A 56,400-nucleotide genomic window follows, 5' to 3' on the forward strand; every position below is an offset into this window, starting at 1 on the left:
TTGAATAGCTCTTTAAAAATAAATCTAGAATTAACGTTGACGTATTGTCTTGTTTTGTTCAGTTTTCAAGGTTCAATCTGTACGCGCTTCTGTTTGAAGCGACCCTTTAAATATTACATTACTGACTCGTTTAAGTCAATAACTTTTTTAAAAAGTTTTTATTAAGTTTGTCGCGTTTTGCGGCAACAGATAATACTATACCACCTTCTAAATATGGGCGCAATAGATTTTTCAAATCTTTTTCATCAGCTATTCATTTATAAGACAAAAGACATTCGTTTCATTCTTTTTACCGTAATTTTATTGTTTGAATAAGATGTCTTTAGACCTAATTGGTGAATCTGCATTTATTTCTCCAGATTATTATCTACAATCATTCCATTAAAATTCAAAAAGAACAGCAGGAGCATTGAGCCCCTGCTGTTCTTTAACACAGAATTAATCACGATGACGCATTAATGGGAATAGTAAAACGTCCCGGATGGATGGAGAGTTGGTTAACAGCATAACAAGTCTGTCTATACCGATACCAAGTCCACCTGTTGGCGGCATACCATATTCAAGAGCCTCGATGAAATCATTATCCATCATGTGGGCTTCGTCGTTTCCTTCTTCTCTTTCTTTCAATTGCGCTTCAAAACGCTCTCTTTGATCGATTGGGTCGTTAAGCTCCGTGAAGGCATTCGCATGTTCACGTCCTACGATAAATAACTCAAAGCGATCTGTGAATCGTGGATCTTCATCGTTTTTCTTCGCTAGTGGAGAGATCTCCACAGGGTGACCGTAAATGAATGTTGGCTGAATAAGCTTGTCCTCTACTTTTTGCTCGAAGAATTCATTTACCACATGACCGTATTGCATATTATCTTTGATTTCGATTCCGTGTTCTTTCGCAAGGGCACGTGCTTCTTCATCGGACATTTCTTTCCAGAAATCCACACCAGTCTGTTCTTTAACAGCGTCAACCATGTGAAGGCGAGTCCACTCCGGCTCCAGGTTTATTTCATAGTCTGCATACTGAACCGTAGTAGAACCGAAAACATCCTTCGCAATATGTGCTACAAGATTTTCAGTAAGAGCCATGATATCACGGTAATCTGCGTATGCTTCGTAAAGCTCGATCATCGTGAACTCAGGGTTATGTCTTGTAGACACACCTTCGTTACGGAATACCCGTCCGATTTCGTATACTTTTTCAAGTCCACCAACAATCAGGCGCTTTAAGTGTAGCTCGATTGCGATACGCATGAATAATGGCATATCAAGAGCGTTGTGATGTGTATTGAATGGGCGGGCAGATGCCCCCCCTGCGATGGCATGCATCATTGGTGTTTCTACTTCTAAGTAACCATTGTTATCCAGGTATCTTCTCATGGATTGGATGATTCGGCTGCGGGCGATGAATGTCTCTTTGCTTTCCTGGCTTGTGATTAGATCCAGGTAACGTTGACGATAGCGCTGCTCAACGTCTTTTAATCCATGGAACTTCTCAGGCAATGGACGCAGTGCTTTCGTTAGAAGGTGGAATTCCTTCGCTTTTACTGAAAGCTCTCCCACTTTTGTTTTAAATATTGTACCTGTAACTCCTACGATATCTCCGAGGTCGGCTGTATTGAATAGTTCGTATGCTTCTTCACCGATCGCATCTTTACGAACATAGATTTGAACTTGTCCAGCTAAGTCCTGCAGGTGGGCGAATCCCGCTTTCCCTTTTCCACGCTTTGTCATGATACGGCCTGCGATGGTAACAGCGATGTCTTTCTCTTCTAGTTCTTCTTTAGAAAATTCATCGAATTGAGATTTGATCTCGGATGAACTGTGTGTACGATCATAGCGTTTTCCGAATGGATCAAGTCCCTTATCACGGATTGATTCCATTTTTTCGCGTCTTACTCGAAGCTGGTCATTGATTTCTTCGTGACTCATGTGTTTCACTCCTATTCTATCTTCTTGCTTTACTAGACTAATACGATTATATACCATACTATTTTACACAATATCTATGTTTGTAACACCCCTAAAGTATGAGTTATTTCAGAAACGTACTTTGGAGAGTTAAAAAGAGATTGAAAAAATCTAAAAAAGGCCGATCCAACCTGGTGACAGTGTCACGAATTGGTTCCAGCCTTTTCTAGAATAACATAAAAGGATATACACGTGAATTAACGGGCATTCACTCACTACGTTCAGATTCTTCATGAGGGATCAGCTCATGCAGTGGTATGTTCAACACTTCTGCAACGTTCACTAAGAAATCTTCTTTCGGTATCCGACTGCCTCTTTCCACTTCTCCAAGGACCGAAACAGAGATGGAAAGTTCCTTGGCCAAACTTTCCTGAGTATACCCTTTCAGCTTTCTGAATGCACGAATGCGTCTTCCCCATTTATCTGTTTCCATAACCGAACTCCTTCTTTGTCAGGTATTTCGTCCAGAAATTCAACGAACGGGGCATTAAAAGACGGATGCTCTATATGTGGAGCAACCTCTAATAACGGGATTAACACAAATGCTCTTTCTTGCATCCTTGGGTGAGGAATGAGGAGATTCACTGATTCAATATTTTCTTGATTATAGAGTAAGATATCAAGGTCTATTATTCGCGGACCCCATTTGAACTCCCTTTCTCTTCCAAGGTCGATTTCCACCTGCAAGCACTGATGTAATAGAGTTTCTGGACTTAGACTAGTACGAATTTCTATGACCATATTCAAAAATTTACCTTGTTCTGTAAATCCTACTGGATCTGTTTCATACATAGAGGATCGTTTCGTTACCTCTATCTTACCATGACTGCCTAAGATGTTTATGGCTTTTTCTAAATAACCCGCCCTGTCTCCCATATTGGAACCAAGGGAAATGTATGCAGTATTCATCCTATCGACTCCTATTAATCTCCACCGCCACCGATTGGTAATGTCCAGGAATAGGTGGATCAGGCTTGATTAGTGTAATTTTACAGCTCTCTACGACTTGGAATGTTTCTAAGATCCGGGAAGAGATGTCTTCAGCGACTGCTTCCACTAGATTCTTCGGTTCTCCACAGACAACAGATTTGGTGATGGAATAGATCTCCGCATAGTTTACGGAGTCCTCAAGCTGATCACTTTGGCCGGACTTCTTTAAATCTAAATGCAACTCTACACTAACACGAAAACGTTGTCCAAGTTTGTTTTCTTCCTGGAATACACCATGATAGCCGTAAAACTCCATTTCATTCAATAGAATCTTATCCATACAATTTCTCCTTTCCAACTAGGGCGTCCATCATTTTCGCCATGCGCGCCATTTCCTTCACATCATGAACACGTACGATGTGACACCCTTTTTGAATCCCGTAGCATACCGTGGCACCTGTGCCTTCCATCCGTTCCTCTACGGGAAGGTTGAGTACATGTCCAATTATGGATTTCCGTGACGTTCCCAAGAGCACAGGGTATCCTAGTGAAACAAGAACATCCAAGTTTCTCATCATTTCTATGTTTAATTGTACTGTTTTGGCAAACCCGATTCCAGGATCCAGGATGATTTGGTCGTCTTTCACCCCTGCTTCTTTTACTAGGAAGATGCTTTCCTGCAGATCTTGTATCGCATCCCTAACGAAGTGGCTGTATCCCTGGTTGTCCCGGTTATGCATGAGAATAATCGGGGCACCCGTTTCCGCCGCTACTTGTGCCATTTCAGGATCCTTTTTCGCACCCCATACATCGTTAATGATGCTTGCTCCAGCTTCCAAAGCTTTCCGTGCCGTCTCTGCCTTATACGTGTCGATGGAGATTGGTACGTTCACTTCTTGGGAGATCGCCTCTATAATCGGAACGACTCGTGAAATTTCTTCATCAGCAGGCACAGCCTCGTGTCCGGGTCTGGTAGACTCTCCGCCGATATCAATGATGTCTGCCCCCATCTCAACCATTTCTTTCGCACGCTCTACAGCCTGGTCCAATTCATTGAACGAACCACCGTCCGAGAATGAATCAGGTGTGATATTTAAAATCCCCATAATAAGGGTTTTCTCTGAAAAATTAAGTTCGTATTTCCCGCACTTCATTGCACGACTCCCCCTGCTCTAATTCCTCAATAGAATTCAACTGTCCTGTATACTTGCTGTACTGTTCATAAAACAGCCTTGAATACTCTCCATTTCGTCCCGGGAAATTCACAGAGTCGATTTTGTTTACCGGTATGATCTCTTGCACAGAATTCGTAAAGAAAACTTCATGTGCATCCAGTAATTGCTCTTTCCCGAACATTCCTTCCCGGACCGGCATTTTTATTCGATCCGCCAAGGCAAGGATGAACTGACGCGTTATCCCGTTTAAGAGTCCGGTCTCTACTGCTGGTGTATACAATTCTGCGTCTTTTACCCAGAAAAGATTGGACGTTATCCCTTCACATAGATGACCTTCCTTTGTAAGGAATATCCCTTCCCGGTGAGGAGATGGTCCAATTTCCCGTTTAGCCGCCATGTTGTTCAGGTAATGATGGGATTTCAATCGTTCCCCTGTCTCCGGTGTGTTTCTTCTTAACTGAAGCAGCACACCTTCTTTTTCTTTTAATGGCAGAGAAGGAGGCAATTCCTTTTGAAAAAGGATCACCGTCGCATCCTCATAAGGGGTCGTTTGTAAACCTATTTCCCCAACCCCACCGGAGATATTGAACCGGCAATATGCATCCTTCAAGCCATTTTTATTTAAAAGTGTTGTTATTGCATTCCTGATCTTTTCTTCATCCAGGTCTGATGCAATATTCAATTCCTTTAATCCATGAGAAAGCCTCTTCAAATGATCCTTTAGCAAAAACGGATGACCTTCATACGTCCGAAAGGTTTCAAACACGCCCAATCCATATAAATATCCGTGATCAAATGGGGAAATGACCGCCTCTGATGCATGAACGATTTTTCCGTTAAGATATAGGTACATTTATAAAACCATCTCGATTTTTTTATATGTCGTTAAAAAGTTAAGGAGCAGCTGTTTCCCTTGTTCGGTCATGATGGATTCAGGATGGAACTGCACCCCTTCGATTGGAAGCTGTTTATGACGGATCGCCATGATCTCACCTTCTTTCGTTTCGGCTGAAATGTCAAAGCATTCAGGAAGGGTTTCTCTTTTAACGATCAGGGAGTGGTACCTTGTTGCCACGAAAGGATTGGGCATGCCTTTGAAAATGGTTTTCCCATCATGGTTCATGGGTGAGACCTTTCCGTGCATTAACCGTTCAGCACGAACAACATCCCCTCCGAAGACCTGGGCAATCGATTGGTGACCCAGGCAAACGCCGAAAATCGGAATCTTTCCGGCAAAGGTTCTGATCGCCTCGAGGCTCACACCCGCTTCATTCGGGCTGCACGGTCCCGGTGAAATCATCAGGTAATCCGGAGACAATGCCTCAATCTCATCTAATGTAATCTCGTCATTCCGTTTCACGATCAGCTCTTCCCCTAGCTCTCCTAAAAATTGCACAAGATTATAGGTGAATGAATCGTAGTTATCAATCATGAGAATCATAGGGTTTCTCCTTCCGCCCTGGCTTTCGCTACCCAAAGGGCTTTCGCTTTCTTCAAGGATTCTTTGTATTCATACTTAGGATTAGAATCAATCACGACTCCCGCACCCGCTTGAATATGGGCTTTTCCTTCTTTCACAAACATCGTCCGAATGACGATATTGAGCTCCATATCTCCATTGACGCCAATCCAGCCAATGGACCCTGTGTAAATCCCTCTTCTAACCGGCTCAAGTTCTTCGATGATTTCCATCGTTCTCACCTTAGGGGCTCCAGTAATCGTTCCACCAGGAAAAACAGATCGAATTAGATCCGCTCCCGTTTTAGTTTCATCTAGTGTTCCTCTTACATTCGAAACAATGTGCATGACGTGGGAGTATTTTTCGATGACCATGAACTCATTCACTTCAACTGTACCGTATTGGCAAACCCTTCCTAAGTCATTTCGTTCCAAATCAACAAGCATCACGTGCTCTGCTCTTTCTTTTTCATTATTGATCAGCTCAAGAGCAAGTTTCCCATCTTCTTCAGCATCTTTTCCACGGGAGCGTGTCCCTGCGATCGGTCTTGTACTTACTTCGGTTCCTTTTTTCTTCACCAGTAATTCCGGTGACCCGGAAACAATTTGAAAATCCGGGCTATGAATATAACTCATGTAAGGTGAGGGATTTAATTCTCGAAGCTTTTTATAAACCGTGTATGGCTCAGCCTTCAATTCTTGAGATTGTCGGACAGATAAGTTCACCTGAAACACATCACCCTGAGAGATATAGGATTGGATTTGTTTTACGGCCTCTGAGAATTCTCCTTCATCCATCGATACTTCGATGCCTGCTGTCTCGTGTTTGGCAGGATCCTTTTCACATTTTATTATTGAAGACAAGGCATTTGTCCAAGAGGAAGTCCATCTTGATAGCTTATTCTCGGCTGATTCCGTTTCTCCATCTGAAAGAATCATCGTCCATAAGATGTTTTCCTGATGATCGAAGACCACCCATTCCTTCAGGTAATAGAAATAAAGGTCCGGAATTTCCAGATCATCCCGCCCCAAAGCGGGAAGCTTTTCAATCTTTCTTGCATAATCATAACTTAGAAACCCGATCACGCCTCCCTGGAAATCAGGAAGATCTTCTCTTCTTTCCCTACGAAGCGGCATCATCCATTTTTCCATTTGAATCAACGGGTCTCCATTTATCGTTTCAACTCCCGAAGAGTCTTGTATGCGCAACCCTTCCGAAACACTTTGTATAATGACGTCAGGTTGTAGTCCAGCAACGCTATATCGTCCACCCCGTCCACTTTCTAACAATATATGATGTGATTGGTGTTGACTAAGTTGTTCGTACGCTGCAAAAAATTGTTCTTTGGTTGAATGGTTCTTATGAAAATATAGGTGCTGCACTGACCCTTCACACTCCTATTCTTTATCTCCTTTCATGATACATGAACTTCAGGCAGGTTTCATCGTTAAAAACTTGAAATTATGTGAGGGGGGATGGTGGAGAGTGGATTGAATTTGAAAGGGACTTTTCCAATGCGAGTTTCAATAGATCAACAAAAAAACGGATCCTGAAGAGTTCATTCTTCAGGGTCCGTCTCTTATTATTATTCTTCATCAAATTGGTAAAGAGGAGTGCTTAAATAGCGTTCTCCGTTACTAGGGATGATGGCAAGAACTTTCTTACCCTTCCCTAACTTCTTCGCCACTTCAACAGCTGCATAGATGGCTGCCCTAGAAGAAATCCCACCCAGGATCCCCTCTTCTTTAGCTGCTCTTCTTGCATAGTCGAAAGCCGCATCTTTTTCAACTTGAATGACATGATTATATACATTCGTATCTAAGATTTCAGGGATAAACCCTGCACCGATTCCTTGGATTTTATGAGGACCAGGCTTTCCTCCCGATAATACAGGTGAATCTGAAGGTTCCACGGCATAGAGCTCGATTGAGGGGTAATGCTTCTTCAGTATTTCCCCTGCGCCTGTAATCGTACCGCCTGTTCCAATACCAGCAATGAATGCATCCAGTTGATCGCCCATTTGTTCGACGATCTCAGGTCCTGTTGTTTCTCTATGCACCTTAGGGTTGGCTGTATTTTTGAATTGCTGTGGCATGAAAAAGCCTTTTTCATTCGCTAACTCTTCAGCTTTGCGAATGGCACCTCCCATTCCTTCAGCTCCTGGCGTTAATACTAATTCTGCACCGTACGCACGTAACAGGTTGCGTCTCTCCATACTCATTGTGTCAGGCATGACCAGTAAAGCACGGTATCCTTTTGCGGCAGCTACCATCGCTAAACCAATACCGGTATTTCCACTCGTGGGCTCAACAATCGTATCCCCGGGTTTAATTGTACCTTCTTCTTCCCCTGCTTCAATCATCGCTAATGCGATACGATCCTTTACCGAGCTTCCCGGGTTCATATATTCTAATTTCAAGTAAACATCTGCACTATTTTCATCTACTAATCGATTCAGTTTTACCACTGGAGTCTGACCTATTAATTCCGAAATTGAATTGGCTACTCTCACCATTCATTCATCACTCCTAATTCCAAGTAAATTTGTTGGTTTTATTAAAATGTAACAATATTCAATAAATTTGTCAATTAAAAAGCATACACAATGTTCACCCCATACGACCCTCATTATGCTTGTCGGATGAGACCAAATTGCCTCTACTCTAGGTTATATGTATGCATATTTCATTTATCCTATGTTTCGTTAAAAAGTGTCACTCTATGTAAAAGAAGCTGGCCTTTAATTGGCCAGCCCCACTAGTTCTGTTTTCCGTAAAACCAGTCCACTTCAACCTCTTTCCAAAAGGACTCGGGCTGCAGTGGTGTTTCTACTTGCTCTAAAGCAATTTGTCTGCGAATTTGAGATTTTACATCTTTGAAAGAAAAATGTCTTTCTTTCAGGACATCGTCTACATAATAAATTACGTACTCTGAATCCTCTTGAATCGGTTTTGTCCATTCACCCGGCGAGAGAGACTCTATTTCTTTTGACGCCTCTGAAGATAGGAAATCTCCATCCAGAGGAACATACCCAATGTCTCCCCCTAAATGAGCACTTTGCTCATCACTTGAACGCTCCATAGCCAATGCTTCAAAGTCAGAACCAGCTTCGAGTTCTTCCAATGCTTGCTCTGCTTCTGATTGATCAGCCACCTTCAACTGCTTCAGCTTATACATTTTAGAAATAGAGTATAGATGCTCGTTTTGATTATAGAAGCTCTTCAACTCTTTTTCAGGTACTTGGACATCCTTCGTGAGGAGCTCCTCTAATAACAATTCAGATCTGATTTGAGTCTTAAGTGAATCTTCATCCTCTAGATTTTCTTCGTCGTACGCATTATAAACAGATTGTATGAAATAATATTCCTGCTCTACTTCTTTATCTGAGACGGAGATATCATATTTCTTCGCTAAATGGTCGATCACTTGTTGATTGATCAATGCCTTCAACTCTTCTTTGCCATGTTCTTGCTCAAGGGAATACAACCAGTCCTCCCTGGTAATTGACTCTCCGCCAACCGTCGCCACGACTTCGGGAGCTCCGCTTTCCCCCGAAGAGCGATTCCATACAAGTGTAATGATGTTAGTGACAAGTAGTACCCCTACCATAACCATGAGTACAGACCGTTTAATTCTCATTTCTCCCATTCTCCCTGAATCTGATTTACCGCTTCGTGTTTGCTTTCAGTTCTTCTAATTCTTCTTTAGAAAACACATACGTTTCATTACAGAAGTGACAGCTTGCTTCTGCACTTCCATCTTCATCAATCATTTCTTGAATTTCCTGCTCCCCTAAGCTGATGATGGCATTCGAAAAACGTTCTTTATTACACTGACATTTAAATGCCACAGGAAGCTTTTCAAGAACTTTGACTTCCCCTTTACCAAGGACCTCTTCTAATACCTCTTCAGGTGTGAGTCCTTTTTCAATTAATTTCGAGATCGGAGGGATTTTAGCCAGGCGTTCCTCAATCTTCGTAATCGTTTCATCATCCGTTCCGGGCATTAGCTGCAGGATAAACCCACCTGCTGCAAGGATTGAATTATCAGGGTTCACCAGCACACCTACACCAACAGAAGATGGTACTTGTTCTGAAGTGACGAAGTAATACGTGAAGTCCTCTCCAAGTTCTCCTGACACAATCGGAACCTGACCGGAGAAATGATCCCTCATGCCGATATCTTTTACAATCGATAACGTTCCGGCTGTACCAACTGCACGACGGACATCAAGTTTTCCTTGCTCGTTTAAATCAAAGTGTACATGCGGGTTGGTCACATAACCTCTGACCTCCCCTTTTGCATTACTATCTACAAGAATGGCGCCGATCGGGCCACCGCCCTCTACTTTGATCGTTAATTTATTTTCACCTTTTAGCATTGCCCCCATCATCACTCCGGCACTAATGCTTCTGCCTAATGCCGCTGATGCAGTCGGCCATGTTCCATGTCTTCTTTGTGCTTCTCCTACTGTATCCGTGCTTTTTACTGCATAAGCACGAACTTGACCATTATAGGCCAAGGCTTTTACTAAATAGTCGCTCATGGTTGAAGCTCCTTTCACTTTAGTTCATGTTTCTCTTGTAGATTAATTTTAATCCTTTTAATGTCAGGAAGGGATCTACGACGTCAATGCTGTTGGATTCTTTCGAAATCAATGTAGCTAATCCTCCCGTAGCAATGACTGTTGGTTCCTTCTTACTTTGTGCTTTCATTCTTTGAACGATACCCTCTACTTGTCCAACATAACCATAGAGAATACCCGCTTGCATAGCCGTTACGGTATTCTTGCCTATGATGTGCTCAGGACGGGCGATTTCTATCCTTGGCAATTTAGCAGCCTTGGAGTACAGGGCTTCTGTTGAAATGCCGATTCCAGGCGCGATCGCCCCACCCATATATTGTCTTTCCTCATTGATATAGCAATACGTCGTCGCTGTACCGAAGTCCACAATAATGAGAGGACCACCGTATTCGTGAATACCAGCGACAGCATTTACGATTCGATCAGCTCCGACTTCCCTTGGGTTTTCATACTTGATATTTAAACCTGTTTTGATACCAGGACCAACGACGAGCGGAGTAATATTAAAATACTTCTCACACATACGTTCCAAACTAAACATAATTGGAGGGACAACGGAGGAAATGATGATTCCGTCAATTTCGTCAAACGTCAGCTTCACATGCTCGAACAGATTCTTTACAAGCATCCCAAACTCATCTTCCGTTTTATGTCGATTCGTTTCAGCTCTCCAATGATATTTTAAATGGTCATTTTCATACACACCAAACACAATATTGGTATTCCCTACATCCATTACAAAAATCAATATCCTCACCTACTAAGCCAATTGTTTTCACACTGCCAACATCATACCATAATTTATTTATAATAGGTACAAAAGCGGAACCAGCGTGGTTAGGTCCATTTGTTTTGCGTAACTTCCAAAAAATTCATTTACCATAAGTGATAGCGCGAAAACTTTGACCGTTCCTTTCCGCTCCAGGCACTTGCTTTCCGCGGGGAGGAAGTCGAGCCTCCTCGGGCTTTGCCCTGCGGGGTCTCGACCTTTCCTCTATTTCCCGCAGGAGTCAAGTGCCTTCCGCTACAATCCACTAAAGGCCAGCGAAGAAAGCATAATGAATATCTTTCTTCGTCCACTTCTCCTTCTGAGGCTCTTTAAAGGGCATTATTTTCCTTTAAGAGCGACATATAAAACCTTTAAGGGTGGGGGTTCGAAAAATGAGCTTTGATGAAACAAGATTAATGGTTTGTTCAGAGATATCCAGCATAAATGGGAAGGAGGGGTGGGTTGGCATTGGGTGTCCTCGGCTATTCAACATTTCTTCCTATTCTGTGCTTGTCATTACGACTTCCTAATTATAGATAAACAAAAGAAGCCCTATTTTAGATATGGTGGGCGTTTATTATCAAAATCAATTTGTTCAATGTTTAACGTTATTAAGGACCAGGCGACAAGCATAAGATTCAGTAATCAAAAAAAGGATGCACCCATAAATGGATGCATCCCTCAATATTATGTGCGATCTGAGTTAGAATCGTCTTCTTTTGAAGCCGTGTCTTCTTCGATCACGTTTTCTTCATTTTTCTTTTGGATATTTACTTTCACGTCACTATTTTCCTGGTCGGATTCATAGATACGTTCCGGTAACTTACCGTGATCCATTAAATGCTTGATTTGTGCCGCATCCAAAGTTTCGATGTCTAATAATGTTTTCGCAATGAGTTCAAGCTTGTCGCGATTTTCAGTAAGAATTCGCTTCGCTCTCTCATAGCTTTCTTTAATTAGACGCTGCATTTCCAAGTCGATTTCGTATGCGATGGCATCTGAATAGTTTTGCTCACTATTGATGTCGCGTCCCAAGAACACTTGACCACCTTGAGATTGACCGAACTGAAGTGGTCCAAGCTTATCACTCATACCATATTCAGTGACCATTTTACGAGCGATTCCAGTTGCACGTTGGAAGTCGTTGTGAGCACCGGTTGATACATCACCAAAGATGATTTCCTCTGCTACACGACCACCGAGTAAACCGGTAATCTTATCAAGAAGCTCAGGCTTCGTCATAAAGTAACGATCTTCTTTCGGAAGCATAACGGCATATCCGCCTGCTTGCCCACGAGGGACGATGGTCACCTTATGTACCATATCTGCTTCATCAAGGACTAATCCGATAACGGTGTGACCCGCTTCATGGAAAGCCACGATTTTACGTTCTTTTTCAGATATGACGCGGCTCTTCTTAGCAGGACCTGCAATGACGCGGTCTGTTGCTTCATCAATATCGCGCATATCGATTTTCTTCTTATCCTCACGGGCTGCTACAAGAGCTGCTTCGTTCAGAAGGTTTTCTAAGTCAGCTCCGGAGAAGCCTGGTGTCCTCATGGCAATCGCTTTTAAATCCACTGAATCATCAAGCGGTTTATTATGCGAATGAACTTTAAGAACTGCTTCACGTCCTCTAAGGTCAGGACGATCTACTGTAATTTGACGGTCGAAACGTCCCGGACGTAACAATGCAGGATCCAGGATGTCTGGTCTGTTTGTTGCAGCGACGATGATAATACCTTCGTTAGCGCCAAAACCATCCATTTCGACTAGTAACTGGTTAAGGGTTTGTTCACGCTCATCGTGACCTCCACCTAAACCTGCTCCACGTTGACGACCGACTGCATCAATCTCATCAATGAAAATGATACAAGGTGCATTCTTCTTTGCATTTTCGAATAAATCACGTACACGAGATGCACCGACACCGACAAACATTTCAACGAAGTCGGAACCACTGATTGAGAAGAAAGGAACTCCTGCTTCTCCAGCAACCGCTCGTGCAAGTAGGGTTTTACCTGTACCTGGAGGTCCTACCAGAAGGACACCCTTTGGAATACGGGCACCCACTTCAGAGAATTTGCGTGGATCCTTTAAGAATTCCACTACCTCTACAAGTTCCTGCTTCTCTTCATCTGCTCCCGCTACATCTTTAAAGCGAACTTTCTTCTTCTCTTCGCTGTATAGCTTTGCTTTACTTTTCCCAAAGTTCATGACACGGCTTCCGCCGCCTTGAGCCTGGTTAAGTAAGAAGAAGAACAGAATAAAGATAATGACAAATGGTATGATCGTTGTAAAGAAAGATACCCAGCCGCTTGTTTCTTTGGCTTGTAATACTTCCACATCAATTCCTTGCTCTGATGCTGCCGCATTGATCTTCTCCATTAACTTTCCATCTGTAGTAAGGACATAGGTTAAGAAGTACTCTCCTTCTTTAGCCCCTTCCATCTGTCCTTTTACTTCATAAACGCCCCTGCCAGGCTGAATTGAAAAAGAAGAAACGTCTCCGTCTTCAAGGTTATTAATAAACGTACTGTACTCGATATTTTTGGTTGGCTCGTTGTTGTTACTGAAATAACTCACCACACCTATAATCACTAAAAAGACCAGTAAATAGAATATGGTGTTTCGAAAGATCCGGTTCATCCCTTACCTCCTCCCACGGTAAACAAACTAAGTAAAATAGTATCATAGAAAATCATGGCATTACAACAAATTGCACTTACAAGATTCCTCTTTAGATTATACTTATTCTCCTGTTGTATACACTCTTGGTTTTAAAACTCCGATATACGGCAGATTACGGTATCTTTCAGCGTAATCAAGACCATATCCGACGACGAACTCGTCAGGGACAATGAAGCCCACGTAGTCCGCTTTGATATCGGCTTTACGTCCAGTCGGCTTGTCTAGCAAAGTGACGATGCTGATGGATTTCGCTTTACGATAACGGAATAGCTCCACCAGGTAGCTTAATGTCAGGCCACTGTCGATGATATCTTCAATGATCAGGATATCCCGACCTTCCACTTTCGTATCTAAATCTTTCACAATCTTTACTTCCCCTGAAGAGACAGTAGAGTTCCCGTAGCTGGATACATCCATGAAATCCATTTCCATATGCGTATCCATACGTTTACAAAGGTCGGCCATGAATGGCATTGCACCCTTTAAAACTCCAATTGCCAAAGGAAAACGGTCTTGATATTCCTCTGTTAATTGTGCACCTAATGCTTTAATCTTTTCTTGAAGTTCTTCTTCTGAAATTAACACTTTTTCAATATCTTGGTTTAACAATGTTCAACTGCCTCCTAGAAGATGATTGCTCTTAAATTGTAGTACTAAACTATTTTCTTGCTCTTCTCCCAAATCGTAATGAGACTTTTTCATTCCCGGAACCCAAAGTATGTGGTTATCTGCGTCCACTACAATCGGCCACTCGTCACGGAGGTGAACAGGAACTTTTTCGTCAATAAAGAGTGTCTTAAGCTTCTTTGAGCCTTCCAACCCCTTCACTTTCATTCGATCTCCGCTCTTTCTCGTACGCACATATAAAGGCAGGGTAACCTTGTCCGGATCAATATAGATCCTATCACCGGTACGATCCTCTGCTAACGAGGAAGAAAAATAAAGAAGGAACTGATATCCACCTTGAAGTTCAAGCGTTTTATTAACCTGTATCTCGTGACAATAAGGAGTGTCGGTTAACGCTAATTCCCCAAAATGAAAATAACATGTATGATACGCCCTTGTTACCTTAAGCCCTTTTGGTAAATCCAAGCTGGCATTAGGCGTTTTTCCTTTTAATATACCCAATACATCGTAAATATGTATAGACGATAAGGAAGATGGTCTAAGTTTGTAAAGATAGTTTAATATTAGATTAATCCCTCTCCTTTGTAAAGGCTGAGGCATTGCAAGAAAACCATCAATATGTAAAGAGGAGAAATCCTCAGTGTTATTCCATACCTTATTCAACTTATCCCTTGTTAATTCCTCTAAATATGCCTCATCTTCTGCCAACTCTTCACTAAATCGTTGAAATTGGAGATGAACATGAGGGTTCTCTTTTTTTAAAAAAGGAAGAACCTTTTTTCTGAACCGGTTCCTGGTGTAATCTTCCTTCAGATTACTGGGGTCTCTCCTCGGGTTTAGATCGTGCCTTTCACAATACTCCTCAATATGCTCCTTTGTAACAGATAGAAACGGCCTTATGATCAAACCTGCAGCAATGGATCGTTTCAAGGGAATCCCGGCTCTGCCAGCACCTGATGCTCCTCTTGTCATCTTCATCAGGATGGTTTCTATTTGATCATCCCCATGATGGCCAAGTGCTAATTTCGTAGCAGACGCCTCTTCCATGATCTCCATCAAAAATGCATAGCGAATTTGACGGGCCATATCCTGCAAGCTTCCATTCGTCTGCTTGATCTCCATTGATACATCTACTCTTTCACCGTAAAAAGGAATGTTTCGCTTATTGCAGTATTCTTTGACGAACAAAAGTTCCTGATAGGATTCGTCTCCCCGGAACATATGATCAAGATGAGCCGCCATGACTTCTGCTTCCCACTCAGCTTTGTTCGAATCAAGAAAATGGAGCAGCGCTAAGGAATCAGGGCCTCCCGACACTGCCACCATAATACGATCTCCTTTTTCAATCAAACTATGGTCTTGAATAAACCTTTTAATCGTTTGCTCTAACATAACGCTTCCTCTTCCTAAAACCGTTTTCCCCATTGTATCAATACCTACTGAATTCTCACACTCTTACGCTACATCAATTCTCCATAGATATACAAAACATATAATAACGAAACAATCATCACCACGAGCACAGTCTCAAGAAAGTGGCTTGATTTTTTATTTCGGTGATTTTGATATCTGCTATGCGTAGCGGATGAATTTACATGAGGGCTCGTTGAAACAGGTCTACTGACTTTAGGCTTTGATTTGGGCTGCTGTACTGGCTGAGAGTGAGAAAGTCCATTCAGGAGGCTTATCCTCATATCACTGGCAGATTGAAATTTCCCTTCCAGGGCATCAAGGATCGATCCTTCAAACTTCTTCAATTGGTCTTTGGAACCGATCGCCTTCCTTAATTGTTGCATATTCCCGTTTCCTGACTTAGTGAAACGCCCCGGATAGGCTAGATTAATGAGGATCATCCCCACAGAGAAAAGATCATAAGAAGGTTCGGCTCTTCGCGATCCCCCGACCCAGTATCCCCTATCAAAAAACTCCGTAAACTCTTTGATTGCCCGGCCATTGATGGTCGTTCCCCCAACATCAATACAGCGAATTCGGTAAGGAGGGCCCGTGACGATCAAGTTTTCAGGTTTTAAATCCCCAAAGACCCATCCTTCCTTATGAATTCGCTCCAGGTCTGTCAGGAGCTGAGCAATGAGTACACCAGTCCAGGAAAACCCTTTTGATTGAACAAATGACAGCAAGTCAGTACCTTGAATATATTCCATCACGTAAAAATGTATTTTCTGTCCCTGGTACTCCCAATCATCCACAGCAAGAAGCTTTGGCCCAAGGGGAGCACCTTGGACCTTAGAAAAAGATTTTAATACATTCACTTCCGATGTAATGGATACATTGCTGTCACTCATCTTTAACGCCTGGTATCCTGAAGTACCTTGTACCAGGTAGACGATCCCGTTCGCACCATATCCTAATTCTTTTACAATGGTGTAGATCTGCTTATACCATTTTCCTCTTACAACTGTTCCAGGCGGGAAATTAAATGGTTTCTTCGAAGTATTGTTCATCATCGCCACGAGAGAGCAATCCCCTTAAAGAACGTTTTTTCTTAAAGTGGGTGATAGCTTCTGAGATCGCGGGACCTGTCGGAGTAATTCCGCCTGGAGACAATTTAGAGAATATACTCGTCAATGTTTCGAGTTTTGGTGTCCAATCCAGCAATTTTTCGACATCTTGTCGTTTCCCGGGAAATACAAAGACGGAAAATTTATTATCACCCATTCTGGCATTCAGGCTCAATGACAGGTCTAATAAGGCTTCCTTAACCGTGGGAAGCTTATGTTTCATACTTGCAGACGTATCGACAAGAATCAACACTTCCATGTCAACGGATTCTCCCAGTTCATCTACAACCTCCATGACCTCCCCGCGTTGTTCGGGAGGAAGCTCCTCCATGGATGCGGATTTACCGAGGATTTGCTTCAGCTCTTTATTCACTACCCCCTGCAAGGTTTGTGTCATCGCTTTACGCGTGACCATTTGTACGGTTTGAGAAAGCTGTTGTGCATATACAATCTGACTTACTCCACCCCCCGATAGAGCAATTCCTTCAATTTCCTGCATTCCATTATCATCTATCACATCATTATCCATGACCCCAATGACGTTCACTGAAATTCCCTGCTCCTTCGCAAGAGCCGCCATCGCAATCGGGTCTTCACCTTGATTTGAGCAACCATCCGTAATTAATAGAATTTGACGAAGTGTACCTGGCTTCATCAGACTCCCCTCCTCATTCTAAAGTTGTTACCATCTTCGCCGAATAAGGAGGGATTTATACTCTAGTTAACTATTTTTATAGGGTGAATATACGACCTAGGAAATTCTCTTTTTATCCTTCGTTTTTGATTTATGCACAGGGATAGACGACCATTTCGGTATATTATGTTTGATTTTTGACACCACAATGGTCATATCATCTTCTATTAAGCCGGAGCTCGACCTGATCACTTCCTCCATTAGAATATCAGCCACTTCTTGTGGTTCCTCCGTTTCCAACTCCTTTATTTTCCTCTTCATCCAGAGATCATAATTTTCTACATGTTTCGGGCCTTCAAAGGCACCATCACTCATCATAATGAGAAGGTCTCCTGCTTTTAACTGCTCAGACACGACATCCACATCGAAATCCTGCTGAAGCATCCCCATTGGTAAATTGCTTGCCTCTACCTTTATGATATTATCTCCCCGCTTAATGAAACTCGGGGTTGAACCAATTTTCAAGAACCTCGATGACGCATTCTGCAGATCGATCATGGCTAAATCCAATGTAGAGAAAATTTCATCATTCGTTCTGAGAGATAGAATCGAGTTGATGGATTTGATCGCTACCTGTTCTTCAATCCCGGATTCCAGTATTTTTTTCAAAAGCCTCAGGGTTTCATTACTTTCATAGTGAGCCCGTTCTCCATTCCCCATTCCGTCACTAATCGCAACAGCATATTTCCCCCTTCCTAATTCAATCATCGAGTAGCTGTCTCCCGATACCAGCCCTCCCCCTTTCGCTGCATGAGAAGCTCCGGTATCCACTACGAATTTCTTGGCAGATTGGAAGGTCACATGACATTGACCGTTCGGAAATTGAGCACACTCCTCCTTTTGAACAATGATATTTTCACCTAAAATATCCGATAACATCGGGGCAATCAGCTTTTCACCCTGTCCATGTCCCCCGCAATAAGGCATGGTCATATCTATATCAACATTCCCCTGTTCCAGGTTATAGATTTCTATGTTTTCAATCTCGATTCCAAACTCTCCGATACTCGATAAGATTTGTTCTTCCTGAATATGATGATTCTCCCTTTCTCTTTGAATTTCTTTCGCGAAGTTCCCCATCACCTCTGATACTCCAAGTAATTGATCGGCGACCAATTTTCTGCTTTCCTGGACCTGCTTCTTTAACTTCAGATTCGCTTGATAGAAGGTCAATTCCTGATATATTGTTTCTTTCAGCTTTTTCTCTCTCGTACAATGCTTCTCTACTTCTCTAGCAAGTTTTGGAGACAGGGGGACACGGCCCTGATCATACTCGGTCATCACATCTTTCATCAGATTATAGGTTTTATCAAAATTCCGGGCCCAGCATTGATCTTTCTTAAAACAGGTTTGACACGTTTTCTCTGTCACATTGCTTAAGAAATAATCGAACTCTTTATCCTCCTCCTCTTCAAATCGGTCTTCTATTTGTTGAAAACTATTGGACAAAGCTTGAAACACCGAGGAAAACTGCGTGACCCTGTTAGCGGTCACATCTCTCACCCTTCGCATGTATCCCTGTTGTTCCTGCTGATATTCGGCAGTTCCAGGAATATGCTTGGCAATTTTAGACGTTAAACTTTGAGGGGTTAAAAATAATAGTAAAATCGCTACCCCCGATTCATATAAGGTTTTCGTTATGACCGTATCTGTTTCTCCGTACATCCCCATTAATAAAGTAGCGATTAACAAACCGATTGCTGCTCCGAATTTCTTTCCTTCTTTCATAAGTCCGCCCAGAAGCCCCGAGAAAGCAAGCAAGCTCATTTGATAAAAGCTGGAAACGTTGGCTAAACTGAAAACAAGCCCAGTGACAACCCCTACTGTGGAGCCCACTGTAGCCCCTGCTATAAAGGAAAACAACAGCACTAAGTATCTTGATAACACATGTTCCACAGACAGATTATATACAGACCAACCGATCGTACCTGTCATAATAGATGCTAATAGAATGATCAGACTGACCACTTCTTCTGTTTTCAGCGATTTCCTTCTGCGCTGAACGGTTACAAGGGGCACACTTTGAATGAAAATATACGTTAACAGAAAGGCAAGGCTCGCTTCTATTAACGCCATTACTCCGTTGTACACCGTCAGTGTTTGTCCTTGCTGGATATAATCGAATGAAAGCTTTGCTGCCATGACTGTGAAGAAGACATAAAAAGCGACGACTCTCAAATTATTCTTATGATATTTCTGAGACAATCGAAACGCTAATAGGAATATTACCGCACTGACGAACGTATAACTGATACTAGGAAGAGATAAGGTGAGAGCTCCTGCAAGCAATCCGATTAGTGCAATGGGAGATTTCTCTCTTCGAATAATGTAAACAGCGGCGAAGAACGGCAATGCAAACGGAGTTAAATGTGAAAGGATTAACGCTCTTCCCAATAAAAATCCGATAACGAATAAGGCGATTCCCTTTTCTACGAACAGCCACTCCAGTTTCGAATAAATAGACTTCATTCTTTTGGATAGTTCCACCCTAGTGTGTTCAATGTCCACGTTCTGAACAGGTTCTATGATCGACTGATCGGCTTTCCCCATGTATGAAACACTCCCCATTTCTTTTTTGTTAAGTATAAATGGTACAAGCTTAAAACTTTGTCAAAATGAGGGAATACATACCAAGAAAGTTTCGACGACTTTCTATGGATTCCGGTAAAATATTCAGAATATTCTCGAGGCATCCATTCTTCTTTTCTATTTTTTTCGTCCTAAACGCTTATGTGAGTATGCTTGAGGGAATTTTGACAAATTCTTTAATAGATTATATTGACAAGATAATTCTTTCTATGTATCATAGATTTTGTGCCTAAAGGTGCATAAATATGGCGGTGTAGCTCAGCTGGCTAGAGCGTACGGTTCATACCCGTGAGGTCGGGGGTTCGATCCCCTCCGCCGCTACCATATTTCAAGGCCCGTTGGTCAAGCGGTTAAGACACCGCCCTTTCACGGCGGTAACACGGGTTCGAATCCCGTACGGGTCATAGTAAAAAAAGACTATCATTTATGATAGTCTTTTTTTTTGGCTCTTTTCCCATGAAGAGGCGCACCAGGTTTATTCTGCAGACACCACTTCTTCTATTTGCTCCTGGTGATGTTTATCATGACCGATGAAGTCTTCAAAAAACTCTTCAAGAGTAAAGCTTTGATCTCCTACTGAGAACGAATGTTGTAAATCATTTTCAGATACGCTATTTACATAAGCTATAATCGATTCCCGTGTTTTAATACCCTCTTCAATCAAAGCTTCCTTGTTTACCACGTCATGCGCATATTGTGCAGCTTCTCCATTAAAACGTTGAAAATCCGGAAAAGGAGACAGCTGCGCACCTTCTGAAACCTTTGGGAGAATCTCTCCTAATGAATATTGGTCCCATTTGATCATGTGAGAAACATTTGCAGCAATCGACCACTTGCTTTCCTCCATCGGCTGAAACCACTCTTTATCATTGATCTTTTTCAATTCATTAAGCCACAGCTTGAACGATTCATGATGATCGATTATCTGTTCTTTTTTCATAACGGCGGCCTCCATAAAAGTAGTTAAGACTATTTTATTCGATAGGGGCCGGTCGTTTTCCTTTCTACACTACAAAAAAAAACAGGCACACTCATCCTTATGAGTATGCCTGTTTTCCGTTCACAACCTGCTATATGATTTAATAGACAGCAAGTTAACCTTTTTTCGCCCCTCTTCCACCACGACGAGACTCAGTATTTTTCTTTAAAGATGATAGACGATCCTCACTGTCTTTCAAGAAACGTGCCATCTTTTGTTCGAAACTCTCTTTAGTGCGTGTATCGTTCTGTTTGTTATTATTACTACGCGGGCGTTGAGGACGCTGAGGGCGCTGCGGGCGTTGTGGTTGCTCTTTCGCTTTTCGGATGGACAAACCGATCTTTCCATCTTTCTCAACATTAATAACCTTAACTGTTACTTCGTCGCCAACTTTAAGGTGCTCGTTAATATCCTTAACATAGTTGTCTGCAACTTCACTAATGTGAACTAAACCTGTTGAACCTTCCGATAATTCCACGAACGCTCCAAAATTTGTAATACCTGTTACCTTACCCTGTAACTTGCTGCCTACTTCGATTGACATAAAAGAAATGCTCCTCCTTAAAATGATAAAAGATAAACCTTATTATATATTATAGCCAATTAAAAAAAAGGGTGTCAATAAGACACCTCTTCTTCTTTCTCTTTATCTGGTTCAGGTATGTTGAAAATAATTTCACCTTCATCTGATAAAAAGTAATCCCGGCGCGCCAGTTTGGCTATATATTCATCGTCGTTAAGCTTCACAATCTCTTCTTCCAACGCGGTTTGCTTATCTTTTAGATGTTCTAACTTTTTTTCTAATTGTGCTTTTTCAGTACGTTTATCTTCTAAAACCTGGGCTCTGGAAATGAGAGTCGAAACTAAAAATCCACTAATTGCCAATACTAAAACTAAAAATACTGCTAATCGACGGACCAAACGCTTTTTTCTCTTAGAAGACGAATGATGCATATGCTCCTGATGACGAACATATTCATTTTCCATTGGTGTCACGTTTTTTCTCATTCCCAAACCTCCTTTACAATATGGAGTGGCAAAGCCTTAAGCCCTATTCTTTGTCTTTAGGTTTCTTTTTGAACTTTTCTACCACTCTATATACTTTTTTGATATATGCTTTAAAAATTCCTGCCACTTTATTATATAACTTCTCGACTCTTTTTGTAAGATTTTTCGGCAATAAATTCCAAATACCCTTTAATATCCACCATATTGGAGCCGTTACGAGCTTAGTCGCCCATTGTAACACTTTCCAGATCACCTTTAACAGGAATATTATGACGGATAAGAGCCCTTTTCCTACAGAAAAAACCATGGTAATGAGAAGCACAATTATCCATTTTATCGGTGAATAAACTAATTTTTTCACCATTTTCACACCAAAATTATAAAGGGAGATAAAAAATAAGATCACCCGTTCCAAAAAGGCCAGATAAAGCTGCTTGATGAGGGCCTGATAACCAGCAAAGCCACAGAGCAAAGCGATGAAAATATAAAAACGGATCTCACCAAAATTGACGACAAATAAAATATAAAAAATCGACAGGGCTTGTAATACCCAAAACATAATATCGTTTAAGAATACAAGCCACCGTTTTCTTTCAGACCGGTTTAAGAACCGATTGTACGTGTCTAATGTCGCACCAAATAAAGCTCCCATTCCGATCATGGAGAGCATGGTGTAGAACTGGGTTGAGAGTGTCATCGAAACAGCTTGCTAAAGAAGCCTTTAGCCTTCTCCCCATTTTGTTCATCCAGGTAAACGAGATCAAACACCTTTCCTTTAATGGAGACGATGCCTTTATCCACGTCCAGATTTTTCATTTGTAGATTTTGACCTCTGACAGACAAAAATCCCATTACGGTTTCGAGTAGAAACTCTTCATTATCAAAGCTTTCCACCTGTTTAACACCCGTGATATCTAGAAGCTTGCGGCCCCTCATCATGACGTCATGTTCCTGAAAAGTCGTTTTATCTTTGTTTCCATCATAATATTGATTCATACCCATCCCTCACATTCCCATAGTACAAGCTTTGTAACTATGTTTATGTTTTCAGGGGAAAAATAGAACCAAAATAGAGCCTCTTACTATGTAATCCTTATTCCGTTTCTTCTTGAACCCTTTCTTCTGAAAGTACGGAATAAAGTCCACTCGCTTCTTCTTTTTTGGTTGTTTCAAGAAGCCTTTCTATCTTTACCCTCATAATCTTTTGACCAAACCTCACGCTTAATTCATCTCCGACCTTCACGTTAGAGCTCGCTTTTGCTTGCAGTCCATTCACTGTTATACGGCCCTGGTCGGCAATTTCTTTCGCCATCGTTCTTCTTTTAATCAATCTTGATACTTTTAAAAATTTATCTAATCTCATGGATACCATTATTCATTTCCCCTTATTCGATATTCATCTTTTTGGCTTCGTTCCAAAATTGGTCTAACTCTTCTAAAGTGAAGTCCTCAAAGCTCTTTCCCGTCTTCAAAACCTGTTCCTCCACATAAGAAAAGCGGCGGTAAAATTTTGTATTCGTCATTGACAGGGCTTCCTCTGGAAATATCTTATAGAATCTGGCCACATTGATCAGCGCGAATAAAATGTCTCCAAATTCTTTTTTGATATGGTTTTCACTATTATTCTCGACCTCGTTCTCAAACTCCTTTAATTCTTCCCATACTTTTTCCCAGGCACCTTGTGGGTCTGGCCAATCAAATCCTACTTTTGCGGCATTCTTCTGGTATTCGTATGCCTTCATGAGAGCCGGCATTCCTTTGGCAACGTTCTTAAGCATCGGTTCATGTTCAACCGGCTTTTCTTGCTTCTTGATTTCATCCCAGTTCGCTTTCACTTGTTCCGTATTTTCTACTTGAACCGAACCGAATACATGGGGATGCCTTCGGACCATTTTGGAAGCAAGACTTTCAATCACTTCCTCCATGGTGAACATTCCTTCATCCTCACCTATTTGGGCATGAAGCATGACCTGGAGCAGGACATCCCCCAGCTCTTCAATCATATGTTCAATATCATCTTCCTCAATGGCTTCCAGTAACTCGTACGTTTCTTCGAGTAAATACTTCTTGAGGGAATGATGCGTTTGCTCTTTATCCCAAGGACACCCATTCGGTCCCCTTAGTGTCGAGATGATTTCTCTTAATGTTGCATATTGTTTATAAGTGGATGCCATTTCTTTCACAGCCGGGACATACAAGCTTGTTAAATTGCTGAGGTGGGCGACACGATCAAGTTCAACCAGTGGGATTCTATCCACCTTCTCTTCCTTGCTTCCGGCCGCTGTGACAAGCATGACCTCATAATCGTATGGATAGAGCTCCATCAGGGTAATCTTCACCTCAGAAGCGATAAAGGCATCATACACCTGTCCGATGATAAGCTGTTGATTCATATGAATGTCGTGAAGCTTTAAGCTCGTACCGTCCAACAGCTGAAAGCCATCGATCGGGTCCGCTCCGACAGAAGCGAACAGAGCATCAATAAAGCTTTGCCCCCCGCCGATCGACACCTGTATCTTTCCTTCTTCATGAAGGTCCAGAAGCATTTGAACAGCCTTTTCAGCGACTAATGGATGACCCGGAACGGCGTAGATAATTGAATGCTTTTCTGATTCCGAAATCAGCTCATGTACAATTTCTTCATACACTTGGTCGAACTTATCATGCTTTTCATATACAGAATCAAAGGATTGAAACTCTACTCCTTCTGCCATTAAATCCTTTACGACTGGATGCTCCTTCGTACGTAAGTATAGATGTGAGCTACTCTTTAGTAATCGGTACACTCCTAACGGGAGCTGTTCGATGTCTCCTGCACCTAAACCCACAATTGTTATTGTATGCATATTGATCTCCTCGCTACTTTTTATTCATTGGTTGTATGATATTCATGATCCTTACCCACTTACTACCAAACGGCAAGAAACCCATTTCTTCCCTTGAGAGGACTTTTCCTCTTAAAAAAACAATCACAAAGATAATGGCACCGATACAAGCTCCTCCTAATGAAAAAAGGACGGAAAGCTCTCGTTCAGGCATTCCTTTGTCTAAAAGTGTATCATACATCTGCAGGAATACCTGTAACACGATGGTCATGGCTGCTCCGCTCAGCACTAAGGTTCTATAGAAAGAAAAGGGAAAGAACCGGATAGGAAATAATCTCCTTAGCTTCAAGATCATCATACCGGTAATAACAGCTAAAGAACCGACCGTCGAGATGGACGCTCCCATAATACCCATGAGTGGAATGAGATAGGCGTTCCCGAGATATTTTAAGAGTATACCTATCAAAATACAGAATGCCGGGTAATAAATCTTACCTATTCCTTGGAAAATGCCTGAAAACGTAAGAATAAGACAGCTAAAGAAAATGGAAAGACAGAAAACGGCGATTACCTTTGAGCCCAATGCATTTTCGAATAACATCGTATTGGTAGGTACCATGATATTGATGATTCCCAATGTAGCTGCAAATCCGATAGTAATGCTGATTTTAAGGGATAACTGACTGTACTCCCTTATCAAATTTTCTTTCTTTTTCAAGTAGGCACTTGTCACCAATGGAACGATGGTAAGGGAAATGGAGGTAGCCACTACTGTCCCCAGCTGGACAAAGGGCTGACCCCGGTCATAAATCCCCTTCCACGTTTTTCCTGACTCTGCTTCCATTCCAGATGAGGTCAGGAGAGAATACACATTCAAGGAATCAACAAACTGAAGAAGGACCAGAAGCATGGCACTTACACAAATGGCTGTTCCGTTCATTAATAACCGTGACCAAATGTGTAAATAATCAGGAGACAACCTCAGGGATTTGAGTGAAAAAAGCTTTTCTCTGCGTGCAGTCACTATGAGAAGTAAAACCAACAACCCTCCCAGTCCACCGGTTATAGAACCGAATAGCGCTCCGTTTCCCGCAATATACAGAGAATATCCTTGAGAAACTAAAATTGTAGAAAATATAAGTATCGTCGCCACTCTTACCATTTGCTCCGTCACCTGTGAAACAGCGGTGGGCACCATATCTTCCTTCCCTTGATAGTAACCCCTCAGAACAGAAAGGGGAGCTAACAACAGGAAAGATAAAGAAATGACTTGAATCAACGGTTTAAGGAATGGATCCCCCATCCAACGGGAAATCACGCCTGCTCCAAAGTACACGATAAGAAACCAGCTTAATCCAACGAGACATAGGAACATGAAGGAGGTGACGGCTACATTCTTCGCTCCTTCTTCATCTTCATTTTCTATTTTCTCGGCTACTAACTTCGAGATGATCACAGGAAATCCGTAGGTGGATAATGCAATGGCAATTCCGTAAAAAGGATACACCTGCTGATAGATATAAAATCCAATATCTCCAACAATATTTTGAAACGGCACCCGATAGACTGCACTTAATATCTTCGTCACTAGTGCAGCAACCGTTAATACCATTGCCCCTTTCAAAAATTGATTGGAAGAGTACTTCTTACTCAACCAGTTTCCCTGCCTTTCTGTACCACTTTTTTCAATGCTCTTTGAGTCTGTTCAGGCAGAGAAAAAATCGTTTATGTACTGGTCATTTTACCATAAAGAAAGGTCTGTTTTCTCTCTGCAGCAGGCCAAAAATAAAAAAGAAGAGCGGCTAAGTGCCGCTCTTAAAAATTATTGCTCCATTTGTCTAGCTAAAAAGCCAGCTGCCGTTTCTACTGCCTTTTGTTCCACTTCGCCTACTGTACGCTCCTTCGAGAAGATCGCAACGGCGCCAATCGGGTCACCATTTGCGACTATCGGGGCTATCGTATAGGAAGCAAGTTCCTCACCGTGTCCATCGACAAGCTCAGCTTGTCCTTGTTGAGTGTGTAAAAGAGACGTACGGTCATCCATAACTTTCTCAACCAGTTCACTGATGTTCTTATTTAAATATTCTTTCTTTGAAGCGCCTGAGATCGCAATTACAGCATCTCGATCACAAATTAACACAGCGCTTCCAAGGCTGTCGTATAATGCTTCGCCGTATTCCTTAGCAAAGTCACCAAGTTCACTGATTGGGGAGTATTTCTTTAAGATGACTTCTCCGTCACGATCGACGAAGATTTCAAGGGGATCTCCCTCGCGGATCCTTAATGTTCTACGAATTTCTTTCGGAATGACGACACGCCCTAAATCATCAATACGACGAACAATACCAGTTGCTTTCATCTATAGTTGCCTCACTTTCATCAGATGATTTTATTTGGCAATGTACCAACTTGTTATTGAATACTTTACCATTGTTGAGTTTAGTATCTTACAACTTAGAAGTTCTATACACATTCAGTTATTTTTTCTGTAATTTCACTAAAATTCTAATGCAGGTATCTTTTTCCATTCTTGGCAGCTGCATAAATACTAATACCCTTATCATAGTAAAGTAAAACAAACAGCGCGTTTACATTTTGGTTACAGTATTATAACGAAGGTAAGAATTTCCGTATTTCATCTGATGAAAGCATATGAAGTTTTTATCATTATCAGGCGTTTTCTTCTACTTTTAACGCTTCATCTAAATGCTTAATGATGTCATAAGCCATATTAAACCACTTGGATGATTCCAGGCGTGAGGTATTAATCGATATTTTAAGCTTAGATCCTTCCATTCCGAGGCCCACAGCCCGGCCGTGTTTGTTGCATAAGTTAAAGACCTTGGATCCGTCGATCTGCGCCGTTCCTTCCGGCGACATAAAGATGTTCACTGATTTCTTGTCCTGCTTAATGGATTCAAGCTTTGTATTTTTGGCGTATATTTTCATTTCAGAGATTAAGAATAGATAGCCTACTTCCTCTGGATATTCCCCGAAGCGGTCAAGGATTTCTTCTTCCAGCTCTTCGATTTCAGGAAGCGAAGAGAGAGAGCGGAATCGTTTATACATTTCGATCTTTTGATGACCATCTTTAATATAGTCATCCGGAATATAGGCATCGATTTCGATATCTACTTCAAAGCTTGACTCCGGCTGTTTCGGAAGATCTCCTTTGCGCTCTTCGATGGCTTCTTTCAGCATTTGAGAGTACAAGTCAAATCCGACTGAATCAATAAAGCCGTGCTGCTGTGCTCCCAGAAGATTACCTGCACCACGGATCGTCAGGTCACGCATGGCAATCTTGAATCCTGAACCGAGCTCAGTAAATTCTTTTATCGCTTGCAATCGTTTTTCGGCGACTTCCGTCAGCACCTTATCTTTACGATAGGTGAAATAGGCATAGGCCACCCTGTTCGAGCGTCCAACCCTTCCTCTTAATTGATAGAGTTGAGATAAGCCCATCCGATCGGCATCAAAGACAATCAATGTGTTCACGTTCGGTATATCCACACCTGTCTCAATGATCGTCGTAGTGACCAGTACATCATACTCACCAGCAAGGAAGCTTAAGATCACGGCTTCGAGCTCGTTTTCACTCATTTGTCCGTGTGCATAGGCAATTCTCGCATCCGGCACAAGCATGGAAATTTCGTCCGCTTTTCTTTCAATATCCTCTACTCGATTGTATAGGAAATACACCTGACCGTTCCTGGCCATTTCTCTTTCAATGGCTTCTTTGATCAAAGCACCATTGTATTCCATTACATATGTTTGAACCGGGAATCGATTCTCCGGCGGTGTTTCAATGACAGATAGATCCCTTACTCCAAGCATCGACATATGGAGAGTCCGTGGAATCGGTGTAGCCGTTAAGGTCAACACATCAATATTCGTTTTTAATTGTTTGATTTTTTCTTTGTGAGTGACTCCAAATCGCTGTTCCTCATCGATGATCAATAATCCGATGTCCCTGTATTGAATGTCTTTGGAAAGAAGGCGGTGAGTCCCCACTACGATATCCACGGTTCCGTTCTTAAGACCCTTCGTCGTTTCCTGCTGCTGCTTTCGTGTTCTGAAACGACTTAATAATCCGATTTCAACGGGGAAGTCCTGAAAACGTTCCTTGATTGTTTCATAATGCTGCTGAGCAAGGATGGTGGTCGGCACGAGAATAGCGACCTGCTTTCCATCGGCAATGGCTTTGAAGGCTGCCCGAATGGCCACTTCTGTTTTTCCATAACCTACGTCTCCACATAATAACCGGTCCATCGGCCGTTCTCTTTCCATATCCTGCTTAATTTCACTTACAGATCGCAGCTGGTCATCGGTTTCTTCGTATGGAAACACCATTTCAAACTCTCTTTGCATGTCACCATCGGGGGAAAATGCATAGCCTTTTGCCGCTTCCCTTTCAGCATAGAGCTTAATGAGATCATCTGCTATATCCTGAACAGAGGATTGAACCTTCGACTTGACCTTCTTCCATTCACTTCCGCCCAGCTTATAAAGCTTTGGATCCTTATTCTCTGAAGCGACGTATTTTTGGACAAGTTCAATTTGATCAACCGGAACATAGAGCTTGTCATTTCCCTGATATTTCACATGGAGATAGTCTTTGTGAACACCATTGATCTCCAAGGTTTCAATCCCAAGGAATTTACCTATTCCGTGATTCACATGAACCACATGGTCCCCCACTTTCAGCTCAGAATAGCTTTTGATTCTCTCAGCGTTTGAAAGCTTTTGCCTTCTGGGCTTCTTTTGGGTTTTCTTATTGAATAGTTCCTCTTCTGTAATAACGGCAAGTTTCTGAAGGGGAAGTTCAAATCCGTTCGTCAGGCTGCCGTTGATCATTTGGATCGTGCCCGGCAGCAGCTTATCCCCATCTTCCACAAAGGCGATTTCAATTTTATAATCGTCCAGTACCCTTTGAAGCTTCTTTACCCGTTCTTCATCCGGTCCCAGTAAAACAACGGTATATTTTCCTTTTTTCCAGCGGTCCAATTCTGCTTTTAAAACATTCATCTGCCCATGGAAATTCTGCATAGGCTTTGTAGAAACATTAAAGATATTCTGCGGGCTAGTATTGGGAATATGACGCAGGAAAAGAGAAAAGTACACCTTTGGCAGCTTCGTGTTATTAATCAACCCAGAAAACGCATGGGATACAGGTACATCATGGATGATCTGTCCTTCTTGCAGCAACGAGGTATACCACTCTGCTTCCTCTTTCTCAAGGGACTCACTCATTTCCTGTACACGACTGAATTCGTCAAAGAAAATGACTCCGTCTTCAGGTAAATAATCTAGCAAACTACTAGGATGGTCATACGCCAGGGACAAGTACTTGAAAATTTGCTCAGGAACTTGTCCGTTTTCAAGCTGATCAACCTCATGACCTATGTACTCAGTCATCTTTTCCTTTACAGCTGCAGCTTTCACCTTCTTTAAACTGGCTGAAAGTCCAGCTTCAATTTCGCGGATGAGCCTTTCGATGTTCTCATAGCTCAATAAGACCTCTGTGGCTGGTCCTATTTCCATAGCGTTAAGTTTATCAATCGAACGCTGGTCCTCAACTGAAAAAATGCGAATAGAATCAATTTCGGTATCGAATAATTCGATACGGACAGGATTCTGGGACGTTAATGGGAATATATCAACGATTCCCCCGCGAAGGCTGAATTCACCAGGTGTATTGACCATTCCCGTCCTCTGATAGCCCATTTGAACCAATTGATTTAATACTTCATCCAGATCGATATCTTCTCCCGTTTTAAAACGGATTTGATTCGTTTCCCACATGGATTTCGGAGGAAGGATCTTTCTTAATCCTGCGACTGGAACGATATATACACCCGAATGATTCTGAGAAAGCTTATTCAACACTTCGATACGTTGAGCTCTCAGTTCCGGACTAGCCACACTTAATTCGGCTGCGATTAACTCATTAGCAGAATATAAATATACTTCATCCTCGGATAGAAACTGAATGAGATCGTCATAGACTTTCTGGGCTTGAAACAAATTATGCGTGACCACTATGGTGGATTTATTCGTTTGTAAATAGACATCCGCTATATAAGCTGTTCGGGATGAGCCGGACAATCCTGCGACAAGCTGTTCCGATAATTGCTCCTCCACTCCAGCGATGATGGACTGAATTTCTTCACTTTGGTGAACCTGTTTTAAAATACCTTTCAAGTGTACGCTCCTCCCCTTTGGATCTTTCTATATAATCTCAACTGTAAACAGAAAAATGCTTTGGTTCTCCACCAAAGCGTTCTTACTGAATGATATGATCTAATTGATGATAGTCAGGGTTTCTCTCCAGACTCTCCTGACAATCTTCACAGATGGTCTTCACTTGGATATCTCCGTTGTCCTGATACTGAACCATGTGTAACCGTTCTTCATCTGACAGCGTATGAATCCCGAGCTGCTCTGAATGGACAGATACGTTTGAAAGTGTTCCAACATTTGTACCACAATGTCGACACTGATAATGGATCGCCATACCATTTCCCTCCATACACATTTATACATTTAGTATGAACCTGTTAGAGGGGAGTTATTCACTCTTCACAGGAATGATGGAAGGTCACCAAGATTTTCAGTCCTCGAAATGTAGTATATGAATTCGTTAGTTGAATTTATTCATCACTTCAAGGAAAGGTTTATCAAACCATGTTTCACATGCTTCCACACTAGCAGAGATGACTTTATCCAACTCTCCTTGATCTTCCTTACTAAACCTTCCAAGAACATAATCCGGGACACTCATACCGTTTACAGGCCGATCAATTCCTATTCTAAGGCGATTGAAGTTTTGAGAGCCCAAATGAGCGATGGTTGATTTTATTCCATTATGCCCGCCGGCACTTCCCTTTTGCCTCAACCTTATCTTTCCTACAGGTAAATCCAAATCATCATAAATAACAAGCAAATCTTCATCTTCAATATTAAAATAATCCATTAGCGGAACAATGCTTTCCCCAGACAAATTCATATAGGTAAGCGGCTTTAATAAAACGATTTTTTCCCCTTTATAATGGTAGGTCCCATATACCCCTTTGAACTTTGACTGATTCAATGAAACTCCCAGTCGATCTGCTAAAGCATCTATAATAACAAACCCGATATTATGACGTGTCTTCTCATATTGTGATCCCGGGTTTCCTAGTCCAACGATTAATTTCATGTCTAACACCTCTTCTGACCTTATACCTCTAGAATAACGTAAAAAGCGCAACCTGCAAAAGGTTACGCCAAAAAATATTGATTTTTATTCTTCCTTTGATTCACTTTCTTCACTGGCCTCTGATTCTCTTCCTTCTTCATTCTCAGGGGTACCAGCTTCCTGCTCTTCACCGCTATCAATTTCTTCTTCCTGTCGTGGTGCAAGAATGGAAGCAATTGTACGGTCGTCCTCTTCATTAAGAGTGACACTGTATTTGTCACGGATATCACCGATCGTTACCGTGTCTCCAACTTGAAGTTCTGCAATATCAACTTCGATTGATTCCGGTATATCTTTAGGTTTAGCTGTTACAGAAACCTCATGCAGGGGCTGCTGTAGTACTCCGCCGTCCTTCACTCCTGCCGCTTCTCCTACAAGCTCAATACGAACATCCGCATCGATTTCCTGTGACATATTAACGGCAAGGAAATCTACGTGAGTAACGGCATCCTTCAAGTGGTCCTGCTGATAGTCACTTAAAATGACATTTTGTTTATTACCATCTACATTCAAGGAAATAATTCCGTTTCTTCCTACTTCACGAATCGTTTTAATAAACGTAATGGCATCTACCATAATTGGTGTATTATCTGCTTTGTAGCCGTACACGACTCCAGGGATATTCCCTTCGTGTCTCAGCTTTGTTAATGATGAGCGTTTAAAATCTTTTCTGGTATTTGCTTTTAATTCAGTTGCCATGTCTAATCCAACACCTTCCCTAATCTGTTATGTTAGTTAAAGTTCTATATATAGTAATTACCCTAATGTGATTTGAAATAAACATAGAAAAATCAATTTATGACGGGAAGGGTGCTTATGGAAGGTTGTCAGATAGCTGTTTTAGAAGAAGGCCCTTTTTATACAGATTGTTGCTTTTTAACATAAGGTCTGCTTGAGCTCTGTCAATTAGTATGTGGAAGATGGTGAGGGGAACTGCTCCGCTTTCCGCGGACGTTCGGCCGAGCCTCCTCAGCTTCGCTTCCGGGGTCTCGGCACGTCCGTACTTCCGCAGGAGTCTACGCAGTTCCCCTCACCATCTTTAAGAGATTTTTCGTTACAGAGCTTAAGGTGTGCGAGAAAAACAATGTAACTAGAAAACAGAATGCTTCTTTCTCAAAAGGAGATCTATCTTTACTCACTTGATATGAGGTTGCTTTCTAAAAGTCTTGTTTTTCTCTCATTCTAATGAGGATTTATGCTCAGAAAGTTGATTGGAGCGGAAGGATGTTCGACTCCTGCGGGAATAGCGGGAAAGTTGAGACCCCACAGGGCAAAGCCCGAGGAGGCTCAACTCACGCCCCGCGGAAAGCGAGCATCCTGTAGCGGAAATCAACTACTACATTCTTCCTTAAGATAACCACAAACTTTGCGAAAAGAGTCTAAACGAAGAATAACAGAAAAGCCTGCCCTAAATTAGGACAGGCTCTTCTTGATATGCACAAACTACATATATTAATTCTTAATCAAACAGCGTGCTGACAGATTGTTGTTCGTAGACACGGATGATGGCTTCACTGATTAGTGGAGCAACTGACAGCGACTTCACTTTACTGATCATTTTCTCTTCACCTAATGGAATAGAGTTCGTTACAACCAGCTCTTTAATATTTGAATTTTCGATTCGCTCAATCGCAGGTCCAGAAAGAACCGGATGCGTACAGCACGCGAATACTTCTTTCGCACCGTTTTCCACCAAGGCATTGGCTGCAAGCGTGATCGTACCGGCAGTATCAATGATATCATCGATCAAGATGGCGATTTTACCATCAATATTACCAACGATGTTCATGACCTCCGCAACGTTCGGTTTAGGACGGCGTTTATCAATGATGGCAATCGGCGCTTTCAGGCGTTCCGCCAGCTTACGGGCTCTTGTCACTCCTCCGTGGTCCGGAGATACAATGACAAGGTCTTCGTTATTGAATCCTCTTTCTTCAAAGTAATCCGCTAAGATAGGAACACCCATCAGGTGATCGATCAGGATATCAAAGAAGCCTTGAATCTGAGGAGCATGCAGGTCCAGTGTGATTACGCGGGTAGCACCGGCTGTTTCCAACAGGTTTGCCACTAATTTAGCCGTGATAGGCTCACGTGCTCTCGCTTTACGGTCCTGACGGGCATAACCATAATAAGGCATAACAATGTTAATCGTTTTAGCAGAAGCACGTTTCAACGCATCTACCATAATAAGAAGCTCCATCAGATTTTCGTTTACAGGCTGACAAGTAGACTGAATGACGAATACATCACAACCACGGATACTTTCTTCAATGTTAATCTGGATTTCACCGTCACTAAAACGCTTAACAGAAGATTTCCCTAATTCAACTCCTACTTCATCCGCAATTTCCTTTGCAAGATGGTAGTTTGAATTAAGGGAGAAAATTTTTAATTTGGAATTAATATAAGAGTTTGGCATTGTGGACCTCCAATTATTTCTTATGATTTAGATTTTGTACGTAATTTTCTTTATTTACCTGGCGAGCTCTTGCAATCGAAAGAGACTCTCCTGGAACATCCTCAGTAATCGTAGAACCAGCAGCAATGTATGCACCTTTTCCTACTTTAACAGGCGCGACCAGATTTGAATTACAGCCTACAAATACACCATCTTCAATCTTTGTCATGTGCTTATTCTTTCCATCATAGTTCACCGTGATCGATCCACATCCAATGTTGACGTCACTTCCAACCTCTGCATCTCCAATGTAGCTTAAGTGGGATGCTTTACTTGCTTTACCGAAAGAAGCCTTCTTAATTTCAACGAAGTTACCAATCTTAACTTCATCTTCAATGGTAGAAGCCGGACGAATGTGAGCAAATGGCCCAATATGAACATCCGAACCGATCGAGCTGTCATGAGCAACAGATTGCTTCACAACTGTTCGGTCACCGATCTGACAATCCTTCACCTCAGAATTTGGTCCGATCATAGCATCTTCACCAATTGAAGTGTCGCCCTTAAGAACCGTACCTGGAAGGATAACCGTATCTCGGCCAATCGTCACATCGGCATCAATATACGTATTGTTTGGATCCTTTATCGTAACACCATTACGCATATGGTATTCATTGATGCGCTTTTTCATCGTAATCTCTGCTTGAGAAAGTGCGACACGGTCGTTCACACCCAATGTCTCATCAAAGTCACTTGTTTGGTACGCACTTACGATTTCACCTTCAGTCTGAAGAATCTCAATCACATCAGGTAAGTAATACTCGCCTTGTACGTTATCATTCGAAACCTTTTTCAGGGCATCGAATAACGCTTTATTATCGAAACAATATGTTCCGGTATTAATTTCTTTCACGCTTAGCTCTTCATCAGTTGCATCCTTATGTTCAACAATGCGTTCCACCAAGCCTTCCTGGTTACGGATGATCCGTCCGTATCCATCAGGAGATTCAGTGTGACCAGTCAAGATAGTCGCTTTCGCACCCTGTCCTTCATGATGCTTCACTAACGCTTCCATCGTTTCTCCTTTAATGAGCGGTGTATCACCACACACCACTAAAGTAGTACCTTCTAAATCAGCTAACACATCTTCAGACTGCATAACAGCATGAGCGGTACCTAATTGCTCAGCCTGAAGGGCAAAATCACTCTTGCCTTCTAAATGCGACTTCACAAGCTCAGCACCGTGACCGATGATTGTGACAGTCTTTTCTATATGAAGAGTTGAAATTTGGTCGACCACATGTTCCACCATCGGCTTGCCACACACAGGATGAAGAACTTTGTATAGCTTCGACTTCATTCTCGTACCTTGCCCGGCAGCTAATATAACGGCATATCGATTTGTCATTTTTGGTCCTCCAATAACCTTTTTATCCATAACGAATATATCCTAAAAACATTATCATTTCAAGGATTCATATAAAAGTACATATATTTGTCATTAGAAAAGCGGAGGCGGCTTGATCAGGCCCGACAAGCATAAGCTGAATTGACCAGAAAGGCGCCCTTTGCCTTTTTGGTCAATTTAGCTTATGACCTCGAGGGACTAGCCGCCGGAGCTGGACAAGTAGAAAAGCGGAAGGGGCTCGCCCTGGGGCGACAAGCATAAGACGAGTAACCCGGAAAGGCGCCCTTTGCCTTTTTGGGTTACTTGGCTTATGACCTCGAGCCCCAAGCCCCTGAAGCTGGACACAGAGAAAAGCGGAGGCGGCTTGATCAGGCCCGACAAGCATAAGATGAATTGACCGGAAAGGCGCCCTTTGCCTTAGTCAAACATCTCTGCAAAATTTTTTTACCTTAGGATGCAAAAAAATATTAATTATAGGTTTCATCTCTATTAAAATAGGGGTATACAAAAAACGTAAGAACCGCTACTTTTAAATGACAGGCTCTGAAGACAAAAAAAAGAGCCTTACAAAAGTAGGCTCTTGATGCTATAGATCTAATTAGGAAGCCCCAGCTTCTTCTAACTCAACTTCTTCTAGCTCACCTAGACGGTGATACTCAGCTAAAACGGCATCTTGGATCTTGCCGCGAGTACCTGAATTAATTGGGTGAGCAATATCACGAAATTCCCCATCTGGAGTCCGCTTGCTTGGCATCGCTACAAATAAGCCGTTGTTCCCATCAATAACGCGAATGTCATGAACAACAAATTCATTATCCAGCGTAATAGATGCGATAGCTCTCATGCGACCATCGGTGTTTACTCGGCGTAATCTTACGTCTGTTACTTCCATTCTGTTCACCACCTTTTTCCCTAGATGAAATCTACTCTATGTATTCAACGAATTATTTAGATATTCCTTCTTAAATTGTAAAATTTTTTGAAAAGTTTTATTTTTTATATCCAGTCATCTATTTCATTTGAACTACACTTCCTTTTTGACACAAAAAAACACCCGTGAATTTTACTTCACGAGTGCGATTACTTCGATCTCAACTAAGGCATCTTTAGGTAAGCGGGCTACCTCTACACAAGAACGAGCCGGCTTGTGATTACTAAAATATTCCCCATACACTTCATTGATCGTACCAAATTCATTCATATCCTTAATAAACACAGTTGCTTTCACCACTGTTTCCAATGATGCTCCAGCTTCCGATAGTACGGCTTGAAGATTACGGAACACCTGATGCGTCTGTTCCGCTACATCCCCTTCCATCATAGTACCTTCTACCGTCAGAGGGATTTGACCCGAACTGTAAAATAAATTATTTACGACAATCCCCTGTGAGTATGGACCAATTGCTGCTGGTGCTTGCTTAGTAGAAACTACACGCATATTAAATGCCTCCCCTTATGGTAGAAATGTTAAATTTGATTGAAAATAATTTCCTTCTGTCAACGAAATCTGTTTATCTTTTTCATTCACGTCAGACAATTTTAACAATGAAACATAATCATCCACTAGTCGACCATCGATACTATTGGATTCAACTAAAACACCTATTCCGGATAAAGTAGCCGAGAACTCTTCCAATAAGTTCTTCATACCGTTGATGGTTCCCCCTGCCTTCATGAAGTCATCGACAACCAATACTTTAGACCCTTCCTTCAAACTTCTCTTGGAAAGAACCATGGATTGGATTCTCTTCGATGAGCCGGAGACATAATTAATGCTCACAGTCGAGCCCTCTGTTACGCGGCTATCCCGCCTTACAATGACGACTGGAACATTTAAGTATGAGGCAATTGCATTTGCAATCGGTATCCCTTTTGTCGCTACTGTCATGATGACATCAATATCTTTCTCAGCGAAAGCAGACGCCAGTAATTTCCCTACACTTTTCATAAGCTGAGGGTTACCCAGCAGGTCGGTCATGTATAGGTATCCGCCTGGTAATAAACGATCTGAGCTTTCCAGATGAACACAAAGCTCATCTATCATTTCTTTCGCTTCCTGACTGTTTACCTTTGGAACATATTTCACTCCACCGGCTGCCCCGGGAACTGTTTGAACAGTCCCCACGCCCCGTCCTTCAAATGTTTCCTTTACTATCGTCAAGTCCTCACTGATGGAAGACTTTGCAGAACCATACCGTTCAGAGAAAAAAGTTAAAGGAACAAGTTGGTGGGGGCGTTCTAATAAATAATGCGTCATATCAATTAATCGTTCACTACGCTTAAACTTCACCAAAGAAACCTCCTAAATCCGAATATTATAATGTAAATATATCATTAATATACGGATTTCGGCAAGAGCTCTTAATCTCCCAGCATGCGCACAGCGAACACTTGATCACAAAAACCTCTTAAACCATTATAGATTCGATGAAGTCTTGATTCATATTGCACTAATCCATATACCGTCGGTCCACTTCCGCTCATTAGCACAGCATCGGCACCAAAACGCTCCATTTGGTCCTTGATTTGAGCCACTTCAGGGTGCATATCCAATGTGACCGATTCAAGTACATTCCCAAGATTGGAGCATATATCATGATAATTTCCTTGTTTTAAAGCTGAAACCATGGCGTTCGTATTCGGATGTGTAATGTTTTTCAAATCCAAATTTTTATAAACATCTGCTGTCGAAACCCCTATTGTTGGTTTTGCTAATATGACCCAGCAATTAGGCGGGGCTGGAAGATGTTTGATCTTCTCTCCTCTTCCTGATGCTAGAGCCGTACCCCCGTAAACACAGAAAGATACATCTGAACCAATTTCGGAACCAAGCTTTGCCAGCTCATCCATGCTTAGACCTAAATCCCATAATCGATTTAACCCTTTTAAGGTTGCTGCCGCGTCACTGCTCCCGCCTGCTAACCCTGCTGCTACAGGTATCACTTTATCAATGGAGATCGCTACCCCTTTTTTGATATTCAACCTCGTCTTTAAAAGCTGGGCAGCCTGATAGGCAAGATTTCTTCCATCGTCCGGCACAAATCGATTATGCGAGAGAATCTTAATCGTATCATCAGAAAGATTCGTAAGCTCAATTCTATCTGCTAAATCAATCGTAGTCATAACCATCTCAACTTCATGGTAACCATCTGAACGTTTATGTAAAACATCAAGTGATAGGTTAATTTTTGCCGGCGCCTTCACTAATAACCTCATATCATCACCTTCTTACCAATACTCTTTGTTATATTGTATCATACACTTATTATTGAGAGTGTTAACTTCTAAACATACTCATACAAGTATGTTATTTTATCACGTAAAGTACTGATAGGAAAGATTGTCTTGTCTTTATTAAAACAGGGGCCACCTTAAAAGCACTACACTTTTAAGGTGGCCCCCTGTATATGGTACTGATAAAAGATGTAATCCTGTATGCGGGAAAAGAGTTAGTGAGGACGATTTTCAGATAATTGCTGACTTGCGAGCTCGACTGCGCGCTTCACCATATTACCTGCATCCCGTGACGTGATTCCACCCCAACCATCCTTCTGAACAACATCATAGAATCCCAATTCCTGAGCGATTTCTTCTTTTAATTGATCAGACATGATTCCTCTTCTTCTGCTCATAAGTCTACCTCCTTTAGATGTACCACACGTTTAGTATGTGTACAAAAGGATAAAACATAACAATGGAGAGTCCTAATCTATATACTTCATGAAAATTGGACAAATAAAAAAGCAGCAAACGATTGTCTACTGCTGGCTAAAGATGATATTTCCTGTTGCTTCATCATAAAATGTTAATTGAACTGTCTCAGTGAGAACATCTGCATAGCTGTAAGAAACTCGTTCGAACGCATTCTCTTCTTGATCCAGTTGAACCACGAATACAGAAGGATACGTTTCGGCTAGAACACCTGAACGCTCAATTGTTTTTCGACGTCCACCGTTTGCTTTAAGCATTAAACGTTTCCCAAGATTAGAATCAAGGGATCTTTTAATGTCGGCTAATGTTTTTGGCATTTCGCTTCCACCTCACTATAATCAAATATAACACATTATGTAATTTTAGTCAAATAAATTTATTATTTTAACAAGAACAAGGAACACCTGTCAATATATTTTATTCAACAAAAAGTACGTTTTTTCTACACACCTAACATTCCCCAACCCTTGAAAAATTATGTAAACAATAAAAGTGGAGGGGCTTTGCCCAGAGGCGACAAGCATAAATGCCACTAAAAAACCCACCTTACTAATCTATACATCTAAACGCCAAATAGACCTTACAATTCACGCAGTAAATTGTAAGGTCTATTTGATTTTTGTCGAACATTCCCTAATCTTCGTGTGTAATTTTATATGGCATCCCTGTACGAAGGACACCCTTCGTCTCGATCCCGCCAAGCCCTTTGTCCCCTGTTAATGTATTGCGGATGACGTCCCACACATTTACCGAATCCTTAAACCCCGTAAAACAAATCTTAGCCACGATATAAACGGGATCCAGTGCATGAATATTGACTCTCGACGGAGAGCTCGCAAAATTGGCTCCAGCGTGGATCAATGATTCAAAGTGGGATTGACAAGCACCAGCAAAGATCACTAACTGATCCAAGTGTGGAGATTTGCTGCGTGCTTCACGCACGGCCTGAACAAAATATTTGGAATGTCGATAGGCGTTAATATCAGCTTTAGTCCCTTTCGCCTTGGAATAGGCATCGTGACCGGTCAAAACAATAATATTCGGTCTATATTTATCGATAAGCGACCCAATCTGCTCAGGCATCTCTGTCTCACTACAGTGAACACCTTTTACCGGGACACCAATTTTTTCATAAAGATCTAGACACTTTCTTAAATAGCTGGGATCTCCATCAAGATGAAGCACTTTCCCTGGAACCTGGAAATAGTTATAATCGTCTCGATAAGCATTCGTTACCTTGTATTCCTGCTTATACTTCAGAAGCTCTATATCCTGACGAAATAGGTCAAGAGATTGTTCCTCCTTTGAACGAAACTCCTGCGCAATACGTTCCTGCTCTCTAGGGTCCATCTTCTTCAAATCATGAAAAGGAGCATCCGCTATTAATCGAAAATCTTCACCATACAGTACTGCCGTTTTTTGGCCATCTATCATGCGGATATCTATCACCCTGAATAAAATATCACACTGATAGGAAAGGCGGCCTACGACATCATTGATTTCGATATTCACATCAGTCACTCCCGTGGGCTAAACATTCGTTAAATCAAAAAAGGAAATAAATAAGCCGAGGAGGATCAACGTTTGTCATATCCTTCTCAACACGTTCCTTATCCTTAATTAAGTAAATATTCCCTGTGATAACCTATGCAACCCTCTACTATTCGGTGTCAATAAAATGGGTCTCCCGTGCGGAGTACACGGGAACAAAAAAATGGCTAAACGCACTTTCACGTTTAGCCATCTATCCAAGCTTTAATTAAAGTTCGGGTATAACGCATCACTCAACCGACCGAATTCCTGTATCGACAGTGTCTCTCCACGGCGTGTGGGTTCAATCCCGGCTGCAGATAATGCCACAAGGATCATGTCTTTCTTTTCCTTTCCTTGAGGAAGCTGACTGCTTAAATTGTTCAGGATGGTCTTTCTTCTTTGAGCAAAAGACGAGCGTGTGACGGTAAAGAAGAAATCTTCACTGATCACCTCGACAGGAGGCTTCTCACGCTTCGTTAAACGGATGACGGCTGAGTCCACATTCGGTTGCGGCATAAAGACCGTTTTCGGGACAGTCATGACCATCTCGGCCTCTGTATAGTACTGTATGGCAATCGAAAGAGATCCGTACGCTTTTGTTCCGGGCTGAGCTGAAATACGGTCTCCTACTTCTTTTTGAAGCATGACACAGATGCCTCTGATTGGAAGACGCTCCATCAAAAGCTTAAGAATAATAGGTGTAGTGACGTAATAAGGGAGATTGGCCACTACCATAATGTCTTCGAATCCTTCAAATTCTTTATTAATAATGGCTTCTACATCCGCCTCTAATATATCTTCATTAATGATTTTAACGTTTTTGTAAGGGGATAATGTATCATCCAGAATAGGAATCAGTCGCTGATCGATTTCAAATGCGACGACCTTTCCCGAGGTGCGCGCAAGGTGCTCTGTTAACGCACCGATTCCAGGTCCAATCTCAATGGCTGCGGTATTCTCAGATAACCCTGCGTATTCCGTTATGTTCCTGAGGATATTGGGGTCGATCAAAAAGTTTTGACCCAGGCTCTTTTTAAACGAGAAACCATACTTACCTAATATCTCTTTCGTGCGTATAGGGGTGGCAATATCTTTATGCATTTTCTTCCTCCTGAATAATTTCCATTAAAGCTTTTTTAAACTCTTCTCTTTGAATATTGAACATCCTTAATCGTTTATGCAGCTGTTTTCCATTAGTGTATCCGATTCTAAGCTTCTCACCAAGAGCAATTCTTCGATCTTTTGCTTTGGAACTGCCAATTAAGCCAGCATCAATTAGATCTTCTTTCGAAATGACTTCTTCCTGCTCAACATCCAGCACATGAGCCTCTCTTAAAGACTCTCTTATGATATTTGGCGAAGCATGCTCTACACCTATTCCTCTTCCTGACTTTGGCAGTGCATCCTTCTTATGTACAAAGGCATGCTTACAACCCGGTACCGCTTCACTCACAATCTTCCGGATACGTTCACCCGGGTAGTCCGGGTCGGTAAAGATGATTACGCCTCTTTTTTCCTGGGCGTGTTTTATTTTTTCTATAGTAGCCGGAGACACAGCAGAACCATTCGTTTCAATCGTATCTGCATTGACAGCACGTTGAATGGCTACCGTATCATCTTTTCCTTCCACTACGATGATTTCTCTAATTTTCATAATTCCTCCAAAAAAATTGAAACTTTTCTGCTTTCATTTTCGTCTAATCATTGAAGACCTAAAGCTATTATAACGGTTTTTACTTATAAATAAAAAAAAGCAGGAGAACACCCCTGCTCTTAGTTTAATATTTTTACTTTTATTGTTTTTCTTCCCCAACGATAGGCATCTGATTTAGACGGGAAGAATACATCGATTTTATTCCCTTTGATTGCGCCACCCGTATCTGCAGCTACGGCATAGCCATAGCCCTCTACATATACCTTTGTTCCTAAAGGAATGACAGAAGGGTCCACTGCAATCACTTTAACATTCGGATTTGATTTCAGGTTGATTCCTGTAGCTGTATAGCCTGAGCATCCGTTACATGATGCTGTGTAAGCTGTAGAGCTCACATAAAACTCTCTTCCTCCACTTGGAGCAGCTGAGGCTGTGGCAGATGAATTAGATGATGAACTTCCACGTGAAACTTGAGCCACTAAAACCTTTGTTCCGACATTAATGATTTTATCCTGGCTTTCTTTCACTACTTTTTCACTAACTAATTTTCTGGAAACCTCTTTGCCGTTTTCTTTCACAACTTCAAATTTCTTTTCTACCAAGCCGTTTTTACCTTCTTGAACGACCTTCTCTTTTCCTTTTGAAAGATCGGAATCCTTCTTGGAAATAACGGTGAAATCCTTTGTCTCTTCCACTACATCGGTGACTTTTTCAACTCGAACGACATTTACGACATCATTTGCTTTAACAACTTTGTCTAAACTTGGTTCAACACGGTCTGATTTATTTAGTGTAATTCCTTGTTGCTTTAAAAAGTCAGCGACCGTAGTCGAAGTAGACCATACCTTTTGTTCTTTCCCGCCGTTCACAAGCTTAAGTGAAAATGCGGTATCAATCTTCACGTTCATGTCCCCTGTTACTTTTTCTGATAAGCCGGGTTTGACCTTATCATGTTCTCCTACTTTAATTTCACTTTCAGAGAGTAACTCTTTTACAGTATCAGCAGTCGTCCAGACCTTTTTCGCCTGACCCCCTACTACTACTTCTACCTGTTTTGCCGGTTCCCAAACAATGTTCATGTTATTTGAGACCTTCGTATTCCCCGAAGGGTACAAATAGTCTTGTGAGCGGGTTGAAATCTCTAATTCTTTTAATATATCTTGAATTGTATTCGCATGCGTCCTAATCTCTTTTTGCTCGCCGTCTAAGGTCAATGCCACAGTGTTTTTAGATCCTTCATAAAAAAGAATTCCAAATACAGCTGCAGATGTTACCAATGTTCCGATTGTAACAATCCATTTCCTTCGACTCAAAGACTTGGAAAACAGGCTTTTCATGGTTTTAAACTTCATGAAAAACGCCTCCTTTTCTCGGAGTGATTATATAGAGTAATCCAGTGACTGTCAACCCTTACTTCTTTTAACTTAATCTAGCAAAATATTGAAACCCAGGGAACATAAAACATATTATGCATAAAAGAAGTGAAAAAGAAAAGAGAGAGTTATCGACATGATTATCCTATGAAACAAGAATCCTATGTAGAACTTTTTGTTTTTATTAACTATTTGGACAAGCTCTCTCAATTCTCGACAAAATCTGATGTCAGTATATGTTGAATAACTTTTTTGCATTTTTGGTAGTTATGTTCTCTACTTCTTCTAATGTTATTTCCTTAAGCTCCGCAATCTGTTCTGCTACCAACTTCACGTATGCAGGTTCATTTCGCTTCCCCCTGTTCGGGTGAGGTGCTAAATAAGGACAGTCTGTTTCGATCAGAAGCTTTTCCAATGGAATTTCTTTTGCTACTTCTTTTGGCTTTTTCGCATTTTTGAAGGTCACGGGACCTCCCAGAGAAATGTAGAAATTCATATCCACACATTCTTGAGCAATTTCAGGACTTCCGCTGAAGCAATGCATGATCCCTCCAACTTCCTCTGCTCCTTCTTCCCTGAGGATATCCACTATATCTTGTGTGGCATCACGGTTGTGTATAATGATTGGGAGTTTTACCTTTTTAGCTAAATGAATTTGTTTTCGAAACACTTCTTTTTGAACATCTTTCGGTGATTTATCCCAGTGATAATCGAGTCCCATTTCACCTATGGCAACTACTTTAGGGTGGTTTGAGAGCTCTTCTATCCAAGCTAAATCTTCATCCTTCATATCAATTGCATCAACTGGGTGCCAACCGATGCTGGCATATAAAAATTCATATTGCTCAATGAGCTCCATTGCCCGGTTAATCGTTGGACGATCAAAGCCGACGACCACCATCTTTTCAACTCCAGCTTCTCTTGCTCTTGAAATTACCTCCTCCAGATCTTCGTCAAATTGTTCAGCATTCAAATGAACATGTGTATCAAATAGCATGTAAGACACTCCTTGTAATAAAGATAAGTTTAATATAAAAAAGCATGACAAGCATCACATTCATGTAACATTCATATTACATATTATGGTTTCTATGGATATTTTTTATTACTCCTGTTTCATTCGCAGTTACTCTACATTCTATCTACTTTAGTCACAGAACCAAAACAATCTGTTTCTTTCTATACTACTGTTTTCTGAATATAGTAATGAGTTTAAGAAACACCTAATATATCGATTGTTATGCCATATATTAATTATTTTAATATAGTAAAGGGATGTTCCACGTGGAACATCCCTTTATCGACAAAAGCATAAAAAGCTTACTTATTTCACTTTTGTTCCATTTGGTAAAGACTGATCGATGGAAGCAAGAGACAGCGTTCCATTTTCTTCACCAGCAAGAATCATTCCTTGTGAAAGTTCTCCACGCAGTTTTACCGGCTTCAAGTTTGTCACACAGATTACTTTTTTTCCAACCAGTTCGTCCGGCTGATAGAATTTAGCAATTCCTGACACAACTTGGCGTTTTTCAAAGCCAAGGTCCAATTGCAGCTTTAGCAGTTTATCCGCTTTTTTAACGGGCTCAGCTCCAATGACTTCCGCTACTCGAAGCTCAACTTTCATGAAATCATCGATTCCGATTTCCTCTGATTCTTCTTTAGCAGGCTCCTTCTTTTCTTCAACAGCAGGAGCAGACCCTTGCATTTTCTCTTTGATGAAGTTTACCTCTTCCTGAAGTTCAAGTCGCGGGAAAATCGGTTCTCCTTTTTTCACCACTTCCGTTCCTGCCGGAATAGCTCCGAAACTTTCCAAGCTTTCCCATGTGTGCATTTTTTCATCATGAAGGTTCAATTGTTCAAATATTTTCTTAGGAGTTCTTGTTAGGAACGGTTGTAAAAGAACAGCGACTCTTCGTAATGATTCAGCTAAATGACTCATCACACTGCCGAGCTCTTCTTTTTTGCTTTCGTCTTTAGCAAGGGCCCAAGGCTGAGTTTCATCAATATATTTATTCGTGCGGCTGATTAACTGCCACAGACTGGACAAAGCTACAGAAAACTCCATGTTTTCCATTGCTTCTTCATATTTATTCACTGTTTCTTTGTTCATACCCAGAAGGGCTTGATCGAATTCACCGTTAGAATCAACATAGGTTGGAATAACTCCATCAAAATACTTATTGATCATGGCCACTGTACGATTTAACAGGTTCCCTAGGTCATTCGCTAAGTCGAAGTTGATGCGTTCAACAAATCCTTCAGGCGTAAAGACTCCATCAGAACCGAATGGCACTTCTCTTAAAAGGTAGTAACGAAGAGAATCAAGGCCGTAACGATCAATAAGGGTAACAGGATCGACTACATTGCCTTTTGATTTAGACATTTTCCCGTCTTTCATGAGAAGCCATCCATGAGCGAAAACCTTCTTAGGAAGCGGAAGATCTAAAGCCATTAACATGATCGGCCAATAAATCGTATGGAATCGGACGATTTCCTTTCCGACCAGGTGAACATCCGCTGGCCAGTACTTTAAGTAATTTGTATCTTTCTCACTGCCGTATCCCAGAGCTGTAATATAGTTGGAAAGGGCATCGATCCACACGTAAATGACATGCTTGGGATCTCCCGGTACTTTCACTCCCCAGTCAAACGTTGTTCTAGAAACAGCCAAGTCTTCTAAACCAGGTTTGATGAAGTTATTCACCATCTCATTCTTTCGGGACTCAGGCTGTATGAATTCTGGGTTTTCTTCATAATAAGCAAGAAGGCGGTCAGCGTATTTGCTCATTTTGAAGAAGTACGATTCTTCCTTCACTTTTTCAACGGGTCTGCCGCAATCAGGACAGTTTCCGTTTTCTAATTGGCGCTCAGTAAAGAAGGATTCACATGGTGTACAATACCATCCTTCATACTGGTCCAAGTAAATATCACCTTGTTCGACAAGCTGATGGAAGATTTTTTCCACAATATCCTTATGACGCTTTTCTGTCGTACGGATAAAGTCATCATATGAAATGTCCAGTTTTCCCCATAAATCTTTAATTCCACTAACAATTCCGTCTACATATGCTTGAGGAGTAATTCCTTGTTCCTGAGCTTTACGTTGAATTTTCTGTCCATGCTCGTCCGTTCCTGTCAGGTACATGACATCGAATCCACGCATTCTCTTATAACGGGCCATTGCATCACCAGCTACCGTGGTGTAAGCATGTCCAATATGTAAATTTCCACTTGGATAATAAATCGGTGTTGTAATATAGAAGGTGTTCAACTTTTCTTCCACTTTCCGTTCCTCCTCTTTTTTCTACCCCCATAAAGCCATAGGGGCATCCGTATGGTTTATAGTGGCATAAATGTTATGTACATCCATTATCTGCGCCTTACCTATCATCTTAACCTCTTATCTCATCAAAATATACCTAAAATAAAGGGTTTCTGCAACTAAACAATGTTGAAACTTGAAATTGTCGAAACAAGTGAGGTTTTTTGTCTATTTTTGTCGAATAAACGCATTTTATAAAGATAATTCGACATTACTTTCACTTATTACTTTCATTACAATAATATTTAATTGGTAATACATTTTTTTACAATAAAGCGTAAAGCTTATTAAAACAACACTTTTTCATCCATTTTTTCTTAAAAATTTACAGATATAATTATTGACGATACACCTAATCGTTGGTATGATAGAAACAACAAAAGAAATTTGTCGAATATTGACGAACTAGAGAGAGATAAATAATATTTATTTGGAGGAGATTTTCAAATGAAGTCTACAGGTATTGTAAGAAAAGTTGATGAATTAGGTCGTGTCGTTATCCCAATCGAATTACGTCGTACATTAGGTATCGCTGAGAAAGATGCTTTAGAAATCTATGTAGATGACGAAAGAATCATCTTGAAGAAATATAAGCCAAGCATGACTTGCCAAATCACTGGTGAAGTTTCTGATGATAACATCAAGCTTGCTAACGGTAAATTGGTTCTTAGCCGTGAAGGTGCAGATCAATTACTAAAAGAAATCCAGGATTCACTACAAACAAAATAATTGATGTTAACATATCAAAGGCCTGAGTGACTAGACTCAGGCCTTTTTTTATTTGTATCTCGGCATTATCCTATTCAACATGATAAGCTTGATAAACTTCCCGTTTTGGAAGGGAGCGTTCTTTTGAGACTTGTTTGATGGCTTCTTTGGAGGTCATGTTTTTTTCGTTCATGTAATGCTGCACATGGTCCAGAAGCGAGTAGTTGCTCCACCAGGCGTCTTCCTCTTCTTTTTCCAGTGGACCCGCTCCCTCAATTAATAAGCAGAATTCGCCTCGTACTTCCCCATCGTTTGCCCATTCCATTACTTCATCCAGTGATCCACGGATGAATTCTTCGAACTTCTTCGTGAGCTCACGACAAACCACGATTTGTCTATTTCCCAGAGCTCCATATAGCTCTTTTAATGTTTCTTTTAGTCTGTGTGGTGATTCATAAAGGATGAATGTATCTTCCAGCTTTTTAAGTGTATCCAGTTCCGCTCTTTTATCTTTCTTCCCTCTATGTAAAAACCCATAGAAATAAAATGGCTGCGGAGCCAATCCTGAAGCGATCAAAGCCGTAAGAGCAGCGTTCGCCCCCGGCAATGGAATGACAGCAATTTCGTGTTCGATTGCTTCTTTCACCAGTTCATAACCCGGATCCGAAATGGATGGCATTCCTGCATCACTTACAAGGGCAACGAGCTCGCCTCTTTCCATCCGTTCAATCAGCTTCTGTCCGCTCGTTTCTTTATTGTGCTCATGATAGCTGATGATAGGCGTATCAATTTCAAAGTAATTACATAATTTTTTTGTATTTCTTGTATCTTCGGCAGCAATCACTGCCGCTTCCTTCATCATGCGGATTGCGCGGAACGTCATATCCTCTAAATTCCCGATCGGTGTAGGGACAAGATACAAGCTTCCTTTTTCACTATCTTGAAAGCTTTTTTGCTGATTCATTGATTAGCTCACCTTCTCATTTCCTTAGTCCTTATCTTCATTCTTTCCAAACAGCATATCATATACTTCCCGTGAATATTTGTTCTGTTCATCGTACACATAAAGGGGAGGAAGAATTTTTAGGTCCGGTTTCCCATCTTTTATTCCTTCTATTAAGATGGTGTTGGCTTCTCTTCCTGGCTTCGGATATACAAAGCGCAATCGTTTCGGCTCGAGACGATGCTTCCTCATTAACGATAGAATGTCCATCAATCGACCTGGACGATGGACGAAGGAAGCCTTTCCTCCTTGCTTCAGGAGATAGCTTGAAGCTTTGATGGTATCCTCAAGGGAACAAAGGATTTCATGACGGGCGATCGCATAGTGCTCATTTACGTTTCTTTTATCACCGGGTGGAGTGTTAAAGTATGGAGGATTACATGTTACGACATCATAATGAGAATGATGTAGGAGCTGATCGATCTCCTTCACATCCCCCAGCTTCATGGATATTTGATTTTGACGATCATTATACTGAACACTTCTCTGTGCCATATCAAATAATCTTTCCTGAATCTCCACGCCCGTAATTTCAACGTTGGTTCTCGCACTTAGTAATAAGGGGATGATGCCGTTACCCGAACATAGATCAACCACTTTCCCTTTGTGAATCGGTAAATAGCTGAAATGGGCCAATAGGACAGCATCTGTTGAAAAGGAGAAAACAGATGGACTTTGAATGATCCTCATATTTTCAGCCAATAAATAATCTAAACGTTCATCTTCTTTTAACTCGACCATGCCTTTCCTCCACTTTTCCTTCTATTATATATTGTTTCGATTTTAATCACTAAAAAGGACCAATCCCATTTTGTATGGATCAGCCCTTTTTAGTCTGTATTCTATTCTATAGAGTGTAGGATAACAGGGATATTTATTCTTTCCTTATTTCTTGTTTAAGAAAGAGAGGCAGAATAAACAATCTTCATCCTTCCGTGGACTTCCAAAATGTATATTACAAATATGAAATCCTTCCTGGTATAATCGAGCAAGGTTGTCATACCCTTCTCCTATATCCAGTGTTTTATCTTCTAAGTCTGACTCACCCGTTGTACCCGCATCGCTGTTTGTTTGTACCTTTTTTGGTGAGTTCTCTGTTTGTTCCAGTCTGCGGCGCAAATGCTCATTTTCAAGCTTTAGAGAATTATTCTCTTCTAACATTTCTGCTAGACATTGTTTGAGCTCACCTAATTGATGATATAAATGACCAATTTGTTGTTCCATATTACTGACTGAATCAAAGAACTCTTTTTTATCCACGACACTACACCCCGTTACTCTGTGGCTTGGAATGATACGGCACCCACGTTCATGATTTCATCTAATGTAAATTCCAGAACCCGCTCTTCTTCTTTAATTTCCACTTGAAGAATACGTTCCAGAATATTAAGACCTACCACTTTACCTTTTCCATGAGGTGTCTTAATCACTTCTCCAATATCAGGTAATTCCGCTTTCGCTGTTTCATACTCATCGTTCTCGTATTTCAGACAGCACATTAAACGTCCGCATAAACCTGAAATCTTCGTTGGATTAAGGGATAGATTTTGATCCTTCGCCATCTTGATGGATACAGGCTCAAAATCACCTAAAAAGGTAGAACAACATAACATGCGGCCACAAGGACCTATACCACCCAGCATTTTTGCTTCGTCTCGAACGCCAATCTGACGAAGTTCTATGCGCGTACGGAAAATGGAAGCTAGATCTTTTACTAGCTCTCGGAAATCAACTCGTCCATCAGCCGTAAAATAGAATATGACTTTGTTACGATCAAATGTATACTCTACATCTACCAGTTTCATATCTAATTGATGCTGATTAATTTTATCACAACATACATTGTAGGCTTCCGTCGCAGATGTTTTGTTCTCATCTACGATTAATCGATCCTTTTGATCAGCGATACGAATCACTTTTTTCAATGGAAGCACTACATCATTTTCTCCGACTTGCTTTCTCTCTACGACTACTTTTCCAAATTCGACTCCGCGAACGGTTTCAACGATTACATAAGAATCTTTCTGAATATCCAATTCACCCGGATCGAAATAATAGATTTTACCCGCTTTTTTAAAGCGTACACCTACAACATCGTACAAAGGACCATCACCCCTGCAGTTTTAGCATAAGCTGTTCTACTAGCAGCTGCGAATTCATATTGGCGTTTAACTTGCGTTTTGCTTCAAGTATCGCCGTCATATTAGTAGAAAGACGATTGGTAGATACTTGAAGTGCGTTTGATTTCCAGTTTTCCTTTTGGTCCGGGTACACGAGCTGTTCTTCTTTTCCTAACTGGATATGAAGTAAGTCTTTATATATTAGAAGTAAAAGATCTAATGCTCGATCGACTTGATCTTTTTCTTTGAAGTGCTGTACAAAATCCTCTTGTATTTTGACCATTGCTTGGAAGGGACTTTTTTGGAGGACTTCATATAATTTTAACACTATTATTCTTGCTTGTGCAAACCACTCATTTTGACATATTTCTACAGCTTCCTCATAATGGTTCGTCAAATTGGCTGCCAGCGTTGCAAAATGGGGTGGTATCCCCTCTTCCAATAACTGTTTCGTCAACTGTTCTTTCGGTAACGGCTTGAACGAAATCGTCTGGCACCGTGAAAGAATAGTAGGTAATATGCGATGAATATTTTCTGTGATCAGAATTGCTGTTGTATCAGCTAACGGCTCTTCAAGAAACTTAAGCAGGCTATTAGCCGCATTCGCTGTCATCTTATCTCCATGAACAATAATGTAAATCTTCTTCTTGGATTCTACACCTGTTTTCGAAAATTCTTCTTGCAAACTTTTAATCTGATCCTTCTTGATCGAAAGACCGTCCGGTTCTACCAGATGCAGGTCCGGGTGATTCCCATGATTGATCCTTTTGCAGTTGGAACAGCTTTCACAGGCCTTTCCATCTGCGCGGTTCACACATAGCAATGCTTTTGCAAACAGGATGCTCATTTCTTTCTTTCGTGTCCCTTTTTCACCCTCGAATAAATAAGCATGAGCGACACGATCCTTCAAAATACTATTCTGAAGCATCTGAAGGACGACTGGCTGAAATGGTTGTATCTCTTCAAACAACATGTCTTAACATCACTCTCTTACATATAAAGATTAATAAGCAATCCCTTTATTTCACCGATTTTCCCTAATATATCAATGGACTTCTTTTCTTTATCCAATACATCTTCCGTCAGTTCAATAAGCTGTTGGTCGATGGTCTCTACTATATTGAGCTTTCTGCCTTCACCATATTGATTCCACGTATGAGATTGCTTCAAATCCATCCCGAAATCTACGGCCTCACGCACAAATTTTTTGACCACTGTTTTATATTTAGCAAGATCTTTAAATGATCTTGACTTGGCTAAACGACTACCGGCATCTTCTATTGTAACGAGCAGTTTACTGAGCTGTTCCATCTGCATTTTCTGATCGTGCTTATGAACAAGCTGCCCGAATTTAACTTGACCTGTTCCATTAGATTTCTGTTCTTTCGTTACTTTATCTAAGGAAACCCGATGGTCCTGGTTAATTTTCATAAGTTAAACCTCACTTTAAAACTGATGGAATTGCTCTACAGGAAGAACGAATACGGTCGCCCCGCCAACGGCTACTTCAACAGGGTAAGGCACATATGAATCTGCATTCCCACCCATGGGAGAAACAGGAGCTACCATCTGATCCCGTGACTGACAGTTTTCTTTAATAACCTGTAACGCTTTATCTACACGAATATCTTCTGTACCAATAATGAATGTGGTATTCCCGGACTTTAAAAAACCGCCTGTACTGGCTAATTTTGTCGAACGAAAATTATGTTCCATCAGGGCATTAGACAAACGATTGCTATCTTTATCCTGTACAACTGCCATAATTACCTTCATTAATCAATTCCTCCGTTTTAAAGCCATTTACTTCCTTCTATTATATCATTGAACAGGATCTACATACATGTTTCATATAAAAAAGAGACGGACTTCTTAGCACCAATTTTTGCTTAGAAGTCCGCCTGTTTCTTTTAACTAAACTTACTTATTTAAGTAATCGGTCACGATACCATATGCATCACCAAATACAGCTTCTTTGCTCTGGCTGGCATCGATGACTTGAATACGATCAGGATATTGTTTCATTAACTTCTGATATCCTTCCCGGACTCTCGTATGGAAATCAACCGATTCCAGATCTAACCGGTTCACTTCTCTTCCATTATGTTTCGCAATTCTCTTTAACCCTTCTTCGGGGTCGATATCAAAATATAACGTTAGATCCGGCATCTTATCTTCAATCGCAAATTGATTGATATTCATGACCTCTTCCATACCGATTCCACGGGCATTCCCTTGATAAGCAAGGGAACTATCAATAAAACGATCACAGATCACTATCTTTCCTTCTTCAAGGGCGGGAATCACTTTCTCAACCAAATGCTGTCGTCGCGCAGCAGCATATAAAAGAGCTTCCGTCCGTTTATCCATTTCCGTGTTCCCAGTATTTAAAATGACTTCTCTAATCTGTTCGGCGATGGAAATGCCTCCAGGCTCCCTCGTCTGAATGACTTCGTGGCCGTCCTGTAATAAACGGTTAAAAATTTCTGTTAATATCGTTGATTTACCGGCCCCCTCAGGACCTTCAACCGTAATAAACAATCCTTTTGACATGTCTTTCCCTCCACTTGCTTATCGGTACACAAACACACGGTTTTCATCTAAGCGGTGATGACCTTGAATGTTTGCCTTATTCTTTACATACTCTGTTAAACGTTCAATGGCGTGAGAGGTAATTCGTTCTCCTGGTATCAACAGAGGAATTCCCGGAGGATAAGGTGTGACCATTCCCGCTGAAATTTCTCCTTCTGCTTCGTCAATGGCAATGAGTGCTTCCACTTTCTCTTCCATCTCCTCAAAGCTTAATGCCAAAGTAGTAAAAAACTCTTGGCTATTTGAACGATTTGGTTCATGATCGGTTCTCTTTTCTATAATCGGTTCATTCCCTATAGCCTTAAATACTCGGCCGATCGCTTCATTATAAGGAAAAGAACGATCTTTCTTCAGTAACGGAAGGATCAGTAATACATAATCGGGGTCAGCAAGCTCTGGGTAAATTCCCTCTGACTCCAATAACTGTTGAAGAGCATATCCTGACCTTCCCTCCAGTCTCATGACAAGCTTTAGTGGATCGTCCGTCCGCTTTACAATGAGTTGAGGATGAACCCCCTCCAATGCTTGTACAAACTTATTGATCTCTTTCAGGTTTTGATCCCTTTCTTCTTGTGTAAAAGTCCCGATATAGGACCTGGCATAGTCAAGGGATGCCATAATCGGATACGATGGACTACTTGATTGTAGCATAGTTAAATACTCTTTCACCTTACGATCACTCACTCTGAAGCTTGTGATGTGTAAATACGACCCCATCGTCATGGCCGGCAGCATCTTATGAGCCGAATGGACGACAATATCCGCACCACATTCAATTGCTGACTCCGGAAAAGGGCTGCCCAATGTAAAATGAGCACCATGTGCCTCATCAACGATACACGTTACATCATGTTTATGTAATTCCTCGATTATTTTATCGATATTGTAAGTAAACCCATAATAAGTCGGATAAGTGAGCACACACGCCTTCACACAGGGATATACCTTCAATGCTTCCTGCATAGCATCCAGACGCATACCAAGGGCGATACCCTCGTCGGTCCACTCTGTTTCTATTAATATAGGCACAGCCTTAGCAAGCTTGATTCCATTCAATACAGACTTATGACAATTCCTTTGAACGAAAATGAGATCTCCCGGTGAGCATGAAGCAAGAATGGCAGCAATATTCCCAACCGTACTTCCGTTCACTAAAAAATGACTCTTCAACGTCCCATATACATCCGACAGCAAGTCCTCCGCTTCACGAATCGCCTCATGGGGATCATGTAAATCATCCAATCCGCTTAACTCTGTAACATCGGATTGATAAAATGGTTGTTCGTCCATCAATAAACCATTTTTATGACCCGGCACATGAAAAGAGATAGGCTTGGCTGACAGATGCTTCTCTATCGCTTCAATAAGAGGGGTTCTCCTCTGATCTTGTTTCATACTCTAAATCTCCTCAAAATAAATATCTACTCATATCGTATCACAATCACGCTGTTCAATGCCCCAAGGAACAAGGAAAACTTTTTACCTATTAATATCAAAAAAAAATCATAACCAATTATATTTCCTGGTTATGAATAGATTTGAGGAGTATTCACTTTTTTTAATCGTTGAACGAATGTTTTATACAAAGGATCATTTGTTTCTGTCTGAACCATTTCTTTCTCACATTCTGTGCAGATAAACGATGTGTATAGATGGATTCCAACCTTCTTATCAACGTGACAAACGATACACTCTTCTAAAGCCGCCTTACGCTCCGGATTTAACATAGGGCTCTCCACCTCCATACAACCTATTCTGCCTCAAAACCACCAATTGTATACATTATTTCAAACTTTTAAACTGACAGAATAATCAAGTGTAATTTATCTTATGTTACAATCGCCCTGTCTGTGTATGTCTCTATAAAAAAGATTGTGGAAAAAAGATATTAAGTGAGATTCAGGTGGGGAGTAGTGTGGCTAAGGTCATTTTAAAGGAAAAGTATATATTGGTGGGATATGGATTAGTTATGATCATTTTTGGAATGTGGAAAGTTATTTTTTATATGTGGTTGGATAGTGGAATTGGTATGTGTGTATGTCCGGATAGAAAGCTATGAAGCTTGAAAAATCGTATAAATAGGTTGTTTTTGTGCGGAAATGTGACCAAACTTGGACGTTTGCCTATTTTATCGGGGCTAGGTACCGTTTGTGTAGGTATTAATTTGTCTTGATATGTGATTATTGCGTCGTTATTTTAATTTATGCGTCTTTTTAGACCTTTATTGCGTGATTTTTCATTTTATGCGTCGTTTTCATCCTTTTTTGCGTCATTTTTTTATTTTATGCGTCTTTTTCCATATTATCACATCAAGACTCTTTCAGAATTGCATCCATAAACGGATCTTCATCTAAGATTAACTGTATAGAGATAAATGCCTGGACTCAATGTACACCAACATTTCTGATGAATAAACAAAAAGAGCAGCCCCTAAGAGCTACTCTTTTTGACATTTGCCTGGCGACGTCCTACTCTCACAGGGGGAGATCCCCCAACTACCATCGGCGCTGAAGAGCTTAACTTCCG

The 56,400-nt window shown here is 41.2% G+C and carries 56 protein-coding genes, 2 tRNA genes and 1 rRNA gene; 3 read left to right on the plus strand and 56 right to left on the minus strand.

Annotated elements, in window-relative coordinates:
- Positions 1 to 438: 438 nt before the first annotated feature.
- The 18 genes from lysS to spoIIE form a co-directional block, all read right to left on the minus strand.
- Positions 439 to 1,935 (minus strand): lysine--tRNA ligase, encoded by a 1,497-nt coding sequence (lysS, locus tag RSX31_RS22375; RefSeq protein ID WP_187443464.1) that lies wholly within the window; start codon positions 1,933 to 1,935, stop codon positions 439 to 441.
- A gap of 238 nt (positions 1,936 to 2,173) precedes the next feature.
- Positions 2,174 to 2,398 carry a helix-turn-helix domain-containing protein gene (locus RSX31_RS22380; protein WP_148996598.1) on the minus strand — a complete coding sequence of 75 codons (225 nt, stop codon included), beginning with the start codon at positions 2,396 to 2,398 and terminating at the stop codon, positions 2,174 to 2,176.
- A complete protein-coding gene (gene folK / locus RSX31_RS22385) occupies positions 2,350 to 2,874 on the minus strand; it encodes a 2-amino-4-hydroxy-6-hydroxymethyldihydropteridine diphosphokinase (protein ID WP_148996597.1) in 525 nt (174 codons plus the stop codon). Before folK ends, RSX31_RS22380 begins: the two co-directional genes overlap by 49 nt.
- Before the next feature lies 1 nt (position 2,875).
- On the minus strand, positions 2,876 to 3,235 hold the full coding sequence (gene folB, locus RSX31_RS22390) for a dihydroneopterin aldolase (protein ID WP_148971404.1): 360 nt from the start codon (positions 3,233 to 3,235) through the stop codon (positions 2,876 to 2,878).
- Positions 3,228 to 4,049, minus strand: coding sequence for a dihydropteroate synthase (gene folP / locus RSX31_RS22395; protein ID WP_315636045.1), 822 nt, complete (start codon positions 4,047 to 4,049; stop codon positions 3,228 to 3,230). Before folP ends, folB begins: the two co-directional genes overlap by 8 nt.
- Positions 4,024 to 4,923, minus strand: a complete 900-nt coding sequence (pabC, locus tag RSX31_RS22400) for an aminodeoxychorismate lyase (protein WP_148996595.1) — start codon at positions 4,921 to 4,923, stop codon at positions 4,024 to 4,026. The genes folP and pabC overlap by 26 nt, the downstream gene beginning before the upstream one ends.
- Positions 4,924 to 5,511 carry an aminodeoxychorismate/anthranilate synthase component II gene (pabA, locus tag RSX31_RS22405; RefSeq protein WP_148971401.1) on the minus strand — a complete coding sequence of 196 codons (588 nt, stop codon included), beginning with the start codon at positions 5,509 to 5,511 and terminating at the stop codon, positions 4,924 to 4,926.
- The gene (gene pabB, locus RSX31_RS22410) at positions 5,508 to 6,911 is read right to left on the minus strand and encodes an aminodeoxychorismate synthase, component I (protein WP_315636046.1); all 1,404 of its coding nucleotides are present in this window, start codon (positions 6,909 to 6,911) and stop codon (positions 5,508 to 5,510) included. The genes pabA and pabB overlap by 4 nt, the downstream gene beginning before the upstream one ends.
- A gap of 203 nt (positions 6,912 to 7,114) precedes the next feature.
- Positions 7,115 to 8,044, minus strand: coding sequence for a cysteine synthase A (cysK, locus tag RSX31_RS22415; protein ID WP_315636047.1), 930 nt, complete (start codon positions 8,042 to 8,044; stop codon positions 7,115 to 7,117).
- 242 nt (positions 8,045 to 8,286) lie between these two features.
- Positions 8,287 to 9,168 (minus strand): peptidyl-prolyl cis-trans isomerase, encoded by an 882-nt coding sequence (locus RSX31_RS22420; RefSeq protein WP_187443739.1) that lies wholly within the window; start codon positions 9,166 to 9,168, stop codon positions 8,287 to 8,289.
- 25 nt (positions 9,169 to 9,193) lie between these two features.
- Entirely contained in the window at positions 9,194 to 10,075 is an 882-nt protein-coding gene (gene hslO, locus RSX31_RS22425) for an Hsp33 family molecular chaperone HslO (RefSeq protein WP_148996591.1), read from the minus strand.
- A 19-nt stretch (positions 10,076 to 10,094) separates the two neighbouring features.
- Positions 10,095 to 10,862, minus strand: coding sequence for a type III pantothenate kinase (locus RSX31_RS22430; protein ID WP_172655809.1), 768 nt, complete (start codon positions 10,860 to 10,862; stop codon positions 10,095 to 10,097).
- 708 nt (positions 10,863 to 11,570) lie between these two features.
- On the minus strand, positions 11,571 to 13,532 hold the full coding sequence (ftsH, locus tag RSX31_RS22435) for an ATP-dependent zinc metalloprotease FtsH (RefSeq protein ID WP_148996590.1): 1,962 nt from the start codon (positions 13,530 to 13,532) through the stop codon (positions 11,571 to 11,573).
- 102 nt (positions 13,533 to 13,634) lie between these two features.
- On the minus strand, positions 13,635 to 14,183 hold the full coding sequence (gene hpt, locus RSX31_RS22440) for a hypoxanthine phosphoribosyltransferase (protein ID WP_034762998.1): 549 nt from the start codon (positions 14,181 to 14,183) through the stop codon (positions 13,635 to 13,637).
- Positions 14,184 to 14,186: 3 nt separating this feature from the next.
- Complete coding sequence (tilS, locus tag RSX31_RS22445; protein WP_315636048.1) at positions 14,187 to 15,593, minus strand: tRNA lysidine(34) synthetase TilS; 1,407 nt, start codon at positions 15,591 to 15,593, stop codon at positions 14,187 to 14,189.
- 68 nt (positions 15,594 to 15,661) lie between these two features.
- Positions 15,662 to 16,666 carry a protein kinase domain-containing protein gene (locus tag RSX31_RS22450; RefSeq protein ID WP_148996601.1) on the minus strand — a complete coding sequence of 335 codons (1,005 nt, stop codon included), beginning with the start codon at positions 16,664 to 16,666 and terminating at the stop codon, positions 15,662 to 15,664.
- Positions 16,635 to 17,375, minus strand: coding sequence for a VWA domain-containing protein (locus RSX31_RS22455; protein ID WP_044340612.1), 741 nt, complete (start codon positions 17,373 to 17,375; stop codon positions 16,635 to 16,637). Before RSX31_RS22455 ends, RSX31_RS22450 begins: the two co-directional genes overlap by 32 nt.
- A gap of 96 nt (positions 17,376 to 17,471) precedes the next feature.
- On the minus strand, positions 17,472 to 19,964 hold the full coding sequence (gene spoIIE / locus RSX31_RS22460; RefSeq protein WP_148996588.1) for a stage II sporulation protein E: 2,493 nt from the start codon (positions 19,962 to 19,964) through the stop codon (positions 17,472 to 17,474).
- 286 nt (positions 19,965 to 20,250) lie between these two features.
- On the opposite strand from spoIIE, the gene RSX31_RS22465 reads away from it, so the two are divergent.
- Together RSX31_RS22465 and RSX31_RS22470 are read left to right on the plus strand one after the other, a co-directional pair.
- Positions 20,251 to 20,327, plus strand: a tRNA-Met gene (locus RSX31_RS22465).
- An 8-nt stretch (positions 20,328 to 20,335) separates the two neighbouring features.
- Positions 20,336 to 20,407: transfer RNA gene (locus tag RSX31_RS22470), tRNA-Glu, on the plus strand.
- A gap of 71 nt (positions 20,408 to 20,478) precedes the next feature.
- Here RSX31_RS22470 and RSX31_RS22475 read toward each other — a convergent pair.
- From RSX31_RS22475 to metG, 27 genes are all read right to left on the minus strand, one after another.
- Entirely contained in the window at positions 20,479 to 20,943 is a 465-nt protein-coding gene (locus tag RSX31_RS22475) for a DinB family protein (protein WP_187443738.1), read from the minus strand.
- Positions 20,944 to 21,097: 154 nt separating this feature from the next.
- Positions 21,098 to 21,526: a S1 domain-containing RNA-binding protein gene (locus RSX31_RS22480; protein WP_044340617.1), complete on the minus strand. Its 429-nt coding sequence runs from the start codon at positions 21,524 to 21,526 to the stop codon at positions 21,098 to 21,100.
- A gap of 74 nt (positions 21,527 to 21,600) precedes the next feature.
- A complete protein-coding gene (locus tag RSX31_RS22485) occupies positions 21,601 to 21,990 on the minus strand; it encodes an FtsB family cell division protein (protein WP_148971306.1) in 390 nt (129 codons plus the stop codon).
- Between the two features lie 43 nt (positions 21,991 to 22,033).
- The gene (gene yabQ, locus RSX31_RS22490; protein WP_315636049.1) at positions 22,034 to 22,687 is read right to left on the minus strand and encodes a spore cortex biosynthesis protein YabQ; all 654 of its coding nucleotides are present in this window, start codon (positions 22,685 to 22,687) and stop codon (positions 22,034 to 22,036) included.
- On the minus strand, positions 22,684 to 22,986 hold the full coding sequence (yabP, locus tag RSX31_RS22495; protein ID WP_044340620.1) for a sporulation protein YabP: 303 nt from the start codon (positions 22,984 to 22,986) through the stop codon (positions 22,684 to 22,686). The genes yabQ and yabP overlap by 4 nt, the downstream gene beginning before the upstream one ends.
- A 97-nt stretch (positions 22,987 to 23,083) precedes the next feature.
- Positions 23,084 to 23,353 carry an RNA-binding S4 domain-containing protein gene (locus RSX31_RS22500; RefSeq protein ID WP_044340650.1) on the minus strand — a complete coding sequence of 90 codons (270 nt, stop codon included), beginning with the start codon at positions 23,351 to 23,353 and terminating at the stop codon, positions 23,084 to 23,086.
- Positions 23,354 to 23,375: 22 nt separating this feature from the next.
- Complete coding sequence (locus RSX31_RS22505) at positions 23,376 to 24,836, minus strand: bifunctional methyltransferase/pyrophosphohydrolase YabN (RefSeq protein WP_315636050.1); 1,461 nt, start codon at positions 24,834 to 24,836, stop codon at positions 23,376 to 23,378.
- Positions 24,837 to 24,849: 13 nt separating this feature from the next.
- The gene (locus RSX31_RS22510) at positions 24,850 to 26,469 is read right to left on the minus strand and encodes a putative polysaccharide biosynthesis protein (protein ID WP_262372025.1); all 1,620 of its coding nucleotides are present in this window, start codon (positions 26,467 to 26,469) and stop codon (positions 24,850 to 24,852) included.
- Between the two features lie 168 nt (positions 26,470 to 26,637).
- On the minus strand, positions 26,638 to 27,174 hold the full coding sequence (gene spoVT, locus RSX31_RS22515) for a stage V sporulation protein T (RefSeq protein WP_148996584.1): 537 nt from the start codon (positions 27,172 to 27,174) through the stop codon (positions 26,638 to 26,640).
- A gap of 311 nt (positions 27,175 to 27,485) precedes the next feature.
- Positions 27,486 to 31,016: a transcription-repair coupling factor gene (mfd, locus tag RSX31_RS22520; RefSeq protein WP_315636051.1), complete on the minus strand. Its 3,531-nt coding sequence runs from the start codon at positions 31,014 to 31,016 to the stop codon at positions 27,486 to 27,488.
- A gap of 82 nt (positions 31,017 to 31,098) precedes the next feature.
- Positions 31,099 to 31,329 carry an anti-sigma-F factor Fin family protein gene (locus tag RSX31_RS22525; protein WP_148971311.1) on the minus strand — a complete coding sequence of 77 codons (231 nt, stop codon included), beginning with the start codon at positions 31,327 to 31,329 and terminating at the stop codon, positions 31,099 to 31,101.
- 126 nt (positions 31,330 to 31,455) lie between these two features.
- Positions 31,456 to 32,013, minus strand: a complete 558-nt coding sequence (gene pth, locus RSX31_RS22530; protein ID WP_148971312.1) for an aminoacyl-tRNA hydrolase — start codon at positions 32,011 to 32,013, stop codon at positions 31,456 to 31,458.
- An 84-nt stretch (positions 32,014 to 32,097) separates the two neighbouring features.
- Positions 32,098 to 32,751, minus strand: a complete 654-nt coding sequence (locus RSX31_RS22535) for a 50S ribosomal protein L25/general stress protein Ctc (protein ID WP_315636052.1) — start codon at positions 32,749 to 32,751, stop codon at positions 32,098 to 32,100.
- Positions 32,752 to 33,511: 760 nt separating this feature from the next.
- Entirely contained in the window at positions 33,512 to 34,471 is a 960-nt protein-coding gene (locus tag RSX31_RS22540; RefSeq protein ID WP_148971314.1) for a ribose-phosphate diphosphokinase, read from the minus strand.
- Between the two features lie 13 nt (positions 34,472 to 34,484).
- Complete coding sequence (gene glmU / locus RSX31_RS22545; protein WP_148996580.1) at positions 34,485 to 35,858, minus strand: bifunctional UDP-N-acetylglucosamine diphosphorylase/glucosamine-1-phosphate N-acetyltransferase GlmU; 1,374 nt, start codon at positions 35,856 to 35,858, stop codon at positions 34,485 to 34,487.
- Positions 35,859 to 36,456: 598 nt separating this feature from the next.
- Positions 36,457 to 36,750: a septation regulator SpoVG gene (spoVG, locus tag RSX31_RS22550; RefSeq protein ID WP_032085215.1), complete on the minus strand. Its 294-nt coding sequence runs from the start codon at positions 36,748 to 36,750 to the stop codon at positions 36,457 to 36,459.
- Between the two features lie 171 nt (positions 36,751 to 36,921).
- Positions 36,922 to 37,296 carry a RidA family protein gene (locus tag RSX31_RS22555; RefSeq protein ID WP_315636053.1) on the minus strand — a complete coding sequence of 125 codons (375 nt, stop codon included), beginning with the start codon at positions 37,294 to 37,296 and terminating at the stop codon, positions 36,922 to 36,924.
- A gap of 15 nt (positions 37,297 to 37,311) precedes the next feature.
- Positions 37,312 to 38,148 (minus strand): pur operon repressor, encoded by an 837-nt coding sequence (gene purR / locus RSX31_RS22560; RefSeq protein ID WP_148971316.1) that lies wholly within the window; start codon positions 38,146 to 38,148, stop codon positions 37,312 to 37,314.
- A 71-nt stretch (positions 38,149 to 38,219) separates the two neighbouring features.
- Complete coding sequence (ispE, locus tag RSX31_RS22565) at positions 38,220 to 39,074, minus strand: 4-(cytidine 5'-diphospho)-2-C-methyl-D-erythritol kinase (RefSeq protein ID WP_315636054.1); 855 nt, start codon at positions 39,072 to 39,074, stop codon at positions 38,220 to 38,222.
- A 233-nt stretch (positions 39,075 to 39,307) separates the two neighbouring features.
- Positions 39,308 to 39,490: an alpha/beta-type small acid-soluble spore protein gene (locus RSX31_RS22570; RefSeq protein ID WP_148996577.1), complete on the minus strand. Its 183-nt coding sequence runs from the start codon at positions 39,488 to 39,490 to the stop codon at positions 39,308 to 39,310.
- 126 nt (positions 39,491 to 39,616) lie between these two features.
- Positions 39,617 to 39,886 (minus strand): biofilm formation stimulator Veg, encoded by a 270-nt coding sequence (gene veg, locus RSX31_RS22575; RefSeq protein ID WP_032085220.1) that lies wholly within the window; start codon positions 39,884 to 39,886, stop codon positions 39,617 to 39,619.
- 316 nt (positions 39,887 to 40,202) lie between these two features.
- Positions 40,203 to 41,081, minus strand: coding sequence for a sporulation peptidase YabG (gene yabG, locus RSX31_RS22580; protein ID WP_148971319.1), 879 nt, complete (start codon positions 41,079 to 41,081; stop codon positions 40,203 to 40,205).
- Positions 41,082 to 41,324: 243 nt separating this feature from the next.
- Positions 41,325 to 42,203 carry a 16S rRNA (adenine(1518)-N(6)/adenine(1519)-N(6))-dimethyltransferase RsmA gene (gene rsmA, locus RSX31_RS22585; RefSeq protein WP_148996576.1) on the minus strand — a complete coding sequence of 293 codons (879 nt, stop codon included), beginning with the start codon at positions 42,201 to 42,203 and terminating at the stop codon, positions 41,325 to 41,327.
- Positions 42,196 to 42,756 carry a ribonuclease M5 gene (gene rnmV / locus RSX31_RS22590; protein WP_148996575.1) on the minus strand — a complete coding sequence of 187 codons (561 nt, stop codon included), beginning with the start codon at positions 42,754 to 42,756 and terminating at the stop codon, positions 42,196 to 42,198. The genes rsmA and rnmV overlap by 8 nt, the downstream gene beginning before the upstream one ends.
- Positions 42,757 to 42,875: 119 nt before the next feature.
- Complete coding sequence (locus RSX31_RS22595; protein WP_262372024.1) at positions 42,876 to 44,108, minus strand: G5 and 3D domain-containing protein; 1,233 nt, start codon at positions 44,106 to 44,108, stop codon at positions 42,876 to 42,878.
- Positions 44,109 to 44,358: 250 nt separating this feature from the next.
- Positions 44,359 to 45,126 carry a TatD family hydrolase gene (locus RSX31_RS22600; protein ID WP_315636055.1) on the minus strand — a complete coding sequence of 256 codons (768 nt, stop codon included), beginning with the start codon at positions 45,124 to 45,126 and terminating at the stop codon, positions 44,359 to 44,361.
- Positions 45,127 to 45,453: 327 nt separating this feature from the next.
- Positions 45,454 to 47,412, minus strand: a complete 1,959-nt coding sequence (gene metG, locus RSX31_RS22605) for a methionine--tRNA ligase (RefSeq protein WP_315636056.1) — start codon at positions 47,410 to 47,412, stop codon at positions 45,454 to 45,456.
- Between the two features lie 486 nt (positions 47,413 to 47,898).
- Here metG and RSX31_RS22610 point away from each other — a divergent pair, with 486 nt between their 5' ends.
- Positions 47,899 to 48,180 carry an AbrB/MazE/SpoVT family DNA-binding domain-containing protein gene (locus RSX31_RS22610; RefSeq protein ID WP_044340639.1) on the plus strand — a complete coding sequence of 94 codons (282 nt, stop codon included), beginning with the start codon at positions 47,899 to 47,901 and terminating at the stop codon, positions 48,178 to 48,180.
- Positions 48,181 to 48,250: 70 nt separating this feature from the next.
- Here the strand turns inward: RSX31_RS22610 and rsmI are convergent, their stop codons facing one another.
- From rsmI to rrf, 11 genes are all read right to left on the minus strand, one after another.
- Positions 48,251 to 49,123, minus strand: coding sequence for a 16S rRNA (cytidine(1402)-2'-O)-methyltransferase (gene rsmI, locus RSX31_RS22615; RefSeq protein WP_315636057.1), 873 nt, complete (start codon positions 49,121 to 49,123; stop codon positions 48,251 to 48,253).
- A 24-nt stretch (positions 49,124 to 49,147) separates the two neighbouring features.
- Positions 49,148 to 49,903, minus strand: coding sequence for a tRNA1(Val) (adenine(37)-N6)-methyltransferase (locus RSX31_RS22620; protein ID WP_315636058.1), 756 nt, complete (start codon positions 49,901 to 49,903; stop codon positions 49,148 to 49,150).
- A gap of 144 nt (positions 49,904 to 50,047) precedes the next feature.
- Positions 50,048 to 50,422, minus strand: coding sequence for a DNA replication initiation control protein YabA (gene yabA, locus RSX31_RS22625; protein ID WP_148971327.1), 375 nt, complete (start codon positions 50,420 to 50,422; stop codon positions 50,048 to 50,050).
- 14 nt (positions 50,423 to 50,436) lie between these two features.
- The gene (locus tag RSX31_RS22630) at positions 50,437 to 51,264 is read right to left on the minus strand and encodes a PSP1 domain-containing protein (protein ID WP_315636059.1); all 828 of its coding nucleotides are present in this window, start codon (positions 51,262 to 51,264) and stop codon (positions 50,437 to 50,439) included.
- A gap of 7 nt (positions 51,265 to 51,271) precedes the next feature.
- Entirely contained in the window at positions 51,272 to 52,255 is a 984-nt protein-coding gene (gene holB, locus RSX31_RS22635) for a DNA polymerase III subunit delta' (RefSeq protein WP_315636060.1), read from the minus strand.
- 17 nt (positions 52,256 to 52,272) lie between these two features.
- A complete protein-coding gene (locus tag RSX31_RS22640) occupies positions 52,273 to 52,713 on the minus strand; it encodes a YaaR family protein (RefSeq protein WP_315636061.1) in 441 nt (146 codons plus the stop codon).
- A gap of 15 nt (positions 52,714 to 52,728) precedes the next feature.
- Entirely contained in the window at positions 52,729 to 53,058 is a 330-nt protein-coding gene (locus RSX31_RS22645; RefSeq protein WP_044340646.1) for a cyclic-di-AMP receptor, read from the minus strand.
- 144 nt (positions 53,059 to 53,202) lie between these two features.
- Positions 53,203 to 53,835, minus strand: coding sequence for a dTMP kinase (gene tmk / locus RSX31_RS22650; protein WP_148971331.1), 633 nt, complete (start codon positions 53,833 to 53,835; stop codon positions 53,203 to 53,205).
- An 18-nt stretch (positions 53,836 to 53,853) separates the two neighbouring features.
- Positions 53,854 to 55,269, minus strand: a complete 1,416-nt coding sequence (locus RSX31_RS22655; protein ID WP_315636062.1) for an aminotransferase class I/II-fold pyridoxal phosphate-dependent enzyme — start codon at positions 55,267 to 55,269, stop codon at positions 53,854 to 53,856.
- A 131-nt stretch (positions 55,270 to 55,400) separates the two neighbouring features.
- Positions 55,401 to 55,601 (minus strand): sigma factor G inhibitor Gin, encoded by a 201-nt coding sequence (locus tag RSX31_RS22660; protein WP_262372023.1) that lies wholly within the window; start codon positions 55,599 to 55,601, stop codon positions 55,401 to 55,403.
- 728 nt (positions 55,602 to 56,329) lie between these two features.
- A 5S ribosomal RNA gene (gene rrf / locus RSX31_RS23395) occupies positions 56,330 to 56,400 on the minus strand; the annotation flags it as partial.

The organism is Rossellomorea yichunensis (genome assembly GCF_032337515.1).
GTDB lineage: Bacteria > Bacillota > Bacilli > Bacillales > Bacillaceae_B > Rossellomorea > Rossellomorea yichunensis.

Bases quoted from the DNA above. Each gene is read 5' to 3' on its own strand.
- RSX31_RS22380 (WP_148996598.1), bottom strand. From the start codon at position 2,398: ATGGAAACAGATAAATGGGGAAGACGCATTCGTGCATTCAGAAAGCTG.
- folK (WP_148996597.1), bottom strand. From the start codon at position 2,874: ATGAATACTGCATACATTTCCCTTGGTTCCAATATGGGAGACAGGGCG.
- folB (WP_148971404.1), bottom strand. From the start codon at position 3,235: ATGGATAAGATTCTATTGAATGAAATGGAGTTTTACGGCTATCATGGT.
- folP (WP_315636045.1), bottom strand. From the start codon at position 4,049: ATGAAGTGCGGGAAATACGAACTTAATTTTTCAGAGAAAACCCTTATT.
- pabC (WP_148996595.1), bottom strand. From the start codon at position 4,923: ATGTACCTATATCTTAACGGAAAAATCGTTCATGCATCAGAGGCGGTC.
- pabA (WP_148971401.1), bottom strand. From the start codon at position 5,511: ATGATTCTCATGATTGATAACTACGATTCATTCACCTATAATCTTGTG.
- cysK (WP_315636047.1), bottom strand. From the start codon at position 8,044: ATGGTGAGAGTAGCCAATTCAATTTCGGAATTAATAGGTCAGACTCCA.
- RSX31_RS22420 (WP_187443739.1), bottom strand. From the start codon at position 9,168: ATGAGAATTAAACGGTCTGTACTCATGGTTATGGTAGGGGTACTACTT.
- hslO (WP_148996591.1), bottom strand. From the start codon at position 10,075: ATGAGCGACTATTTAGTAAAAGCCTTGGCCTATAATGGTCAAGTTCGT.
- ftsH (WP_148996590.1), bottom strand. From the start codon at position 13,532: ATGAACCGGATCTTTCGAAACACCATATTCTATTTACTGGTCTTTTTA.
- tilS (WP_315636048.1), bottom strand. From the start codon at position 15,593: ATGTTAGAGCAAACGATTAAAAGGTTTATTCAAGACCATAGTTTGATT.
- RSX31_RS22450 (WP_148996601.1), bottom strand. From the start codon at position 16,666: ATGATGAACAATACTTCGAAGAAACCATTTAATTTCCCGCCTGGAACA.
- RSX31_RS22455 (WP_044340612.1), bottom strand. From the start codon at position 17,375: ATGAAGCCAGGTACACTTCGTCAAATTCTATTAATTACGGATGGTTGC.
- spoIIE (WP_148996588.1), bottom strand. From the start codon at position 19,964: ATGGGGAAAGCCGATCAGTCGATCATAGAACCTGTTCAGAACGTGGAC.
- RSX31_RS22475 (WP_187443738.1), bottom strand. From the start codon at position 20,943: ATGAAAAAAGAACAGATAATCGATCATCATGAATCGTTCAAGCTGTGG.
- RSX31_RS22480 (WP_044340617.1), bottom strand. From the start codon at position 21,526: ATGTCAATCGAAGTAGGCAGCAAGTTACAGGGTAAGGTAACAGGTATT.
- RSX31_RS22485 (WP_148971306.1), bottom strand. From the start codon at position 21,990: ATGAGAAAAAACGTGACACCAATGGAAAATGAATATGTTCGTCATCAG.
- yabQ (WP_315636049.1), bottom strand. From the start codon at position 22,687: ATGACACTCTCAACCCAGTTCTACACCATGCTCTCCATGATCGGAATG.
- yabP (WP_044340620.1), bottom strand. From the start codon at position 22,986: ATGAATCAATATTATGATGGAAACAAAGATAAAACGACTTTTCAGGAA.
- RSX31_RS22500 (WP_044340650.1), bottom strand. From the start codon at position 23,353: ATGAGATTAGATAAATTTTTAAAAGTATCAAGATTGATTAAAAGAAGA.
- RSX31_RS22505 (WP_315636050.1), bottom strand. From the start codon at position 24,836: ATGCATACAATAACAATTGTGGGTTTAGGTGCAGGAGACATCGAACAG.
- spoVT (WP_148996584.1), bottom strand. From the start codon at position 27,174: ATGAAAGCAACTGGTATTGTTCGTCGTATTGATGATTTAGGGCGTGTC.
- RSX31_RS22525 (WP_148971311.1), bottom strand. From the start codon at position 31,329: ATGGCGATCCATTATCAGTGTCGACATTGTGGTACAAATGTTGGAACA.
- pth (WP_148971312.1), bottom strand. From the start codon at position 32,013: ATGAAATTAATCGTTGGACTAGGAAACCCGGGATCACAATATGAGAAG.
- RSX31_RS22535 (WP_315636052.1), bottom strand. From the start codon at position 32,751: ATGGCAACTGAATTAAAAGCAAATACCAGAAAAGATTTTAAACGCTCA.
- RSX31_RS22540 (WP_148971314.1), bottom strand. From the start codon at position 34,471: ATGCCAAACTCTTATATTAATTCCAAATTAAAAATTTTCTCCCTTAAT.
- glmU (WP_148996580.1), bottom strand. From the start codon at position 35,858: ATGACAAATCGATATGCCGTTATATTAGCTGCCGGGCAAGGTACGAGA.
- spoVG (WP_032085215.1), bottom strand. From the start codon at position 36,750: ATGGAAGTAACAGACGTAAGATTACGCCGAGTAAACACCGATGGTCGC.
- RSX31_RS22555 (WP_315636053.1), bottom strand. From the start codon at position 37,296: ATGCGTGTAGTTTCTACTAAGCAAGCACCAGCAGCAATTGGTCCATAC.
- ispE (WP_315636054.1), bottom strand. From the start codon at position 39,074: ATGAGGTTATTAGTGAAGGCGCCGGCAAAAATTAACCTATCACTTGAT.
- RSX31_RS22570 (WP_148996577.1), bottom strand. From the start codon at position 39,490: ATGAGCAGAAGAAGAGGAATCATGTCTGATCAATTAAAAGAAGAAATC.
- veg (WP_032085220.1), bottom strand. From the start codon at position 39,886: ATGCCAAAAACATTAGCCGACATTAAAAGATCCCTTGATTCTAATCTT.
- rsmA (WP_148996576.1), bottom strand. From the start codon at position 42,203: ATGCATAAAGATATTGCCACCCCTATACGCACGAAAGAGATATTAGGT.
- rnmV (WP_148996575.1), bottom strand. From the start codon at position 42,756: ATGAAAATTAGAGAAATCATCGTAGTGGAAGGAAAAGATGATACGGTA.
- RSX31_RS22595 (WP_262372024.1), bottom strand. From the start codon at position 44,108: ATGAAGTTTAAAACCATGAAAAGCCTGTTTTCCAAGTCTTTGAGTCGA.
- RSX31_RS22600 (WP_315636055.1), bottom strand. From the start codon at position 45,126: ATGCTATTTGATACACATGTTCATTTGAATGCTGAACAATTTGACGAA.
- RSX31_RS22610 (WP_044340639.1), top strand. From the start codon at position 47,899: ATGAAGTCTACAGGTATTGTAAGAAAAGTTGATGAATTAGGTCGTGTC.
- rsmI (WP_315636057.1), bottom strand. From the start codon at position 49,123: ATGAATCAGCAAAAAAGCTTTCAAGATAGTGAAAAAGGAAGCTTGTAT.
- RSX31_RS22620 (WP_315636058.1), bottom strand. From the start codon at position 49,903: ATGGTCGAGTTAAAAGAAGATGAACGTTTAGATTATTTATTGGCTGAA.
- holB (WP_315636060.1), bottom strand. From the start codon at position 52,255: ATGTTGTTTGAAGAGATACAACCATTTCAGCCAGTCGTCCTTCAGATG.
- RSX31_RS22640 (WP_315636061.1), bottom strand. From the start codon at position 52,713: ATGAAAATTAACCAGGACCATCGGGTTTCCTTAGATAAAGTAACGAAA.
- RSX31_RS22645 (WP_044340646.1), bottom strand. From the start codon at position 53,058: ATGAAGGTAATTATGGCAGTTGTACAGGATAAAGATAGCAATCGTTTG.
- tmk (WP_148971331.1), bottom strand. From the start codon at position 53,835: ATGTCAAAAGGATTGTTTATTACGGTTGAAGGTCCTGAGGGGGCCGGT.
- RSX31_RS22655 (WP_315636062.1), bottom strand. From the start codon at position 55,269: ATGAAACAAGATCAGAGGAGAACCCCTCTTATTGAAGCGATAGAGAAG.
- RSX31_RS22660 (WP_262372023.1), bottom strand. From the start codon at position 55,601: ATGTTAAATCCGGAGCGTAAGGCGGCTTTAGAAGAGTGTATCGTTTGT.